Genomic DNA, 50,677 nt, shown 5'->3' with positions numbered 1-50,677 from the left:
CAATTTTAGTATTGACTTTTTATTTGCAGGCTAAAGTAACGAGAATGCGACGCACAGTTTTCAAATTCATAGCGACAGATTAAAACTCGTACGGTGGGTTTCCGGAAAAGTCTGCGATTACACCGTGTGCATTGTCCAGATAGAATACCTCGAAAATCGGGTTGTCAGCGGTCTGGTACTGGCCTTTTACGATCGGGTTCTGCATGCACACTTCTTTTACAGCCATGTTATTTTCAAACACTGCGGTTCCGTGCAGACGGATCCATGCGTAGGACGGGCTGGAAACAGAGATTTCGATTTCCGGATTCTCCTGCATATCTTTGTAAACATCTTTTGTGTTGTTGGTGCAGAACCACAGTTTTCCGTCAACCTCTCCTGCAAACATGAACGGGCGGCATTTTGCCTTTCCGTCACGACCTACCGTTGCCAGATACTGTATCGGATTCTCATTTAAAAATTCTACTGCTTTGCTCATTTTACTTTCCTCCATTTTGTTTTTTTGAATTGTTTTTTTCTTTCGATGGCTTTATAATAAATCCATAGAGTTCTTTCGTAAAGTAAGCACAATATTGTGGTGTAGTTACCCAAAAGATACTATTGTGTAAAATCAGACGTTTCCGCCATCTTTCAAATCATTATTTTCTTCAAAAAGGAGGTTTTCTCTTATGTCATCCGCAGAAAAAACACCCGTTTCTCTTGCTGATCTTGCGCGATCTGCTGCTCCACGGCACCATGCGGTTCGGCGAGCTGAAAAAGTCCATCGGTCACGTCTCTCAAAAAGTTTTAACTTCCCAGCTCCGCCAGATGGAACAGAGCGGTCTGGTCAACCGTAAAGTTTACGCCGAGGTACCGCCGCGTGTCGAATATTCCCTGACGGAACTCGGCTTCAGCCTCCACCCGATCATGGATGCGATGTGGGACTGGGGCGAGGCGTATAAGAAAAAGCTGGCGCAGGAAGAAGACGCTGCCGCAAATGTATGAACGAAAAAAGTCTGTTGAGAAACAGCCCATTCCGATTTTTCTCAACAGACTTTTCTTCTCTTCTATCTTCCTTTCAGCACAATCGTCTTCCAGCTTCCGATCGTTCCGTCATACGTTCCCTGCCATACCGGATAGCGCTCGATCGGCAGTTTGACCGCAACGGCCTCCCGGTTAAAGTTCTGGACAAACACGTACCTGGTTCCGTCCTTCTGCTTACGCATCGTGACTTCCACACCTTCCGGAACTTCTTCCACGATCCGCTCCACACCGGCCTCTTCTGCCAGTTTCCGGCAGACTTCATCGTACAGTCCCTGTTCAAAGTCCGCACAAACGGCATACGCTTTTCCCTTTCCGTACACATTCCGGGTCATCGCAGGCATGCCGTCATAGAAATCCTTTCCGTATGTCATCACTACTTCCGCCGTCGATGGCTGTACCAGCTCGCAGAGATGACTGCAGCGGTATGCCAGTTCCAGATGCAGCGGATTTTCCGGTTCCGGAATGCCCTCGTTCCATTCGCCATCGTACAGTCCGTCAATCTCCATACTCCGGAATCCCATCACATCCATCAGGTCATGCGGTGTTCCGCCTAAGTAACAGAGATCCGTCTCATCCACAATGCCGGACCAGTAAGTCAGCAGAAAAATTCCGCCGTTTTTCACAAAGTTCCGAACCTTCTCTGTCCATCCTTCCCGCAGCAGATAAACCATCGGCGCTGCCACAACACGGTATCCGTCGAGGCTGCACGTCTCATCAATCACATCCACATTGATGCCCAGTTTCCGGAATGCCTGATATGGCTTTTCCACGGTTTCTTTATAAAAAACACCTGCATTCCGCGGACCCGCCGCATCTTCCACCGCCCAGCGGTTTTCGACATCATAAATCACGGCTGCTTCCGCCGGGTTCTGCGAACCGTTCACTTCCTGCAGTTTCTCCAAAGCTGCGCCGACTTTCGTCACTTCACGGAATACCCTAGTATCCGATCCGCCATAATGGTCGATCACGGCCCCATGGAATTTTTCGGATGCACCGCGGCTCTGCCTCATCTGGAAATACAGCACACTATCCGACCCATGCGCAACTGCCTGCAGTGACGCGGCCTGCAGCATGCCCGGTTTTTTCAGCTTGCTGACGGACTGCCAGTTCGTTGCGGAAGGACAGCTCTCCATCAGATAAAACGGCTTTTTCTGAATGCTCCGCATAATGTCATGCTGCATACCTGTATCCATCGCTGTTACCGTCTCCGCCTCTTTATGCCAGGTCGGATAATTGTCCCAGGATACAAAGTCAATCACATCGGCAAACTTGTAGTAGTTCAGTCCGGTAAAGTTATACATCATATTGATGGTAGACGGCTGTTCTGCCCCAGCGTCCCGCAGCGCTTTGATTTCCCATTTTACAAAATCCGCGGTCTGATCCGTCACAAACCGTTTCCAGTCCAGATTCAGTCCATGCAGCGAAAAATCTCCTTTCGGAGACGGGCTCTCCACCTGGTCAAAACTCTGGTAAGTATGACTCCAGAACCCGGTATTCCAGACACGGTTCAGCCGTTCCAGTGTGCCGTATTTTTTCTTCACCCAGCCGCGGAATGCCTCCTGGCACAGCGGGCAGTGGCACTCTCCGCCGTATTCATTCGAAATATGCCATGCAATCACGCCAGGGTGATCTTTGAACATTTCCGCCAGCTTCGTATTGATGATTCTCGTTTTTTCCCGGTAAACCGGTGAGGTATAGCAGTGATTATGGCGCTCCCCGTACAGATTCCGTTCTCTCGCTGCATTGACACGGAGCACCTCCGGGTATTTTTCCGCCATCCAGCGCGGTCTTGCCGCCGTCGGCGTGGAAAGCATAACCACAATTTCGTTTTCGTACAGGCGGTCAATCACCTCTTTTAACCATTCCAGACGGAAAACTCCTTCCTCCGGCTCTAAAAATGCCCAGGAAAACATGCCAAGCGAAACCTCGTTGATTCTGGCTTTCTTGAAATACGCCAGATCCTGTTCCAGAATCTCCGGGTAATCCAGCCACTGTTCCGGGTTATAATCGCCCCCGTGCAGGAGCTTTCCAAAATTTACTTCTTTCCCCATCTGCTTTTGTCTCCTTTTCTTTCGCAGACAGCCCATCCTGTCCACGGACAGAATGGGCTGAACGCATCAGATTCCCTTAAACGTAAAGGTAAACTCCAGTTTTTTATCAATCGGAATCAGGTACTCCGGATGGGTCTGTGCACCCCAGCTGTCGTCTCCGCCAACACCCATCTGCTGTTTTGCCACGCGCACAACGGTGTAATGTACCTGCGGCAGTTCATACGGATGCATCGCATTTTCCAGCTCGTGCGGTGTGTACGGCAGTGCGGAAAATTCCATCTTGTCGCCGCTGAACATCATACCGCGGCCCTTGCGGTTCGTCACGGTTGCCCAGCGTACACCAACCTTGTTGCCGCACTCCTGCGGAACGAGATATTTCGCCATATTATCTTCGACTTTATTCTTATAAACACCGAGCTTTGCTCCGGCACAGCGGTCCACATACGTCTCCTCCGGTCCCATGCCGTACCAGGTAACGTTGTCATAATCGGCATCCAGTTTGAACATCACGCCGAATTCCGGCATATCGCCGAGCTCTTTCACCGGATCATACGTCAGCGTCGTCTGAATGCTTCCATCGCCGAAGACACGGTAGGTCAGACGGCACTCGCTCGCCGGTGTGGTCGGCATTACATAGCGGTAGCTGACTTCTGCGCAGTCCTCGTGTACTTCGATTTCCGGCGCATACAGTCCCGGATAATGGCTGCCGTTCGGATATTTGTGGGACAGATACATTGAAGCAATCTTCCACTGGCTGTAACGCATCGGCATCAGGCTTCCGCAGTCATTGTCGATCGGCGCACGCCAGAAGTTCGGTTTCGGAATCATTTTGATCATCTCAACGCCGCCGTAACGGTACGATACGAGTCCGCCGTTCAGATCGGAGAACATCACATCAAAATTTTCGCCGCGCACACCAAAATCATGGTTGGAACGGATCACTTCAAATTTCGCCGGTTTTTCTGCTTTCGCCGGTGCTTCCACTTCATAAACACCCTGTCCGAATGCAACTTCATGGCCGCGCTTGCCCCATATGGTATCTTCTTTCAGGCGGAAGGAAACGGTCACCGCATACTCGCCCGGAAGGGTCTGTACGGCAATCGGAAGCTCCACTGTTTTTTCGGAAAGCGGCTCCACGGAAATTTCCATCGGCACTTCTTTCAGTTTCTTTCCTTCTTTTTCGAGAATTACCACGCAGTCAAACGCATCGGTATTCACAAACAGGTTCTTATTTTTTACAACTGCTTTGTCTTTCTGTACATCCACAGCAATGTTCTGATAGCAGAATTTTACTTCCTGCATCTTCGGGGAAGCATCGCGCTCGCCGCCGTATACAATACCATTTCCGCTGAAATTGTAATCGCATGGATGATCATCAAAGTCTCCGCCGTACGCCTGGAACTCTTTTCCGTAGCGGTCTTTTTTGTAGATTGACTGGTCGATATAATCCCAGATAAAGCCGCCCTGGAACAGCGGTTCTTCCTCGGCAAGATCCATATATTTCTTCATGGCGCCGCAGGAATTTCCCATCGCATGTGCATACTCACAGCAGACATACGGTTTTCTTCTGTCTTTCGACAAGAATTCACGGATTTCATTGACGGTGGTGTACATCCGGCTTTCCATATCGCTGGTGTCGTTGTATCTGCGGTCGTCATTAACTCCTTCATAATGAACGAGACGGGTCGGGTCCATTTTCCGGTATAACTGGGACATTTCAAAAATAACTTTTCCGCCAAACGATTCATTTCCGCAGGACCAGATCAGAATCGCCGGATGGTTTTTGTCTCTCTGATACATCGAATTGACACGGTCGAGCATACAGTCCATCCACTCCGGGCGGTCGCATGGTACAACACCGGAGAAATCTCCGCTTCGTACCGCATCCGTATCTCTCGTTCCATGGGACTCCATGTTGCACTCCGCGATCATGTAAAGACCGTATTCATCGCACAGATCATAAATGCCGACCGCATCCGGGTAATGGCAGGTACGGATTGCATTGATGTTGTTCTGTTTCATCGTCGTCAGGTCTTTGATCAGCTCTTCTCTCGAAACGACACGGCCGGATACGGAGCTGAACTCGTGGCGGTTGACGCCTTTAAAGACAACCCGCTTTCCATTCAGCATCATGATGTGGTCTTTCATCTCAAAGCGGCGGAATCCGACTCTCTGCGGAATCAGTTCCTGCACCGTTCCATCCTCTGCGGTGACTTCCAGCAGAAGATCATACAGCACCGGTGTCTCTGCGGACCACAGTTCCGGGTGATCGACTTTCAGAACAAACTGTGTTTCCCCATCCAGCACACCTTCGGTGCTCTGCAGTGCCGTTCCGTCTTTTAACAGGGTAATTTTTACCTTTCCTGTTCCGATCATTTTCGTATCAATGACCAGATCTGCCTTCGTAAACGTATCATCCAGCAGCGTCTGTACTTTCAGATCCGAAACGTGAACCTCCGGAATCGTGTACAGATACACATCACGGTAAATACCGGAGAAACGGAAGAAATCCTGATCCTCGCACCAGCTTCCGCTCGTCCATTTGAAAACCTGCGCAGCCAGTTTATTTTCGCCCTCTTTCAGATACGGGGTCAGTTCAAACTCGGACGGAGTAAACGTATCCTCGCTGTAGCCAAGGAACGTTCCGTTCAGCCATACGGCAATACCGCTCTCTGCTCCCTGGAAGGAAACAAAAAGCCGTTTTCCTTTCATCTGCTCCGGCACTTCAAAATATTTCACATAGGAAGCCGTCGGATTGAACCGCTCCGGAATCTCGCCCGGCTGGATCTCTTCTCTTCCTTCCCATGGGTACTGCACATTGGCATACTGCGGTGCGTCATATCCCTCCATCTGGATATGTGCCGGCACGCGGATATCGTCCCATTTTGTGCAGTCATACTCCGGTGTCTCGAATCCCGGAATCGTGCTCTCGTAGTTCTTTGCGTAATGGAATTTCCACAGTCCGTTCAGACTGTGACGGAAGTTTTCCACATGCTGCTCCATTTCTTCCACCGATCCATAATATCTGTGATCGGAATGCGCCGCCACCCGGTTTTCTCCATAGTACGTCGGGTCCTTCACTTTTTCATACTGAAATACACCCATTTTTATTTTCCTCCTTCTGGAATTTTGTTCTTTTTGATCTTTTGAAAAAAAGGTGGATATTCATCCAAATATCCACCTTTTCTGTTCGATTCTTTTTCTTATTTTACGGCACCTGTGATACCTTCTGTGAAGCTCTTCTGGAAGCAGAAGAAAATAATTGCTGTCGGGATCGTACAGATAAATACGCCGAGCATCAGCACACCATAATCTACAGTGTAGCCGCCGAGCAGGTTCGCTACCAGCATCGGCATGGTGATGGATTCATTGTTCTGTAAGATAACCTTCGGCCACAGGTAGTTGTTCCATGCGTTCATAAAGGTGATGATTGTTGCTGCCGCATACGTCGATTTCATGGTCGGCATATACATACGAAAGAAAATTCCTGTCTCGCTTAAGCCATCGAGTCTTGCCGCTTCGATGATATCGTGCGGGAAGGAACGGGAAGCCTGGCGGAACATCATGATCATGAACGGTGTTGAAATCGAAGGAAGCATGAAAGCTGCCATCGTGTTGACCATCTTTAGCTGGGAAAACATACGGAACATTGGGATCATGATGGCTGCGAACGGAATCATCATCGCAGTCAGAAGTACGGTAAATACCGCATCTTTTGCTTTATCATGATAGATCTCAAATCCATAACCGGCGATCGAGCAGACCAGAAGACAGAGAATGGTCAGCACCGTCGCATTCCGGAAGGAGTTGCACAGTGCAAGGCGCAGGTTCTGCTGCGCAATCAGCGCTTTAAAGTTGTCAATCAGATACGTACCCGGAATCAGTTTTCCGGCAATGACATCAATACTTCTGTTTGTAGACGCGCAGAACATATAGTACAGCGGAAAAACAGAAAGGATCGACGCTACCGTTAAAATCAGATACATGAAAAATTTCTTTGCTTTTCCCATTATCGCTCGTCACCTACTTTCATCTGAAGCAGTGCCAGAATGGCTACCATGATCAGGATCAGGATGGACATTGCTGCCGCATAGCCAAAGTTCGGGCTCTGTACAAAGGACATATTGTAAATATAATGAGACATGGTCATGGTTGATTTTCCAGGACCTCCGTTTGTCAGGTTCAGGGACTCATCGAACAGCTGCAGAGTACCGTTGGTAGAAGTAATTGTGGTCAGCAGAATCATCGGTTTTAACAGTGGAACGGTGATCTTGAAGAAAGTCTGCAGCGGGCTTGCGCCGTCGATTTTGGCTGCTTCGTAGATCGAATATTCAATGTTCTGCATACCGGAGAGATAGAAGACCATGTTGTATCCGGTCCATCTCCAGATCAGGGCGATGATGATAACCGCACGGGCTGTCCACGCATTGGAGAACCACATGATCGGGTTCATGCCGAGGCCGCGGAGAACGGTGTTGATAAAACCGTCATTTGCAAACAGGGAACGGAAGATCATCGCGTAAGATACGAGAGATGTTGCGCACGGCAGGAAAATGCAGGTACGGAACAGTCCCTTAAAACGCAGATCTTTGTTGTTCAGCATGGAAGCAAACATCAGGCCGAGGATCAGCATGATCGGCACCTGAATAATCAGATAAAAGAAGGTGTTGCTTAAGGTCTGTTTAAAGGTCGGGTCTTTTAAAATACGGGCATAGTTTGCAAATCCGTTGAATTTTAGGTTGATGCCCATACCTGTCTGTAAAGACAGGATGAATGCCTGAATCATCGGATAAAAGCTCATCCATGCGATCAGGATCGTTGCCGGCATCAGGAAAGCCCAGCCGGTAAGATTCTGTTTTCTTTCCAAGTTCATTCCTTTTTTCTTCTGACTGCTCATGGAATCTTCCTTTCTTTTTTTACCTGGCGTGTGTTTGAAAAAATCTTTTTGCAGACAACATTTCATGTTCTCCTGCAGAAATCATTTTTCAAACACACACCGCATAGATACAGAACGGGCCTGCTTCTGTCTGTCCAGGAAGCAGACCCGTTTCTTATCGTCCTACTTTTTTATGTATTGCAGGATATCAGCCACCCATGTTGAACTCTACAGTTTCCTGTGCGGTCTGAAGTTCGCTGTCCATATCTGCTCCTGTCTGGATGATATTGGAAAGTGCGGTTCCGACAGCATCACGTGCATCGTAGTAGAATGCTCCAGTGATGTTGGATGGAGTCTTGGTTGCGAAATCAACGATCTTTGCGTAAACCGGGTCATCGCTGAAGAATGCAACTGGCTGTGCATATGCTTCGGAATCTCCTGCCGGTGCCCAGGTTGCCAGAGCGCCTTTTGCGATGATATCATCGTAAAGAGCTGTGCTGCCTGCGAAGGTAGATTTCATAAAGTCAATGGCAAGATCCTGTTTTTTGCAGTTGGAAGAAATTGCCCAGGAAGAACCACCGTTGTTGGAGTAGTTGGTTGCTCCGTCAACGCCGTCCAGTTTCGGCATATTGGTGATTGCCCATTTGCCGGACTGATCTTCATTTGCTGTGATGGAAGCCATGATCCAGCATCCGTTGATAACGCCTGCTGTAGTTCCGTTGTTGATGGATGCGATGTACTGATCCCAGTCAGTAACCTCTACAAGAGTGCCATCTTTTACCATCTGGCTGTAAATCTCAAGGATTGGTTTCAGTGCTTTGTTGTCTACGATGTTGACAGATCCATCTTCGTTGAAAAGGGACTCACCGCAGGACTGCAGCATTTCCATAACAAGGTCCGGAGATCCGGCCTGAGATGTCAGGATCGGCTGGCCTGTTTTCTCTTTGACAACTTTTGCTTTCTCCATAAAGTCATTCCAGGTGATATCTGTGAAATCATCTACGGTGAAGCCTGCCTGCTCCAGCATATCAGTACGCAGGCACTCGATAACGGCACCATTGTCGAACGGAATTCCGTAGTTCTTCCCATCCAGAGTAGAGTAAGCAACTTTTGCGGATGAGAATTCGCTGAAATCAATTCCGGAATCGGTCAGATCGGTGAAGATGTCCGGATAGTTGGTTGCATATTTCTGGAAGGAGTTATCCTGCATCAGGAAGATATCCGGCAGAGTGCTTAAGTCTCCTGCGGAAACTGCTGTGGTCAGACGGGTTTCAATGTCGTCGGACTGTACTTCGCTGACTTCTACTTTGAATCCTTCGTGATCCTGTGCATAAATTTCAGCTGCTTTCTTGATCGCGTAAACGTTGAAGTTCGGGTCCCAGGTCCATACGGTTAAGGTGTTGTCATCATCAGAGCTGCCCTCTACTACGTCGCTGCTCTCTGATTTTGCAGTGGTTTCACTTGCTGCTGATGCATCGTTTCCGCCGTTGCTGGAACTTGTTGTAGTTCCTCCGCTGGAACCACATGCAGCCAGTCCAAATACCATTGCTGATGCCATTACGATTGATACAATTTTTCTTTTCATATTGCACATCCTCCTTAAGATGTTATTTTACAACCGGAACCTCCGCACTTTTTACAGCGCAGAAATTTTTTGGTTGTTTTGTACATTTTTTATGTTTTTATTCCCTCAACATGTACAAAGTATAACATATTTTCCCGTCGTTTGTGCGCATTTTTAACTCTATACTATGCATTTTCAACCATTTATATGCATTTTGACGGACATCACCATCCTTCCTGTGTTTTTATATCAAAATTCAACAATTTTCGTTCATAATGTTCCGGTGCACTTCGCCACTGCTGTGGAGATACACCAAGAATCCGGCGGAAATTACGGTTAAATGTAGAAATTGTTGTGAATCCGCTTCGCATTGCAATCTCATTTACAGAAATATTTGTTTTCCGCAGTTCCTTACATGCCGCCCGGATCCGGACCCAGTTAATGTACTCAACCGGCGTCATCCGCATGGATTCCTGAAAAATACGGCGCAGATGTGTTTCGCTGATATGACATACCTCTGCCAGCTCCTCAATTCGAAGAATCTCTTTATAATTTTCTCCAATATAATCCAGCGCAGGCAGAATCAGAGCGATACTGGCATCATCTACAATAGAATTCTTTTCCTGCTCCTCGTCCCTTTCATTCCATCTGGCAATCTGCATCAGAAGCGCTCTGGTCAGTCCTTTCACTTCCTCGAGATAAAATTCCCGTTTTTCACCCATGCATTTAATGATCAGTTTGATCATCTCCGCGACCTCCGGCCTTTCCTCATTTTTCACAAAATGGGCCTTCTGGTTAATACGCGCAATCAGCTTTTGTGCCATGCGCATATTGCCCTTATACAGCTCTGTAATAAATCCTTCCACATCCACAAACACCCATGCCCAGGAACATACACTGTTTTCTTTTGAGTTTGTTGTATGCGGAAAGTTTTTCGGCACCACCGTAAACATACCGCCATGATACGGCAGTTCCTCATCTTCCAAAACAATCGTTCCCTCACCGTAATAGCAGAAACCGATCTCCATCAGGTTATGAAAATGCAGATAATCAATCTGGTACCCATAATTCTGCAACCATTTTTCTCCCTGCAGCACCAGCACCGGGCATTTTTCCGGCACTTCGTAATAGCGGTATTCCATTCTGGGCTTTTTCTTTCTGCTCATATCCGTACCTGCTTATTCTACTTTTTTCTGAATCATCGCCAGAAACACGAGCGGTTCTTCCCCTGCGCAGGAAACCGCATGGCCGCTGCCGTCCTCGCAGAACGTCGTCATGCCCGCCTGCACCGGGTAGGTTTTGTCGTTATCCTGATACATACCCGCACCGGACAGGATGTGATACGCTTCTGTCTCCCCATGATGCTCATGATACGGAAGCTCATCACCCGGTAAAATCGTTACTTTTGCAAAGAGTGTCACCTTTCCGGAAAGGCGTTCGCCCTCCAGCAATTTTTCTGTTGTGTGTCTGTCTGCCATTGTTCATGTCCTCGTTTTCGTAATCTTTTTTTGTTTTCCCTGTCTCCATCCTACACCAAATAGCGTAAGATTCGATCTTCTCTGTGTTTTTATTATATTCTCTGCTTCACCGGAAGACAATGAGATTCACCAAAAACGAGCAACTTTTTTCCGTCAGCCTACAATCTTTCCTCTGTCAATCTCCACCGTCGTATCGCACAGTGCTGCAATGTCTTCCCGGTTGTGGCTGGCAAGAAGAATGGTTTTTCCTTCGTCTTTCAGTTTCAAAAACAGCTGCCGCATCTCCTGCACGCCCTGGTTGTCGAGACCGTTCATCGGTTCATCCAGAATCAGAAGGGAAGGTTCCTCCATAATCGCCTGTGCAATACCGAGACGCTGGCGCATGCCGAGCGAATACTTGCCGACATGCTTTTTCGCTTCCGGATCCAGTCCGACTTTTCGGATGGCCGCATCGATCTCCTTTTTTCCGATCTTCCTGCGGATGCCGGCGAGAAACTGCAGATTCTGTCTGGCACTGTAGCCCGGAAGAAAGCCCGGTGTCTCGATGATGGCGCCAATACTCTCCGGCGCTTCGATCTCTTTCCCAATCTGTTTTCCATCCACAAAAACCGCGCCATCGTCCACCCGGAGAAATCCGCAGATGCATTTGAACAGTACCGTCTTCCCACTTCCGTTTCTTCCGATCATTCCGTGAATTTTTCCTTTTTCGAAGCTCAGGCTGATCCCGTCCAACGCCGCGTAGCTGCCAAACTTTTTTGTCACGTTTTCTATTCTTATCTTTTCTTCCATTCTTTCAGATTTCCTCCACAAAGTTCAGATCCTTTTTCCGGATCCCGAGATACGAAAGGATCGTGCATGCGCCGATGACAATCGCAAAGACACTGTAAACATATGCCATCGACGGCCCGTTTCCATATCCCTGCCACTTGTAGCTCGCAATATTCATCCAAAGCGGCGGCGCGCAGTAATAGCCGATTGTGATGCTGGAAAATTTGCTGAGCAGAAGCGCAGTGAGTGCGATGCCGCAGTTGATGACGATTCCAAATCCCCTGTGTACCAGAAAATTTCCGGCATAACTCACAACGCCTGTCATAACCGACAGGCACCAGATCGCAAGCATTGTGAGTCCCATTGCCTCCTGCGGCGAAAATCTCGAAAGGATCAGATAATCCAACGGTTCCTGGTCAAAGGTATATGCCGCATTCGTCTGAGCCAGCGTACTGATCACCTTCCCCCATCCGGTTTCCCACCCTACATTCGGAAACACAAGCAGTACCGGAATCATACTTAAGCATATGGTGTAAAAAAAGGAAACAACCACAATGTACAGCATGTTTCCCCAAAACCAGCTTTTCCGCCCGGCCCGCAAAATCTGCCACCCGCTGTTCGGTTCCAGAAACGGAGCATCACAGAAAAGCAGCAGAGCCCCAAGAACAATGATAATCTGGTCTCCATTATATCTGGTCATAAACGGCAGCATCCAAAAAGTCACATCAACTCCGGTCTGCTCGCAGAAGCCTCGAATACCCACCGTCATTACATGAAAAAGGATCGCAATCCACAACAGCGCAACATAAAACCGTGGTGTTGTGAATGTTTTCCGCAAACGTATCTGACATACCCGAAGGCTCATCCGTATTCTATCCATTCTGCGCCCTCCTCTTTACCACTCGCACGAAAATTACACCTTCCATTCCTGTCAGAATAAGGAAATAACCAGCTATCACAAAAAAATCCTTAAAATTCCGGATACTTCCCCCATGGAGCTGGTACCATCTCATCTGGCCCGGCAGCTGCAGCGCTTCTGCTACAAGCTGGCTTGCATAATAAAAAAGAGCCGGTGTGCTGACCAGCACAAACAGATTTTTTATTTTTCCCGATATCATAAGCGCAAAAACTGCCATAAATGCATACTTGACAGCCTCAACTCCAAATCTTGCGGCAAGGTAAAACGGCAGGACGAGTCCATTTCCATAGCTTAAACTGCCTGTTAATGTTTCAAGCTCTTCTTTTTTTATCCACGGTATTTTTAATGCCAAAACGCCATAAACAACTGCCATTCCCAGAAAAATACTGATCACAGAACCGAAAAAGGCAACCACCAGATGCGACCAGCAATATGCTGTTCTCCCTATGCGTGTCTCAATGCATCTAAGATAGCCATTTCTGCTGTCTTCCCAATAGCTCAGCGCAAACGGCAGCACAGCCAGCACAGAAAACACTTCAAAAAATGCCCCCACACCATGACTGCTGACAACCAGGTAATATACCGATGCATTCCACCGGCTCTGCATTGCTTCCTGACTGATGTTTAACACGGTAACCAGCATCGCACCTGCGATGGCAAAATAAAATTTTCCTGATAAAAACATTCTTTTAAAATCCATTTTTATCATTCGAAAAAAATTCATGAAAGATCACCTTCTTGTCCTTCCGCAACAATCTCTTATCCTCTTCGTCTTTTAAAAAGATGTGACCCGCTTAGCCCGGAGTCACATCTTCCGCAAAACAATTTATTCTTTGAGTAACTCGTAAATCTCAGACAAACTCACCCTGCAATTTCCCGTCCATCCAGTGCATTGATGTAAACATACTGTTCGATCTCATCTTCTATAAATCGAAACTGCCACGCAGGAATCATATCACACATCCAATGCCCTGTTTCATTTCTTCCCGTTGTCATCGGGTAATAAATCAGTTTCATCTGATTCAGCGTAATCGGCTCTGCAATTGCCAAATCATACTTATTTCTCAGCGTTTCCAAAATAATATCTTTTTCCGCAAGAGATACCGGTTCCTTTTCCCGAATAGCATAGTGATTAACTGCTTGAAGATATTGAATTCCGCCCTCCGTTATAACAGCCTGTATTTTAGATGACGGAATATAAAGATCATCCTGCCGGTTAATTTCATTGCATAATACAGGAACCCCATTCAGATAACCCTGAAAAAACAACAGGAAACAATCATCTGCTTTTGACCACTCATATTTCTGAATCTTCTGAGGCTTTAGCAATTCTCCATTCTCGATTGCCTGTTCCATTAATTCCTGCTGTTTTTCCATCTGTTCATACGAAAAACTGTATTTACTGGTCAATTCAACTTTTTCCCAGTCTCCAATCCATCTAACAAACTCTTTTCCTTCCTCTATCAGCTTTTCTTCGTCTTCCAATGAAATTTTCTGCTCATTGTCTCTGACCAAAATCCCTTCACCATAGGCTGATGTAATATATTCAACAGGTAAATTATAATAAACTTTTTTTCCTTCTTCCGTTTCCACTCCTAATATATTGCTGACAGACACCGTTCCATTTTGATTTTTTAATTGTTCGCCAAGTATTCCCTCATACGAATAACAAACATCCGGCTCTCCTGTGTCTCCTTTTCTTGTTTCCAATCCACTTTCCGGGATTTTCCCAAGTATTTTATTGAACACACTTTCTCCTTGAAATCCATCCACTTCTATCACACATTTTTCAAACTCGTTCCATTTTTTGTCAGGCATGTCAACAACCGCATCAATTTTTGCCTGACTGCCAAGCTGAAAACTAATATGCTCACCATCGCTTAATTCCTGATCATTTTCATGTGTCACATTTGTTTCCGTTTCATCATTGCTGATAGAACTATTCCGTTCTTCTCCATTTTCCTGTTTTTCTACCTGCTGCAAATTTTCTGACTCATTCCCCATATTCTGACATCCTGTAAAGAACAGTAATATCACCATAATTCCCAACACTTTCTTTCCCATATATCCCCTCTTTTCATAATTTCGTTCTTTCTCTTCTGTTACTCGAAGCATAGCGAAATTTTTTTCCATCGTCAACGGATCTGGGATATCATGCTCTATCTGGGATAATCAGTACAGATAGCAAAAAATAAGACTTTGTTCTTTGAAATCCGCATTCTTTTTGCTTCCTTCATACAAACAAAGTCTTTTTTATTACGTTTTATCTTATTTTATCGGAAACACTGCCTCTGCGCAAAACAAATCTTCTGTCTCATAATACTTTAACGCACCACCTACCTTTTCCATCGTCCGTTTTACACTTTTATGCCCAATCCCGTGACTGCTTGTATCTTTCTTCGTCGTATTTAAACTTGAATTTTCATTTAAAACAGATTTCTCAATTTTGTTTTGAATCTCCAACCGAAGATATCCCATTTTTTCCTCTACAAAAATTATAATTTCTTTCTTCCCTGTAACTTTCCGCTCTGCTTCAATCGCATTATCCATGAGATTTCCAAACACAGTGCAAAACTCCAAATCATCAATTCCTTCCATTTTGCTCAGAATCGTACATTTCACATCTACTTTTTCACTTCTCGCAAGAGTAATTTTTGTATTAATCATAGAATCCACATAACTGTTTCCGGTCTGAATCAGTGTCTGCACATCTTCAATTTTCTGATTAATTTTTTCCCATACCTTTACCATTTCCGACTGCGGCATGGTCTCCATTGCCTCTTGCAGAGGTAAAAGATAATTTTTCAAATCATGTTTAAATTCTCGTAATTCTTCATTACTTCTCTTAATAATTTCCATACTTTCCTTTGAATATTTCTCTTTTTCTTTCATCAGTTCATATTCTAGCTTTGTTTGATTATCCTTGCTCATTTGCTGTACTATAAAGTACATAATCAGGCACATCAGCCAGATACAGCATACGCACAGCAAAATCCATTTCTGTTCCTGCATCTGCACACTTGGCAGATCTCTTACTACCAAAATCATAGTATCTCCCGCAATAATTGAGAAAACAAGGTTGCATCCCATGACAATCCATTGCCAGCTTATCAGATTCTCTCGTTCAAACAAAAGACTATTTAGTAATTTACCAACAAAAAAATAAGAAATTTTTGATAATAGCACGAGCGCAATTCTTACTGTATCCTGATCTTGAATAAACGATGCAACACTTTCTTGAAGGATAAAACTGCCGCCGAAAAGGATCGCTGTGTTTACCATCATCAATACTGCTCTCGCAACTACCGCTGCAGTAACCTTTCTCAGAACACTTCCCTGTGTACCCACCATCAAATAGACAAAAAGCCAAATCAATGTGATCCACATTTCCCACCTGTCATATAACGCAGGATACTTTTCCAACGCAGGAAAGATTAGCCCAAATAGCACTGCAATTCCCCACAAAACTTTACCTTTTTTCCCTCTGGGTTTCTGCTGCATAAAATCCATGCAGAATTCCAACAAAAGTATGTTTTCCCAAACAGAAATTGCAAGTTCAAAGACCTTCCAAAATGCTGCACTCATTCCATCACCACTCCCATAATTTTCATTCGAACCTGATTCAGATAATTTCTGCTGACAGGAATGCTTTTCCCGTTCAATAGCAGAAGTTCTTTTTCGCGCAACCGATATACATAGTTCATGTTAACCAAATATCCTTTATGGGTCCTTACAAATTTATGCGCTTCTAGTTTTTTCTCCGCTTCTGACATTTTCATCCTTACGCGAATCGCCTCATCCCTCGTATCTTTTTCCCGATAAAAAAGCAGATAGTTCTTCTCGCTCTCCACAAACCAGATATCACGCAATGCAAGTTTTACACTCTGACGCCCTGTCTGCAGTTCTATTTGGGGAACTTTCTTTCCTGCCTTTTTCTGCAGTTCCAGCAGCTGCGGCTCCAGTTCCTCATCCAGATGTGCCTTGCGGATAAAAAAGAATGGATGATACACCAATGACTGAAACACCAGATCATCCTTATTCGATACAAACACAATGCAACATTCCCTGTTCCACTTTTTCAGATACGATGCAACCTCAAATCCATTCACTTCCGGCATATCGATATCAATAAAAAAAACAGAAATCTCATCAAGATTTTTGATTCCTTCCAGCATCTCCTTCGCAGATACGTAGCACTCCATTTCCACTGCAATCTTATGTTTCTGACATAAACCTCGAATTCTGATTTCCAGTTTATTTAAAAACACTTTATCATCATCACATAAAATTAAATTCATTATTTTCCCCCGTGCTTCTTATCGAAGATTCTACTTCTCAACAGCATACCAAATTTTTTCTTTTCTCTCAAGTAACCTGGGATAACATGCATGATCTGGGACAAACATCAGATCATTCTGCTCTGAGAGCTTTTTTGCCTGACGGGAAAATGTAACGAGATTTTCCCTCGAGAAAAAAAACAACACCTGAACCGTTTTGCCAACTCAGGTGTTGTTACAATAAATTTATATCGCCCGCAAAGGCTGTTACGCAACTATATCCTCGAACTGCGAATTGTAAAGGTTAGCATAGAACCCATTCTTCGCAAGCAGTTCTTCATGGTTGCCCTGCTCGATGATGTCTCCGTCTTTCATGACGAGAATCAGATCCGCATCACGAATCGTGGACAGCCGGTGGGCGATGACGAAGCTTGTTCTGCCCTTCATCAGGTTATCCATGGCCTTCTGGATCTCGATTTCGGTTCTGGTGTCGACGGATGAGGTTGCCTCGTCGAGGATCAGAATCTTGTTGTCAGCAAGGATTGCGCGTGCAATCGTCAGCAGCTGTTTCTGTCCCTGCGACACATTGCTGGCATCTTCATTCAGTTCCATCTGATAGCCGCCCGGCAGGGTCTGGATGAAGTGGTGGGCCCTTGCGGCTTTTGCTGCTGCGATGACTTCTTCATCTGTCGCATCGAGCCGGCCGTAGCGGATGTTTTCCATGATGGTTCCCTTGAACAGCCACGTATCCTGCAGGACCATACCGAAGGCATCGCGCAGCTCTCTGCGGTTGAAGTCTTTGATGTTGTGGTCGTTCAGCAGAATGGCTCCGCTGTTGACATCGTAGAAGCGCATCAGCAGTTTGACCATCGTCGTCTTTCCGGCTCCGGTCGGGCCGACGATCGCGGTTTTCTGGCCCGGTTTTACTTTGGCGCTGAAATCGTTGATGATGATCTGCTCCGGGTTGTAGCCGAAATGTACGTGGTCGAAGGTGACTTCTCCTGTCACAGTCTCGATTGCTGCCGGATTCTCGACAATCTGGTCTTCCTCTTCCTCGTTCAGGAATTCAAAGACACGCTCGGATGCCGCCGACATCGACTGTACCATGTTGATAACCTGCGCAATCTGCTGAATCGGCTGGGTAAAGTTTTTCACATACTGGATAAATGCCTGGATATCACCGATCGTGATCACGTTTTTGATCGCCAGAAGTCCGCCGGTCAATGCCACGCAGGCGTAGCCTAAATTTCCGACAAACATCATAATCGGCTGCATCATACCGGATAAAAACTGGGATTTCCATGCGGAATCGTAAAGAATATTGTTGGTTTTTTCAAACTCTTCGATCGTATCCTTCTCGCGGTTAAATGCCTTGATGACGAGATGGCCGCCGTAAACCTCCTCAACCTGACCGTTGATGTGGCCTAAATATTCCTGCTGGGCACGGAAGAATTTCTGTGATTTCTTTGTCACGAGTCCGATGAGTCCCATTGAAATCGGCAGGATCACAAGCGCGATCAGCGTCATCAATGGGGAGATACTCAGCATCATGATCAGAACACCGATGAGCGTTGCCAACGAGGTGATGATCGTCGTGATACTCTGGTTCAGTCCCTGGCCAAGCGTATCGACATCATTTGTGATGCGTGAGAGCACTTCACCGTACGTGCGGCTCTCAAAATATTTCATCGGCATACGGTTGATCTTCTCCGAAATCTCTTTTCGAAGCTGATAGCACACCTTCTGCGTCACGCCCGTCATGATCCATCCCTGGATGAAGCTGAACAGGGCGCTCATCAGATACAGGCCAAGTACAAACAGCAGAATCGTTCCGATTCTTGCAAAATCAATGCTTCCTGTGCCCCGGATCTTTTCCATCAGTCCCTCGGACAGTGCGGTCGTAGCTTTTCCGAGAATCTTTGGTCCGGCAACGTTGAACACCGTTGAGCATGCGGCACAGATCATAACGATAAAAATCGCAATTTTATATTTTCCGATGTACTGAGCGAGCTGTTTGATCGTTTTTTTCAGATCTTTCGGCTTCTCGCCCGGCTGCATGCCGCGGCCCATCCGTCCCATCGGTCCTCTTTTGCGCGGCTGCTGGTTCATTTCATTACTCATGGTCAGCCACCTCACTTTCCTTCAGTCCAAGCTCTTTCTCTGACAGCTGGGATTTCGCAATCTCCTGGTAAACCTCGCAGCTTCTCAGCAGTTCCTCATGCGTACCTTTTCCGACTACCTTTCCGTCATCGAGCACCAGAATCTGCTCCGCATGGAGAATCGTGCTGATCCGCTGTGCCACGATGATCACGGTGCTGTCTTTGACATTCTCCGCCAGTGCTTTTCGAAGCGCCGCATCCGTTTTCAGGTCAAGTGCAGAAAAACTGTCGTCGAAAATAAAGATTTTCGGGTCTTTTGCAATCGCACGCGCAATCGCCAGACGCTGTTTCTGTCCGCCGGATACGTTCGTTCCGCCCTGTGCAATCGCGGTTTCGTATTTGTCATCTTTTGCCTCGATAAACTCGGTTGCCTGCGCAATTGCGGCTGCCTTTTCGATCTCCGCATCCGTCGCATCGTCTTTTCCGAAGCGCAGGTTGGATGCGATCGTTCCCGAGAACAGCACACCTTTCTGCGGCACGAAACCGATCTCATCGCGCAGATCCTTCATCGTAATGTTTCGAATATCTTTTCCGTCGAGCGTAATCTTTCCGCCCGTCACATCATAGAGACGTGGGATCAGGTTGACCAGCGTCGATTTACCGCAGCCGGTGCTTCCGATGATCGCCGTCGTCTTGCCAGGCTCGGCAACGAAGTCGATGTCATGCAGCACATCCTCCTCGGCGCCCGGATAACGGAAGTTGACGTGATCGAAGCGGACAACTCCGTTGTGAACCTCCAGCTGCTCCGGATTTTTGACATCCTGAATGGAGGATTCTGTCTGAATGACTTCATCGATACGGCCGGCGGCAACAGCGGCACGCGGCAGCATGATTGACATCATTGTCAGCATCAGGAAAGACATGACGATCATCATGGCGTAGGTAATAAATGCAGTCATTGCACCGACCTGCATCGTGCCGGCATCGATTTTATGTGCACCGAACCATACGATTCCGACGGTCAGCACGTTCATAATCATCATCATACCAGGCATCATAAAGGTCATGACGCGGTTGGTGAACAGGGTTGTTTTGGTCAGTTCCTTATTCGCACCGTTGAAGCGCTCTTCCTCTTTGTCCTCTCTTCCGAACGCACGGATGACAGAGAGTCCGGTCAGGATTTCACGCGATACGAGGTTGATGTTGTCGACCAGTTTCTGCATCAGCTTGAATTTCGGCATCGCAAGGGAGACAAGCAGCATCACGTATCCGAGAATGACGATGATCGCAAGAACAATGATCCATTCCATACCGGCTCCCGTTTTCATGACTTTCAGCACACCGCCGATGCCAAGGATCGGAGCGTAGGCAACCATTCGCAGCACCATGACGGAGACCATCTGGATCTGCTGGATATCGTTCGTGCTTCGGGTAATCAGCGATGCGGTGGAGAACTGATCCATCTCCGCATTGGAGAATCCGACAACCCGTTTGAATACTTTTTCGCGCAGATCGCGGCCGATTCCGGCGCCGACGCGGGAGGCAAACAGTCCGACGAGAACAGTTACCACACCCATCAGGAGTGCCATGCCGACCATCTTGAGGCCTGCGGTCAGAAGGTACATTTTCTGAATCTGGTCTACATCGAGGCCCGCCGCTTTGTCTGCGGAAACTGCATACGCAATGCCCATCGATTTTACCAGGGAGCTTCCCATCGTATCAAGCGTTTTTTCCATGCTGTCGCGCATCGAGAGCACAGTGTCTTTATCCATCTGTCCACTCTCGAGCATAGACGCAAAAATCGGACGGACATCCACGCAGGTCACTTCCACCTTGTTTCCATCCTCATCTTCTTTTTCCTGCCGGAAGCTCTTCAGCTCCACATGCATCATCTCTCCGATCTGCTCTATCGTCATGTTTTCAAACACGGACGCATCCTGACCGGTCTGCTGTGCCACGAGCTGTTTGAAGGCAGTTTCTTCCATCGCACCCATCTGGTAATTCATAAGGAGTGCAACGGTCAGCGTTTCATCCGCTGTATCTAGTTCTTTTTCGGAAGCTTTGTTCCGTTCGTAATAGCCGTCCTTTTTCGTATAAAGGCTTTCCCACAAGTCTGCCTCATCATCCGTCATGATAAACTTTGCTGTCTGAAATTCTTCCTCTGTGATTCGTTTCGGTGTAACGTGCTCAACACCGCTGTTCTGAATGCCCACATCGATGATATCAGATGTGTACGACGGGAGCGACAGGTCGCACCACGCCTGGACAAACAACAGCATAAGAATCACAAGAATCGATTTCCAGTACGGGAGCATATTCTTGAAAATCTTACTCATTTTTTCCCCTTTCTTCTTTCCGGTGTACCAGCTTGCCGGCACACGAATTCTGTCGTTTTCGGGTTTCAATTTCTTTTTCTGCAATCTCATAGATACGATCTAGATAAGCAACCAGCTGATCTACATCCTCTTCCTTTAACTGTGACATCACAGAGCAGCCAAAATCATGCATTCTGTCCCGTACCTCTTCCCCCTTTTTCCAGCCCTGCTCTGTCAGACTGATATACGTATTTCTGCGGTCTTTTTTGTCAACGGTCCGCTCTACATATCCTTTTTCCTCCAGTCCGCGCAGTGTCCGCGACACAGCCGGCGGAAGCGTTTTGGTCTTCGCTGCCAGCTCTGAGCTTGTAATTTTTCCGTTTTCTCCCATCTGCAAAATCGCACCCATGACGGAAAACTCGGAACTGCTGAGTCCCGGAATCAGGTCTGATACGTTCAGTTTTTTAAACTGGTGCATCGCACGAAACAGTTTTTCAAATGCATCTTTCACGGTTTCCCCCTCCTTTTTGCGCAAATACTTAACAGTGTTATTTATTTACTTGTGTTAAATAATAACACCGGTAAATTTCCATGTCAAGAAATCTGTCGGTGTTTATGTTTTTTTTAGAAATCAGGCCACTCAAATAGAATTTGACAAACGCTGCCATTTTGTTTAGATTAGAAGCAAATACGAAAGGACATCTTCATTCCCATGCCAGGTTTTATTTTACATCTCACCGCAGCCCAAATGCTGTTAAAGCACCTCCCGTCCCACCCGGATTTTCCATATCCGATTTCATCGGTAAATGATTTTCTAATCGGAAATCTTCTGCCGGATGCGACGCAGCAGAAAGAATCCTCCCATTTCCGCGATCCGCTTTACCGCGAAAAAATGATGGTATTCCCGGATCTTACACGGTTTACAGCGAAATACCGTTCACTTCTGCCAGATTCGAGCGCACTGGGATATTATTTTCATCTTTATATTGACCGGAAATTTTTTAAGGATTTCATTCCTCAGATTGTGGAATTTTATAATGCGGATGGGGAAATTACAGATATGAGAGATGAGATTGCAACGGTTTATATCAAAAAATCGCGGACATCCATTCCTTTTTCCAGATATCTCACGGAGGAGTATTATTACGGGGACTATACACGAATGAATACATATCTTGTCGACCGCTATTGCATCCCGCTCGATCTCAATCCTAACGTCACGAACCCTGGAATCACAGAAATTCCGTATGAGAACGTCCAACAGGTACTTGACCTCCTCCATCACTTCCTCTCCGTCCCGCCGGAAGCCGCGCAGGATCTGAAGGTCTTTCCGCTTGAAGAGCTGCTTGCGGCACTGGAGCAATATGTAGAAGAGTTTTTGGCTGTGCCGAATAAATATATTCCATAATTTTCCATTTAAAAAGGAGCAGAACCCACACCGGATTCCGCTCCTTTTTCAGAATGTAATTTTTCCGTTTTCTCTTACACTACCTCTTGAACGATCCCTTCTCTGTCATCCGTATCCATTTGTTTTTTTCTTCGATATTCCGTCGGTGTCCTCCCATAATATTTCTTAAATGTTTTGCAAAAATAATCCATATTTTCAAATCCCGTCTCGCCGGAAATTACAGTTATCTTTTTCTCCGTCGTGGCCAGAAGCTTTGCAGCCTCCTGCAGACGATACTTCACCAGATAATGCACCGGCGTATCGTGAAGATATCTTCGGAACAGATTCAATGCCGTACTTTTGCTCACCATAGCCTGCCCGGCGATATCCTCCAATGTAAGATTTTGTCGGAAATTTTGATGAATATATTGCATCATCAGCTGGGTTCTTCCCTGTGAGGATGCCGTATTTTCTCTTTTTTTCTGCAGCACTTCCGAATCCATGTGCAAATAAAGCAAGTGCCACAATTCCTGCGTCAGAAATAAAGTAACCAGTTCCCGGTCTTTGTCTGATTCCTGTGCTTTGAGAATTTTCTGCATGAGCTCCAGTGCTTCTGCCTGCCATTTTATTTCCCTGCAAAAGACAATGCAGTCCACCTTACACGCCTGTATCGGTGCAATGTATTTTTTGTAAATCAGGCTGTCTGCCGAAGCGAGAAATGTCGGTTTCAGAACGAAATTTGGCACAATCGCATGGCCTTCAGAAAAATAGCGATGCAAAATCTTTGAGTTAATAAAAATGCCCGTTCCCTGTCCCAGTGAAAGCTGCTTTTCGCCAATCCAGAAGGTTGCTGTTCCCTCCTGTACAAAAACAAACTCAAACTCCACATGCCAGTGCCATTCTACACAATGAAAATCAAACAACGCAAGATCGTCGTAATACAATTGAAACGGATATTCACTGTTTCCATGCTGTATCGTTTCCATCATGGTTTCATCCGTTTGGATCTTGTTATAAAATGTATTAAACTCCATCTTTCCCCGCCTCCGTTTTTCAGGCACGACCCTCTCTATTTTGCGATATTATACAATAAACAGACGATATATTCCAGTGAAAGCGACACCATTTTACGTTATTATACAAAAAGAATCGTTGTCGCTCCATGGAACACGGTGAACGGCAACGAAACGAACACTACGGCCGCAGCAGTTCTGACATTTTTAAAAACGGAGTATATCACTATGAAAAAGAACTACCACAAAACCTTAATTGCCTGTTATCTTGGATTTATCACGCAGGCAATTTCTGCAAATTTTGCACCTTTACTATTTCTTACCTTTCACAGAACTTACCATATTTCTCTTGGAAAAATTGCGTTTATCTCGACAGTATTCTTTTTCACACAACTTCTTGTCGATTTGTTCTGTGCCAGATATGTCGATAAAATCGGTTATCGCAGGTGTGTCGTTGCTTCTGAGATTCTTTCTGCCTGCGGCCTGATTGGACTTGCCTTTCTGCCCAATATTCTGCCAAATGCCTATGCAGGAATTTTGCTCAGTGCCATGATCTATGCCGCCGGAAGCGGACTGATTGAGGTTCTTGTCAGCCCAATCGTAGAGGCTTGTCCGTTTGACAATAAGGACAGCGTTATGAGTCTGCTTCACTCCTTTTACTGCTGGGGGTCTGTAGGCGTCATCTTACTCTCCACTGCTTTTCTGGCAGTTTTTGGTATGGAACGCTGGCCGATCCTCGCATGTATCTGGGCTGTACTTCCACTGTACAATACGTTTAATTTCCTTTCCTGCCCGATTGAATCACTCACCGGAAGCGAAGAAGGACTTACCATTCGTCAGCTGTGCCGTCTTCCCATTTTCTGGATTTCCCTTGTTCTTATGGTCTGCGCCGGAGCAAGCGAGATTTCGATGGCGCAATGGGCTTCCGCTTATGCCGAGTCTGCATTAGGTCTCTCAAAAAGCATTGGAGACATTGCAGGACCGTGCCTGTTTGCTGTGATGATGGGCATCAGCAGAACCTTCTATGGTAAATACGGGGAAAAAATTGACTTAACAAAATTTATGATCGCATCCGGTACACTTTGCCTGATCTGTTATCTGGCTGCAGCTCTCGCACCATATCCTCTTTTAAATCTTATAGGCTGCGTTGTGTGTGGTTTCTCCGTAGGAATTATGTGGCCGGGAACCATCAGTATTTCATCCTCTAAAATTCCACTCGGCGGAACTGCACTGTTCGCACTTCTCGCCATGGCCGGAGATATGGGTGGTTCCATTGGACCATTTGTTATTGGATTTGTCACACAAAACACCGGCGACGATCTGAAGGCAGGTATGCTGGCCGGCTGCATTTTCCCTGCGGTACTGATTTTGTCTGTTTTTCTGCTTCGACAAAGGAACGCAGAGCAAAAATAAGCACCGAAGAGATACTGTAACGTGTCTCAGACACAGGAGCCGGACAGTCCGGCTCCTTTTTTTCATGTCTCTGCAATATTTCTCACAACTCCCGAAAACAGAATCGATCCGTCCTGCCCCGTGACAAGAAACAGGAATGGACGATCCAGTACGAAGTCGATTTCGTCGTCCGGTATTTCTGCTGCGGTTTCTGAAACGCCGAGTTCTGTATACGCTGCTCCGGTTACTCCGTTTTCGTCGATTTCAAGCATGGCGGCGTGGTCTGCTTTGCTCAGGTATAAATTCTCTTTGTCCCCTGTTAATGGGCTGAAATCTGCCAGATCCGCATCCAGTGCATCCGTTACACCCAGTGCGCGCACCGTTTCGATCAGGTCTGTTTTCTCCGATACTTTAAATTTAGGAACAGACAGGTTCACCATAGGGGAATACCAGTTATCACTGCTTTCATCCCGCCGTATAACCTTCATCAGATCCGGATCCGATACCAGTTCATTGACATCGGTATTTTCATCCGGAAGCAGGAAATACATGGAGCCGCTGTCCTGAAGGCTAAGGCTGACTGCACGGAAATGTTCGCCCTTGTAGACATCCATCCATTCCGTTTTCTTCATCATGTCCACAGTGGTATCTCCCGCAGCTCCGTGGAAGGTTTCCTTCTCTGTATTCACTTCCCAGAAATTCTCCCGCCACATCGCCTTATAATAGATGGTTGATACCAGTTCAAATACCGTTTCCGGGGCGATCGCCATATTTTCGGTGTATTCTTTTAAAAGCCCTCCGGTATTATCATCCGTCCAGGTCCGCAGAGCCTGATTCATCTCTTCCGATCCAGGAGTCCCACGGAAGGTCGATGCATAATACTGTTCCGCCAGCCGCTGCAGCGTTGTGTCATTGTATGTTTCCTCACCATCCAGCCACAGCGAATTTGCCAACACACTTTTCAGCGCGGGCGTGTCTGCATAATTGCTTTTCCAGAGCGAAGAAATATTTTTCCGTAAGGTGTCCATATCCTGCGCACCAAGCATATCCAGAATCTGCTGCCGCGTATTTCCATCCGAAGTTTCCGCCAGCATCGCAAACGCGATATACAGATTGATCGGCGAGCAGACGGTATTTTCATTATCGGAAACCAGCATCTGTTCCATCAGTTTCTGATAATACGCATCCATTCCCGACTGCAGTTCCGCTGATTTTGTCGTCAGTTCCCTGTAGGAATTCCACCAGTCCCAGTGCGCATCACTTTCCATAAATTCCTGTGCATCCATCGTCTGCGCCACAGATGCCGGATAAGCTGCCATAACCGTCTTTAGCCCCGACGGGTAACGGACTGCCGAACTCTCCTGTCCATTTCTCCATGTCGTAACCCCCAGCACAGCTCCGCCGATGATCGCCGCGCAGGCTGCCGCGGCCGTCCATTTTTTCCATGCAGCCCCTTGGGAACGCTGATAGTCCCGCGCCTTTTTCACCATAGCAGGATCCAGGTCACTCAGTGTTTCAAACAGTTCTTCTTTCTTCATACTTCGAACCCCCTTTCCGTCAAGTGTATGTGCAGTTTCCCACGGATCCGGTTCAGCGTAACTGAAACATAGTTTTCGCTTCTGCCCAGACGCCCCGCGATTTCGCCGATACTGTCCACATACCAGTACCGCAGGACAAACATGCATCGTTTCTCCTCCGGCAGCTTCTGCAGAAACTGATTGATCTCCGCGATCAGTTCTTTCATCTCCCACTGCCTCTCGATATCATCTTTTCCCGAAACACATTCTTCCAGCTCGTCCAATACTGCATCCATCTGACTTCCTCCGCGTTTTTTGCGATGCATTTTTCGATACAGATCAAACGAAAGATTTCTCGTTATTTTTCCAAGAAATGTGGATAACAGAGACGGCCGGTGCGGCGGCATAGCGTTCCACGCGTGAAGCCAGGTGTCGTTGACACATTCTTCTGCATCCGCCGGATTCTGCAGAATATTCTGTGCAATGGACGTACAGTATGTACCATATTTCATCGCAGACTCGCTGATCGCTGTTTCGTTCCTGTCCCAGTACATTTGGACAATATGAGTATCCTCCATATGGAAATCCCCCTTTCATCTATCATCACGCCATTTTGCAGAAAATCTTACACTTTTCAAAAGAAATTTCAGTTCAAAAAAGGGCGTGACCAAAGCCACGCCCTTCTATTCTTTTATTTTCTTTATGCCAGAATCGGTTTTAAAGCCTCTGCGAGTTTTTCTTTCTCAGCTTCTGCCTCTGCCAGATCCTTACCAAGGGTTGTGTAGTATACTTTGATTTTCGGCTCTGTTCCGGACGGGCGGACGATGACGGTTTCACCGTTTGCCAGTTTGTAGATCAGAACGTTTGCGGATGGGAGTCCGGTTTCTTCCGGTTTCTCGTAATCGGTTACTTTGACAACAGCGGAACCTGCGATCTCGGTCAGCGGCTGTTTTCTGAGGCCATCCATGATGCCGGCCATCTTGTCCATGCCGCTCAGACCCGGGAATTCGAAGCTGTCTACTTTGTTCAGATAACGGCCGTACTCAGCATAGATCTCTTCCAGTCTCTGTTTCAGAGAGCTTCCGATGCTTCTGTAGTAAGCTGCCATCTCGCAGATCAGCATGGAGCCGATGACTGCGTCTTTATCTCTTACGTACGGTCCTGCCAGGTATCCGTAGCTCTCTTCGAATCCGAAGATGAAGCGGTCTACTTCGCCGTCTGCCTCAAGGTTTGCAATCTGATTGCCGATCCATTTGAATCCGGTCAGAACGCTGCGGAGCTCAACGCCGTAGTGCTCGGCAACAGCATCTGCCAGTGGTGTGGATACGATGGATTTTACAGCAACCGGTTTCTCCGGCATGGTGCCTTTCTCGATGCGGCCTGCGCAGATGTAGTCGAGAAGCAGAACGCCGACTTCGTTTCCGGTTACCAGCTCATAGCTTCCATCCGGGCATTTCATCGCGATACCAACACGGTCTGCATCCGGGTCGGTAGCCAGCATCAGGTCTGCGCCGGTCTCTTTTGCAAGATCCAGGCCTTTTTCCAGTGCAGCAAAGATTTCCGGGTTCGGATAGCTGCAGGTGGTGAAGTATCCGTTCGGATACTCCTGCTCCGGGACGATGGTGATATCAGTGATGCCGATGTCTTTTAATACACGGGTAACCGGTACAAGACCAGATCCGTTCAGCGGGCTGTAAACGAGTTTCAGTCCAGCGGTCTTGCAGAGACCTGGACGAACCTGACGGGATTCGATGGCTTCGTACAGTGCATTCTTGCAGTCATCGCCGACGAAACGGATCAGTCCCTCTTCTACTCCCTGTGCAAACGGCATATATTTTACGCCGGTCAGGATATCGGTTTTCTGAATCTCTGCGTATACGATTGCAGCAGCATCGTCAGTCATCTGGCATCCGTCCGGGCCGTAGGCTTTGTAGCCGTTATATTTTGCCGGGTTGTGGGATGCAGTTACCATGATACCTGCATTGCAGTTATAGTAACGGGTTGCAAAGGAAAGTGCCGGTACCGGCATCAGTGCATCGTAAATTCTGACTTTGATTCCGTTTGCAGCCAGAACGCCTGCTGCTGTTTTTGCGAAAACATCGCTCTTGATACGGCTGTCATAGCTGATGGCTACGGTCTGGTTTCCGCCCTGTGTTTTTACCCAGTTTGCAAGGCCCTGTGTCGCCTGACGTACTACATAGATATTCATACGGTTTGTTCCTGCGCCAAGCACTCCACGAAGTCCTGCGGTTCCGAATTTCAGAGATACTGCAAAACGATCCTTGATCTCCTCATCGTTTCCTTCAATCCGTGCCAGCTCCGGGTTCAGGTCTGCGTCTTCCAGATCCGCTGCCAGCCATCTTTTATACTCTTCCAGATACATGTCTTTTTCTCTCCTGTTCTATTCTTTATTTGTAACTATTCAGAGCCATGCGAAATGGAAGAAAATCGTGAATCATGCTTGTATGAATGAACGATTTTCCGGAATTTCATATGGCGAGAAGCAACATCGAGATGCAGCGCAAGCGGAATCGAGATGGGGTTCTGAATAGTTACCTTTCTTTTATGTCTCACTCTTATATCCCCATGTCGCGCCACATAAATGTATGTATAGTCATAATATACCATAACCACCCCAAAACAGCAATTATTTTTGGTAATTTAAGCAAAATTTTGCCTCGATTTTTCTCTGTTTTTCGACTCTATCCGCTGTTTTCAGACAGAACAGGACAAAGAAAAAGCGAGGACCCCAATAACGATTCCCGCTTTTTGTTTGCCTTATGAGGGCAAGCCATACCGCAAAGTGGCGCTTTCAGATTGCGGAAATGGTTTTTCAAGCATGCTCCGGTCTGTGATTATAGTCGAATCCGCATTTTTCCAGAAATGCCCGTGCGATCACTGTAGCGCCGATCTGGTTCGGATGGATTCGATCCCAGGCGATGTAGGAGGAATGGCGGTACTGGAAGTAATCGTTGAAGACGGCCTGCAGGTCGATAAAACGGCAGCCGTATTTCTCAGCCAGCTCGCTGCAGATCGCGCCGTAGGTGTCCATGCGTTTTCTCATCCAGTCCTCCCCATTTGGCTCCATGTAGTATGGGGTCATGAGGAAAATTCCTTTTACATTATCTTTTACGGAAAGAATCATCTTTTCGACGTTGGAACGGTACTCCTCCGGCGATACCTGCTCGTCCGGGATGGCCGGGCTGTCGAACTGTCTCCAGACGTCGTTGATGCCGATGCAGATGGATACCCAGTCTGGTTTTAATGATACGACATCACGGTCGAAGCGCTGCAGCAGGTCGCGGCTTGTGTTTCCGCTGATACCGGAGTTTGTCACGCGGAGATATATCTCCGGGTAGAATGCTGCGAGCATGTTCTCGACAATTCGAACGTAGCTCTTTCCGACATTTTCAAATAAACCTTCCCCCACCGGCTGTGCACTTTCCATATCCGTTACGGAATCTCCTGCAAATACAATCCGGTCCATGTGATTAAAAATCATTTCTTTGCCTCCCTTGGTCATAATAATAGATCAAAAAAAACTTCCAAATCCCATTATAATCTTGTAATTTCGACGGTACAAGGCAGATTTTGTAAATTTAAAGCGATTTTAAAGCGATCCAGACAAAAAAACGACTGCGAAGCACCGTTTTTCAGCGCCCCGCAGCCGGGAAATTTCTTTTTTTGCAACGATTCAGAGCCATGCGAAGCCGAAGAAAAATCGCGAAACACGCTTGCATGAATGAGCAATTTTTCCGGAGTTTCATATAGCGAAAAGCAACATCGAGATAAGGCTCTGAATCGTCACCATTTTTTTAGTGAATAACGCTCAGTTTTCAATCCCATCCATATACGCATTGTAAATCGCCGGATCAATATTCTCCTCAATCGACTTATACACGCTCTTCGATGCCTCGCGGATGTCAGCTCTTGTCTGGTCATCGAGTGTCAGAATCTTCGTTCCGCTCTCCTCGATCGTCGCAATTTTATCGGCGATACGGGCATCGGACTGCTCTCTTGCGTACTCGGTCGCAATCTTTGCGGCCTCTGTCATGATCTCCTGCTCGTCCTCCGGCAGATCTTTGAAGAAGTCATCGTTGACGATCAGGGAAATCAGATGCGGCAGATGGTTCGTTTCCACTACGTAATCCTGCTGCTCATACAGGTTATTCGAAACGATGACCTCATACGGGTTCTCCTGCGCATCGATCGTGTGCTGCTGCAGGCCGATGTAAACCTCACTGAAGCTCATCGGCGTCGGGTTGGCACCGATGGCTTTCCAGAATGCCAGATGGTAGCTGTTCTCCATGGTACGGATCTTCTGGCCCTTGAAATCCGAAAAGCTGTAAACCGGCTTATTCGTACTCATGACACGAAATCCCTGATCCGCCATACCGAGCAGGTGATAGCCGCCCTCTGTGTAAACATTGCTGATCAGCTCGTAAAACTCCGGATTATCAATCTTCTCACGGCATTCATCGAGAGAATCAAACACACACGGCAGATCAAACACGGCAAGATCCCCCATAAAGGAAACCTGCGGCGCCGTATTCTGTACGACAAACGGAATATCGCCGTCAGCACACGTTTCCAGCAGATCGCGGTCGCCGCCAAGCGTTGAGTTTGCGTAAACCTGAATTTTCATCCTTCCATCGCTCAGCTCTGAAATCTCTTCCGCAAACTTCTCAGCGAAGATCTGCGTTACCGTGTCCTCCGGGCTCGCCGTTGCCAGCGGCCAGGAATAGCGCTGTGTCGTCTCTTCCCCGGAAGAACCGCAGCCGGCAAGCGATGCGCCAAGTGCAACGACAGCAGCAAGTACCGTCGCTGTTCGGAAAAGCTTTTTCTTTTTTATCATCTTTTTCATTGTCCCTCGCTCCTCCCTATAAAATTCCAACCGAAATTGCCGGAATAAACGTAATCAGCAGCAGTGCCACAAGGAAGAAACCGATCATCGGCATAGCCTTCTTTGCGATCTGCATGACCGGAACCTCGGTCAGGGAGCTTGCCACGAACAGGTTGACGCCGATCGGCGGTGTTACGAAACCAATCGCAAGGTTGACAACCATGATGACACCAAACTGAATCGGATTCATGCCGATCGCCTGTACAATCGGCAGCAGGATCGGGGTCAGAATCAGGATTGCCGGTGTGGTATCCATCACCATTCCGACAATCAGCAGGAATACATTGATGATCAGAAGGATCGCAACCGGGCTGTGGAAGTTGTTCAGGATAAACTCGCTGACCGTCTGCGGTACCTGCATCAGCGTCAGCACACGGGAAAATGCCGTCGATGCCGCCAGAATAAACAGGATCGGGGTGAAGGTACGAATCGCCTCAACCAGAATGGACCAGATGTCGCGGATGCGGATACTCCTGTACACAAAAAGGCTGATGATCAATGCATAGAATACGGAGATAACAGCCGCCTCAGTCGGGGAAGCGACACCGCTGTAGATACAGCCAAGGATGATCACCGGGCTGAGCAGTGCAAAAAAGCTCTCTTTTAAAACGCGAAGCAGGCCTTTGTCATGCAGCACTTTGACTTCTGCATGGATCTTCTCTTTGTCCTCCCCATACCGTTTGCAGTGATAAACGGCATAAACCATCAGCAGCAGACCGATCATCAGACCCGGTACAATTCCGGCAAGGAACAGGTCACTGACCGAAGCGCCGGAAGCCATACCGTACATGATGAACGGAATACTCGGGGGAATGATAACGCCAAGGCCGCCGGCAACTGCCACAATCGCTGTGGAGAATGTCAGATCATAACCAAGGGTAGTCAGAATCGGGATTGTCATGCTTCCGACAGCGGCAACGGTCGCCGGAGCGGAACCGGAAATCGCACCGTAAAAAAGGCAGGTGACGATAACCGCGCACGGCATACCTGCGGTGAATTTTCCGAGAAAATAGGCAAAGACATCAAACAGTTTTTTGGAGATGCCTCCCTTAGCCATGATGATACCGGAGAGGACGAACATCGGAACTGCCAGCAGTGGGAAGGAATCGAGTCCTCCGAACATGGCACGGATCAGATATTTGGCTCCTACCGTAAAAGACGGGTCAAACACCGACGGAAGCACAGATGTGATTCCAAGGGTAATCGATACCGGAACAGCGATGACCAGCAATGCAACAAAAATCAGAAATAATACTACGACTGGCATTAGCGTTCCTCCTCATTCGAATTTTTAATCGTATGGATGCGGTTGTCGATACCCGCGTTCAGGGCATTTTCTGTGGCGTTATCTGCTCCGGCATTTGCCTCGATGAAGGATTCCGGCGTATTTCGCTCCGGATGGGCCGGGTCGAAAACGTTCTCACCGCGTGCCACACGGAACTCGATCATCCACCGCTGCAGAACGCGGAATGCAACCAGCACAAAGGAGACGAGCGGTGCTGCCTGGATAAAGTACATCGGAATTTTGCAGGCCGGGGAAAGCTGGCCGCTTTTAACTGACGACATCATATAGGAAAAAGCAAACGGAATCATATAGATGAAAAAAATCAGTTCAAATGTATGATTCACAATTTTGAAGATGGCTTTTCCTCTCCGCGGGAAAATCGCAACAAACTGCTCGATCTTGATGGAAAGGCATTTTTTGCTGCAGTAGCTGACGCTTAAAAAACCGCACCAGATAAAAATATATCTGGTCAGCTCTTCCGACCACGACAGCGACATGCCAAGGACGTAGCGGCAGAAAACCTGAATTCCCATGATCAGCGTCATGGCGATCAGACCGATCACAAGAAGAAATTCTTCCAAGTTTTCATCCAGCCAGTGAAATACTCTCTTCATAAAAGGCATACCTCCGTTAAATTTATAACAGAACAATAATACAAAAGGGACATCGGCATCAACAGCAAAGCTAAAAATACCGGTGTCCCCTAAAGAAAAAACGGTTACATGGCTTTGTGAAGCAGATCCAGAACGGTGCTCAGATCATTCACACCCATCTGACCCGGTGCGGATGCTTTCTTTGCCGCGCCGAAGGTCATGGAAGAGCCAAACACCTCACCGCAAAGACGGCTGATCACGCCGGTGCCTGCCATCGACATGGTGATGATCGGTCTGTCCGCATAATTGGTGGTCATTTCCTCTGTTGCTGCAAGCAGGGTCAGAACGTCTTTCTTATTCTGCGGCATAACAGCGATCTTCGGAATGTCTGCGTTCATATCCTGCATCTTGCGCAGTCTGTAGATGATGTCTGCTTTTGCAGGAGTTTTGAAGAAATCATGGTTAGAAGCAACAACCTTTACGCCTGCAGCGTGTGCGCCGTCGATGATTTTCTTTACGATCTCATCTCCGGTGAAGATCTCAACGTCGATCAGATCAACGTATCCGGTCTGTGCTGCCTTGATGTTCAGCTCAGCGTATGCTTCCGGCTCGATAGCTTTCTCGCCGCCCTCTTTGGAGGTACGGAACGTCATCAGAATCGGAATATTGCCGAGTGCTGCACGAAGGTCTTTTAATGCATCTTCTACCTGTGCGAAGTCGAATACGCCTTCAAACCAGTCTACACGCCACTCTACAACGTCAACCGGAATCGAATGGAAGGTTTTTGCTTCTTCGATGATATCGTTTTTGGTAACTCCTACGATCGGAACGATGATCTTCGGTGCACCGGCACCGATTTCAATATCACGAACTTTTACTGTATTCATGTGTTTTTCCTTCTTTCTTCAATATTAACCCTGACTTTTCTTTTGCAGGCTTTTCTTTTTCACGCCCGGATTACTTGGCTCTTCGTACTCCGCAATCCTTAATCTCATTTTAGTTGTCCTGCTGCGCAAGTTCAACCATTTTTTTATAGCGAATGTTTACAAACAGTCCAAGTGCAACGCCAACTGCGGTCAGAACGATGTTCATGGTCATAACGCCGGACGGCTGCATTTTAGATGCTGCGGTCAGGATGGTGTAGTTGCAAAGAGAAGATGCAATCATAACCAATGCGGTTACGGTTCCTTTGATTTTCGGGAACAGCATATTGCAAACGGAAGTTGCGATCTGAAGCAGTCCGCCTGCGCCTGCCCATCCGATAATGAAAGCACCGGCAATCATCAGCGGTTTGCTCTGTCCCATCAGGACAGCAATCATAGTTACAAGGCAAATGGCCGGGTAAACAACGATGAAACGAACATCTTTGATTTTTCTGGTCAGGAACGCTGTTACGATCAGTGCCAGCATGGTTCCTGCAGAATAATAGGTCTGCATGATGGACGGATCAGCCCAGCCTACATTCTCTTTTGCAAAGTTCTGTGCACAGTTCAGCCACAGCTGGAAGGTACCGGTGCAGGTGAATCCGATCAGGATCATGGCGATGGATTCGAAGGAGAAATGTGTATGTTTCAGACTGTCGATCAGGCCCTCTTTTTTGCCGGATGCTTTCTGGTCAGCGTCTGGCAGCGGGAACAGGAATACCAGTACAAAAAGTACGATATAAGCGATTCCGCATCCGTAGAATAACGGATTGTAGGAGGTAAGGCCTGCTGCTGTAGAAGTAACAGCTACACCAAGAACAAATGGAAGCAGCATCTGAGCGATTGCGATGAAGAATTTGATTCCCATGGTAGCAACGCCAGGAGCTTTGTAAATAATCTCGGATACTGCCGGATAAATACCGGTATCCAGGAAGGAGTTTGCGATACCGCCGATGATGGCGCATACGTAAGCGATGGTGTAACCGCCGTGTGTTCCTGCATGAAATGCAAGAGCAAGGCCGATCAGGTAAATTGCATAGGAAGCACTTCCGATTGCAGTGGAAATGCGGCGTCCGAGTTTGTCGGACAGAGGACCTGCAAATGGCAGTGCGATCAGACGGCCAAGACCGAGTGCTGCGGAAATTGCGGTAATTGCCATTGCTTCCACTCCCCAAGCTGCTGCCAGAGCCTCTTTGATGACTGCCTGGCCCAGGATGGAGCATCCAACACCGTGGATAAAGTAGTTCAAGTACAGAATTAATGCACTTGGCAGGTATTTCTTGTTCATGGTTTCTCTCCTTTTTAAATAGATTATGTTGAGGTCAAATTGTTTTTGCCTCTGTTCGATTCATCCTTTTGTTTTGTCACAAACAACGGATTACCAGTTTCGTGAATGTTAAAAAAATAACATTTGTCTTTATTTTAGCAGTGAAAGCGTGTACGGTCTAATGCTTTTAAAGGAAAAAACCAATGCATTGAATGCATTGATGTGGTATACTTGAGTCATGATAATAAGAGGAAGCAAAGACTTTCTTACGGAACCATTTTTTCAGGAGGAAAAACCACATGACACTGAATCAGATTCTCTATTTCCGAAAGGTTGCCCGGCTGGAAAATTATCACCAGGCAGCGGAGGAGCTTTATATTTCCCAGCCATCCCTGAGCCGTTCCATGGCCGCCCTTGAAAGCGAGCTTGGGATCACACTGTTTGAAAAGAAAGGGCGCGGTGTTGTCCTTACCAATGCCGGCCGCCTTTTTCTGGAGCATGCAGACCGGATCGCAGGTGACTGTGATATTGCGACAGGTAAAATGAAAGAGCTCGCCTCCGGTGGCGGTAAAATCAACATCGGTTATATTTTTCCACTTGCAGGACATTATATTCCGCACAATGTCCGCACCTTTCTGGACAAAGAAGAAAACAAAAACGTTGCCTTTAGCTTCTGGCAGAACCATACCCCGGCCATTGCACAGAAGGTGAAATCCGGCGAACTCGATCTTGGGTTTGGCGGCTTTTTAAAGCGCGACGACATGGAGTTTTTTCCGTTGATCCAGCAGCCGCTTGTCATCGTATCCCCGGAACATCATCCGCTTGCCGATGAACCGGAGGTTCCGCTTGTAATGCTTACCCGTTATCCGGTGATCGGCTACGACCGCGCATCCTGGATGGGGGCCTACACTGGTCATCTCTACCGAAAATATCAGCTTCATCCGAATATTATCATGGAATGCCCGGATGAATATTCGATTGCGGCATTGGTGCGCGAAAATTTCGGTATCGCGCTTATGCCGCGAACCGATATTCTGGAACAGGCAGACGGCATCCGTATCCATACGCTGAAAGGTCTCGAGATTTATCATCAGACCTTTATGTTCTGGATGAAGAACCGCTACCGGCTTCCGGCTGTCGAACGGTTTACCGAATATATGAAACAGCACGCTGACATTATTGAAGAGGCCGGAAATGATAGCGAAAACGTATCGAAAGTTTATCTGAAAGATATTGTTAATTTTTAGTCGAAAGCGTTATGATGGATTTGTCACAAACAGAGGATTACCGCTCATGTAATGAATAAGGAGAATTTTTCATGAAGAGTGCTTACCCAAAAATTTTTGAACCAATTACCATCAAACGAACAACGATTAAAAACCGTATTGCAATGACCCCGATGGGAACCAACTACGGTGAGACAAGCGGTGAAATGAGTAACCGTCATATGAACTACTACTCTCTCCGCGCAAAAGGCGGCGTTGGTCTTATTATTCTGGAGAACGCCAACATCGAGTACCCGGTCGGTTCCAACGGAACCAGCCAGATCCGTATCGACCACGACAGCTTTATGCCGCGCTACTATCAGTTAGTCGAAAACCTTCATAAAAACGGTGCTACCGTAGCGATCCAGATCAACCACGCCGGAGCTTCCGCATCTTCCGCAAGAACCGGTATGGAAACCGTTTCTTCTTCCAACATCCCGACAAAAGCCGGCGGAGAAACCCCTCGTCCGATGACAAAAGAAGAAATCATGACAACCGTAAAAAAATACGGCGAGGCCGCAAAACGTGTGCAGGCCATCGGTTTCGATGCCATCGAGATCCACTGCGGCCATTCCTACCTGATGAGCCAGTTCATCTCCCCGTATTACAATAAGAGAACAGACGAGTTCGGCGGTTCTGTAGAAAACCGTCTGCGTTTCCCGCGTATGGTACTGGAAGAAGTACGGAAAAACGTTGGACCGTGGTTCCCGATCATCGTTCGTATCTCTGCCGAGGAGCGTGTTCCGGGTGGAAATACGCTGGAAGATACGCTCGAGTACCTGGAGTACCTGGATGAGTTCGTAGATATGTACGACGTATCCTGCGGTCTGAACCCATCTCTTCAGTATCAGATCGACTCCAACTTCCTGCCAGATGGATGGCGTTCCTACATGGCAAGAGCCGTAAAAGACAAATTCAAAAAACCGGTCATCAACGCTGGTAACTACCGTGATCCGAAGGTCGTTGAAAAAGTTCTCGAAAGCGGCGATGTAGATATCGTCGGCATGGGACGCGGCCTGATCGCTGAGCCGAACTGGGTAAAGAAGGTGGAAAACGGCGAGGAAGATATCCTTAGAAAATGCATCTCCTGTAACGTCGGATGTGCCGGAAATCGTATCGGTGTCAACCGCCCGATCCGCTGTACCGTAAACCCGGCTGTTCCGGAAGGCGATGTTTACAAAGCACTGAAAGTGAACAAAAACTGTAACGTTGTTGTTGTCGGCGCCGGTACTGCCGGTATGGAAGCAGCCTGCACCGCAGCAGAAGTCGGATGCAACGTTTTCGTACTCGAGAAAAACGACCACATCGGCGGTCTTTCCACTTTCATCTCCGATCTTCCAAGCAAGAGCCGTATGAAAGACTTCCCGAAATACCTTGAGGCAAGAGCCGCCAGACTGAAAAACCTGTATATTTTCCTCAACACCGAAGCTACGGTGGATAAGATCAAACAGTTCAAACCGGACATCATTGTAAACTCCACCGGTTCCGTTCCGCTTGTTCCGCCGATCAAAGGCCTGAAAGAGAACATCGATGCCGGAAACGTAAATACCATCTTTGGTATGATCAACAATGTAAACGCCGGAAAATATCCGGAAGAAGCCTGTCAGGGCAAGAAAGTCGTTGTAGTCGGCGGCGGTTCCGTAGGACTTGACGTTATTGAATACTTTGCACCGAGAGGCGCCGAGTGTACCATCATCGATATGCTGCCGCAGATCGGTATGCTTGCAGACCCGATCACCAAATGCTCCATGCGTGAGACACACGACAAATACGGTGTAAAAGAATATGTCAACACTGCTCTTCAGGAAGTAAAAGAGAATGCATTCACCGTAAAACTTCCAGACGGAACCATTCAGGATCTTGAATTCGATTACGGATTCAACTGCCTTGGAATGCGCTCCAACAACCCGGTTCTGCCGGAGATCCAGGAAGCATTCGCTGATACCAATACTTATGTATACACCATCGGCGATTCCGTACGTGCACGCCGTATCATGGAAGGTACCATGGAAGGCCGCGCGATCCTGAATGTACTGGAGTCCCAGGGATACCTGCATCTGGAGCCGCTTGAGTAAGTATCGACTTTAAGCAGCCCGACAAAAAACTGTATATCATCTGCTGCGCTGCCTCTTTTTCAAACCGAAACAGCGCAGCATGAAAAAAGAAAAGAGGAAAATATCATGCCAAATATTACAGGACATACCGAATTAGTTGGATTAATGGCTTACCCGATCCGTCACACCCAGTCTCCGACAACCCACAACCTTGCATACGACAAAAACGGAGATGACGTCATTCAGCTTGCTTTCGAAGTTGATAACGATTCTTTAAAAGATGCTGTGCAGAGTATCCGCGCGCTGAAAATGCTCGGTTCCAATATTTCCATGCCAAACAAAACTGTTGTCCACAAATATCTGGACGAGGTAGATGAAGCAGCTAAGTTATGCGGCGCTATCAACACCGTAGTCAACCTCCGCGACGAAAACGGTCAGGTAACCGGCAAACTGAAAGGCTACAACACCGATGGTATGGGATACTGGCAGGCACTGACCGAAGAAGGCATCGGTTTCAAGGGAATGAAGATGGTCCTGATCGGAACCGGCGGTGCTGCTACTGCAATTGCAGTGCGCGGTGCTCTGGATGGCGTTGCAGAAATTGAAATCTTCAACATCAAAGACAAATTCTACAGCCGTGGAGAGGAAATTGTTGATCTGATCAATAAGAACACCAACTGCAAGGCTACCATGAACGATCTGGCAGACAAAGACCTCCTGAAAGAAAAAATGCACGCAGCTGACCTGTTCTGCGATGCTACCGGCGTAGGAATGCATCCACTCGAAGACCTTTCCAACATTCCTGATCCTTCCTTCTTTAAAAAAGATCTCATCGTAACGGATACCGTTTACGCTCCGCGCGAAACCGTTATGATGAAACAGGCAAAAGAAGCAGGATGTGAAAAAGTATTCAACGGCATGGGCATGATGCTGTTCCAGGCACTCATCGCAATCAAGCTGTACACCGGAAAAGATACTCCGGTTGACTACATGAAAGAGAAACTTGGAATCTGATTTCCGGGCGAATCTTTTCCATCTTAAACCTTAATCAAAAACCAACACGAAAAGAGGAAATGAACTTTGCGTCATTTCCTCTTTTTTTCTTGCTTTCTTTCGGCATCTGGAGTATAATTCACTTCATATAGTAGCAGTTTAAAGTGCTACAGCACGATTTATCATCATGCTGAAATACGAGGAGAGAGAGGATTTCAAATTATGTCAAAACACATCACAGGACACACCGGATTATTATGCTTACTCGGAAGCCCGGTTGCACACAGTGTTTCTCCAGAAATGCACAACGAAGCATGCGACCAGCTCGGCCTTGATTATAGCTACCTTGCCTTTGATGTACCGGAAGACAAAATGCCGCAGGCAGTCGAAGGACTCCGCACCATGGGTGCAAGAGGCTGGAACATCACCATGCCTGGCAAAAATATCATGTGCAAATTGGCAGACAAGGTTTCTCCTGCTTCGGAGATCTCCGGCGCATGTAATACCATCGTCAACGACAACGGCGTTCTCACCGCTTACACCACCGACGGTGTCGGCTTCATGAGAGCAGTTGCAGAAAACGGCGTAGACATCATCGGCAAAAAGATGACTCTGCTCGGTGCCGGCGGCGCTGCTACTGCAATCCTGGTACAGGCAGCCCTCGACGGCGTAGCTGAGATCAATGTATTCAACGTCAGAGACAATTTCTTCGGAAGAGCCGAGGAAATCGTTGCAAAACTCAATGAGCGTACTTCCTGCAGGGTTACCCTGCACGACTTCTCCGATCCGGAAGTCCTTCGCGCATCCATCGCAGACAGCGCCATTCTTGTCAATGGAACTTCCGTCGGAATGGCTCCAAAAACCGAGAACACCATCATCACCGACACAACGATGTTCCACAAAGACCTCTTCGTTTTCGATGTGATCTACAATCCGCAGGAAACCCGCCTGCTGCGTGAGGCAAAAGAGGCTGGATGCAAGACCGGAAACGGTATGTACATGCTGTTATACCAGGGAGCTGCTTCCTTCAAACTGTGGACTGGCGAGGATATGCCGGTTGAGATCATCAAAGAGAAATACTTCTCCGGAAAATAAGAAGAACTCCTGCTTTGCCGAATTTTCCGCCTGCGGCGGGTCGCTTCGGCGACACGCGCAAAAAGCGACACGAACAAGAAACGGCAAAAGGCTTCTGCCACGGATTTTTATCCGCTGGCAGAAGCCTTTTTTATAATCTTTTTTATGATCTTTTTTTGATCAGCCCGCTTTCTGTACTTCATCAAGCTGTGCTGTATACAGTTTATAATAATGGCCTTTCTTTGCCATCAGCTCATCATGTGTTCCGCTCTCCATAATACCGCCGTTATCGATATACATAATCTTATCGCAGTTGCGGATCGTAGACAGACGATGCGCAATGATAAATGAGGTTCTGCCCTTCAGCATGGCATTGAGTCCCGTCTGCAGTGCTTTTTCGGTCTGTACGTCAATGCTTGAGGTCGCCTCATCGAGAATCAGAATGGCCGGATCGGAAAGCAGGGTACGCGCAAACGAAATGAGCTGCTTTTGTCCCTGGCTCAGCATGGAACCACGCTCCCTTACCTCCGTCTGATAGCGATCCGGCATTTTGCTGATAAACTCGTCCGCACAGACAGTTCTGCTCGCCTTCACAATCTCCTCATGCGTTGCGTCAAGCTTTCCGTAACGGATATTATCCTCAATATCTCCCGAGAAAATAAAGCTGTCCTGCATCATAATACCCATCTGCTCACGCAGGGAATGAATGGTCACCTGCGAGATATCCTGTCCATCGATCAGGACGCGACCGCCATTGACATTGTAAAACCGTGAAATCAGATTGACAATCGTACTCTTTCCGGCTCCGGTCGGTCCGACAAGCGCCACACTCTCACCCGGTTTTACCGTAAACGAAACATCGTTTAAGATCTGTTTTGACGCATCGTACGAGAAATTTACGTGATCGAAGGTCACCTCACCGCGGATTTTTGGCATTTCAACGGCATCTTTTGCATCCTTTACCGTCACCGGCTCATCCATCGTCTCAAAGATACGTTCCAGATACGCAATGTTGTTGATAAAGTTATTGAAGATGTTTCCAAGGTTCATGATCGGCTGCCAGAAATACGATGCATAGCTCGAAATCGCTACAATCGTACCAACCGACTTATTTCCCTGCCCGAAAAGGATCAGACCGGACAGAAAAATGGCAGCACGCACGCAGACGGAAATTGAATCGATACCCGGCCATACCAGGTTGGAATAGCGAACTGCTGTATTCCATGTTCTGCGGCAATCCTTGGAAAGATCTTTGAAAATCTCCGCATTCTCATCCTCTCGTGCAAAGATCTGCGTAATGCGGGCTCCGACAATATTCTCCTGCAGATAGGCATTCAGGTTTGAGTTCTTGTTCGAAACTGCCTGCCATGCACGTCTCTGTTTATTCTTGATCCAGACCATGAAAACGCACAGCACCGGCACGCCGCAGAGCACGACAAATGCCATCTGCACATCAACCAGAAACATGAAAATCACGATAAACAGAAGGTTGAAGCTCTCCAGAACGATGTTGATCAGACCATTTGACAGCATATCCGATACCGAGTTGACGTAGTTGACAACCCGAATCAGGATCTTGCCGTGCGGGCGGTCATCGTAATACTGGAACGGCAGCTCCTGCAGATGTGCAAACAAATCTTTTCGGATATCATAGATGATACTCTGACTGACATCCACCATAATGCGGCTTCGGATTGTTGTGAAGATCACGCTCACCAGATAGATGCCGACCAGCATTCCCACAAGAGAAAATAAAAGCCTCTCGTTTTTCTCCGGAATTGCAAGGTCCAGCGCCCGCTGGATAATCATCGGCGCCACATAGCCGGACGCACCGCCGATGCCACTCAAAAGGATCGCAAAAACCATCCGTTTTGCATATTTTTTGATATAGGATGAAGCTCTGAGCAGATGCTTGATGTCAAACGGCTCTTCGAGCACTTCATCCTGCTTGTATGTATTTTTTGCCATTGCTTCCCCTCCTACAGTTCATCCACACCAGTCTGCAGCTTCACCAGTTCATAATAGTAACCCTTCTTCTCCATCAGTTCCTCATGTGTTCCCATTTCTTCAATATAGCCATTTTGCAGAACAATAATCTTGTCCGCTGTTTTCGTTGTCGAAATTCGCTGTGCAATCACAATCTTGGTACATGGAAAATCAAGCTCCCGTAAGGACTGCTGAATCTGTTTCTCTGTTTCCATATCAACCGCCGATGTTGTATCGTCAAGAATCAGAACCGATGGACGGATCGCCAGTGCTCTTGCCAGAGAAATTCTCTGCTTCTGGCCTCCGGAAAGACCAACACCGCGCTCTCCGACCAGGGTATCGTAGCCCTCCGGCATCTTTGAAATGAAATCTGCCGCAGCGGAATACCTTGCAAACTTGACAACCTCGTTCATCTTGATCGAATCATCGCCGTAGGCAATGTTTCCCTCGATCGTGTCAGAATACAGCAGAACATCCTGCGTGGCAAGTCCGATCTGTTTTCGGAGATCATACAGCTTCAGCTGTTCTACAGGAATTCCGTCAATCCGGATCTGTCCTTCTGTCGGCTCATAAAACCGCGGGATCAGATTGATCAGCGATGTCTTGCCGCAGCCGGTCTCGCCCATGATCGCAACCGTCTCGTTCGGATGGGCCGTGAAGGAAATATTGTGCAGAACCGGCAAATCACCATCCTCGTATTGGAAGGAAACGTTATCAAACTCGATTTTGCCTTCAAACCGCTCCGGATGGGAAACGGCATTTTCTTCGTCCCTGATTTTCGGTTCGGAGTAATACAGCTCCATGACCTTTTTCGACGCTGCTGAGAACCGCTGAAATTCGTTCATGATATTTCCCATCTGACGCATCGGATTGGCGATTGCCCAGATGAGGCCTGAAAATGCCACATAGTCTCCCATAGTAAGCTGTCCTCTGATCATAAAAACACCGCCGACTGCGAGCAGGACAACCGGCATCAGGTTCGCAATACTCTCGACAATCGGGAAAAATTTCAGCCATACCATTCCGGTTGCCTTATTCGTCTCCGCATAGTCGGTATTGGCACGGTCGAATTTCTCGATTTCGTAATCTTCTCTTGCAAACGCTTTGACAACGCGGTTTCCGGAAATATTCTCCTGTGCGCATGTATTCATCTGTGCCAGTTTTTCACGCAGCGCCGCATGCATCGGGGCAACGCGGTTCCGGAACAGATAGATAATCCAGAATACAAACGGTGAAATCACAAGAACGCACAGTGCCAGCTTCCAGTTCGTATACAGGAAGAAAACGGCCGCTGCAGCAAACAGAGAAAATGACTCAACCACCATTCGTACAACCCATGCAACCATGTGACGCACCGCATCCAGGTCTCCTGTCTGCCGTGTCATCAGATCTCCTGTCCGATAGGTACTGTAAAACGTCATATCCTGACGCTGAAGCTTGTCGTACAGATAATTCCGCACCCGGTACAGAACACTCTGCGACACCGTCTCATAGATCATACAGCTGCCATAAACAACGATAACACGCAGGAACGTAAAGCCGACCATCGCAAACAGCAAGCGGTAAAGCAGGTCACGGTGTACCTGAAGATTTGTCGCCGCGTTCTCCCCCGTTAAAAACAGATCCACAATTTTTCCCGAAAAATAGGGAATCGTAAGCTGCAGAATATTGTACAAAACGGTTCCGAGAATACCGACAAAGTACAGCGCCCGTTTTCCCTCCATGTTTTCCCACAGCCACGCAATTTTGTTTTTCGGGAATTGTTTCGTGTTGCTTTTCATGTTTTCATATCCCCCCTTATCTTAGGAAATTGAGTTACCAAATTCAGCATTAATTTTCTTTCAAATGCTTTCGCCATTGTATCAATTTTCATTTGGATATGATATAATGCGACTGTACAAAAATAGAATGTTTCTATTTTTCCGAAACTGATATTCCCAGAAAAATACTGAATATTTTTTACCTGAAGGGGGACTTTTCCGTTGAAGAATCTTTTTGAATACAGTGACATCCTGCACTCGCCGATTGAAGCCTTTTCCTGCTGCTCCGACAGTTTTTCCATGCCGGTCAAATCCCACTGGCACTATTTTACGGAGGTTCTTTATCTGCAGGAAGGTTCTCTTCTCGTGAGCTGCAACGATTCCGTCTACCACATAAAACCGGGCTCTTTCATCCTGTTTCCTCCACAGACGGTCCACGCACTTGCCGCAGACCAGGATCGGCCATTCCGCTATTTCTGTATCAAATTCAACCTGAACCGCATCCAGCTCACCGGAAGCTACCTTCCGAACCTGAGCTTTGCTTTCCATAAAATCGCCACGATGACCTATCCTTCGCTTTTGTTTACGCAGGAAGATCTCTCAGAGCTGAATCTCCATGATTTTTTTGTAACCCTTGAGAGGGAGGCTCTTGAAAAGAAATACGGTTATGATGCCTATATCTATTCTCTCTTTTCCACACTGTTTCTCCGGCTTCTGCGTATCTGGCACTGCCAGGGAATCTGTTTCAATCCCGAATCGATTTCCGAGAGTGAGGAACAGAGTATGCAGGATATCCTCGTCTATCTCGACCGCCATTCCCAGGAAAACATCAATATCGAGGCACTGGCACATAAATACAACATGAGCTACTCCTATTTTGCCAAACTTTTTCTGAAGCATTACGGGCAGAGCTGTAAGCAGTATATCGAGTTTATCCGCCTGAACAAGGTTGAAAACCTGCTTCTTTTTACCGACTATGACCTGAACTATATTGCAGCCGAGACCGGCTTTGCGGACTGCAGTCATCTGATCCGCACCTTTAAAAAGCGGTACCAGATCACCCCGCGGCAATTCCGTCAAAAGCACCAGACCACGGTTTCCTCGTCTCTCCCGGCGAAGCTGGGATAATCTGAAAATGAAAAAACCCTGCAAAAAAGAGCGTTGCCATAAGAAAACATGAAAAAAACCAGTAAAATCAATGTTTTTTAGGGCAGCGGAAAACGGGGCAGGTCAAAACAACTGAATAATCAGACAGAAACAGGGTGTTGTCAAGCATGACAGCGCCCTTTTCTGTTCCCCGGCTAAGCCGCAGATTTTGAAAAAGTCTGCGGCTTTTCTTTTTGCCCAAACGCAGAAAGGAGGCGACGGCCTATGTACTTCACTTCCGGCAGCGACCGGGCCTTTGAACAGCCCAAGCCCCGGCCAGAGCAGCCGGACGAGGCGGCACCGGGATTGGAAAACTCGGTGTTGGAAAATCCAACATCGGATAATCCGACACCGGGAAACCCGACATTGGAAAATCCAATGCAATTAAATAAAGATATATCAAGTAAAGAAAAAACGACTACGGATGTATCAATTACCGATTCCATTCCTATCCTTTCCCGACCCTTCCCCTCGGAGGACGAAGCGGCACAGCCGCCGGAACGGAAAGGAACGGGAGCGAAATCACAGAGCGCCATAGAGATTTATCGTGAGATCATCATGGACAACATCGAGTACGAACACCTTTGCCAGCACGCCAAGGGCATTGACCGGGAAACGCTGGACGAGATCGTGGACTTGCTGGTGGAAACCGTGTGCAGCGTCCGCAAGACCATCCGTATTGCCGGGGACGATTACCCGGCAGAGCTGGTGAAATCCAAGTTTATGAAGCTGGACAGCTCTCACATCGAGTTTGCTATGACATAATCGGCAATTATCCAAAACGCCGGGCGCGGAGGTGTCAAAGCCTCTGCGTCCGGCGCTCTTTTTTCTTATGCCTGCCCCATTGGGAAGTTAGGCAGTTCTTCCAACAGTTTCAGAATAAGGTGCTGCTTCATATCTTCGTCAACGGCCAACTCGTCGATCATGGGGGTGTAGTGTTCGATCACTTTTTGTTTAGCCCATAGCTCACCGGCGACGGCGGCCCTGATGGTAGCTGTGTCCAGTAACATTTCCTGTTCGGCCATCGTGTCAACTCCTGTCGTTTTTTGTCTTATTCCAGCATACCACAGAACCGGCGGGAAAACCAGCGCCGGAAAGATTTTCCTACGCATTTCAAAGCCCGTTCCGACGGGTATTTGATAAATCATTCTGCCACCCCATCGACCACCGCCGAAAAGCCTTGATTTCCGTGGGCTTTTTGCCCCCTAAATGCGTAGACAGGAGGGGCTTTTGCTGGCTTTTGGTTTCATATTTCCAGTGTACCCAGCAATAGAAATGTGTTCTTCTAACATCTAATAATTCATATTTTATGCCTTGTATTCTCTCCTGAAAGGAAATATAATTAAATCTATTAGAGATAAAAAGTGTAGTACAATGCTGACATAAGGCAGGTGAACATAGAACAACATGAAAATTTTGATTGTTGAGGATGATTTAGAGATCAGCAAATTGCTGGCTGATTTTTTACAGGGAAATGGATATGAGGTGCTTTGTCAGTATGATGGGCTTCATGTGTTAGACTGCATACAAGAACATCAGATTGATCTTATTCTGCTTGATATAATGCTGCCTTATCGGAGTGGTGATACTATACTTGCGGATATTCGTAAATTCTCAACGGTTCCTGTCATAGTAATTTCAGCAAAGGAAACAACACAGAACAAGATTGATTTGTTGCGGCTTGGTGCGGATGATTACATTACAAAACCTTTCGATATGGAAGAAGTTCTCGCCAGAATTGAAAGCAACTTACGCCGGATTCAATTTCAAAACAGCACGCCGTCATCTTTGAAGTGCAATGATTTGGTTTTAGATTTAGACGGCAACAGAGCTATGCTACAAGGGGCGGAGTTACCTTTAACTGCGAAAGAATTTGCTATACTGGAATTGCTTATGAAATACCCGGACAAGATCTTCTCAAAGGCGAATTTGTTTCAAAGTGTTTGGAATACAGAGTATATCAGCGAGGACAACACCTTGAATGTCCATATTAGCAACTTGCGAAACAAGATGAAAGCCATTTGCCCGGATAAAGAGTTTATAGATACTGTGTGGGGCATTGGATACCGTTTGCATAAAGCCGAGGGGTAAGCTCTTGGCTTTATGCTTTTTTTATGGTTTCCAAATAGAAATTAAGAAATTCTTTATGATTTCCCCTTACACTAAAATGTAAAGGAGGATGACAACATGAGTTCTGTTATTTTGGAAGCACATGACTTAACAAAAGAATACCGGCACACAGTTGCCTTAGATCATATTGATTTGAAAATTGAAAAAGGGAAAATTTATGGCTTCATAGGCCAAAATGGAGCAGGAAAGACCACCTTTTTGAGATTGGTTACAGGATTAGCGTTTCCGACAAGCGGCACCTTATCGTTGTGGGGGAAAACCGTCGAAAAGGAATTGCAGGAACAGAGAAAGCGGATCGGTTGCATGATCGAAACACCTGCGCTTTTTCCGACAATGACCGCTTATCAAAATATGGAGATACAGCGTATCCAACGTGGTATCCCTGACAAAGCAGTTATCCAAAAAACTTTAGACATGGTAGGTCTGAAAGATACCGGGAAAAAAGCTGTCCGTAATTTTTCGCTGGGGATGCGACAGCGATTGGGTATTGCAATCGCACTATTAAATACACCAGAATTTCTTATTTTGGATGAACCGATCAATGGGCTTGATCCTGCTGGAATTGTGGAAATTCGTAATTTGCTAAAGTCCTTGAATAAGGAATACGGAATGACGATATTGGTATCCAGCCATATCTTAGAGGAACTGTATCAGACAGCATCAGAGTTTATTTTAATAGACAAAGGCAAAATTATCGAAGAAATATCAGATCGAGAACTAAATGATCGTTGCAAACGGCATATCGCAATAAAGGCAACTGATCCACAAAAAGCTCTGATCGTTTTGGAAGAAACGCTACACACAGATAGTTTTAAGCTGATGCCAGATGGCATAATTCGCCTATATGATTATCTCGATGATATGGAAAAAGTGGCTGCTGCTTTGTCAGATGCACATATTCTCGTTACAGGTCTTTCTGTGGCCGGTGATACATTAGAAGATTACTTTTTAAGCAAAATAGGAGGGACAGGAAATGTCAAATCTCCTAAAAGCTGAATTTTATAAGCTGTTCCATAGCTGGTATTTTTGGGGGATAGGATTGTTTAATCTCCTTTTAAGTAGTGTGTTGTTACTGGATAGCGTTGGGGAAACATCCAACCTTTTCTTTGCTTCGATATACAATATGCCAATCCTATATTTCCTCACAATCATCTTTTCTGCCCTGTTTGTTGGAAATGATTTTGGCAGAAGAACATTACAATCATATATCAATGCCGGACATCGACGCGGAAAGATACTATTTGCGAAGCTGGTAGTTCATCAAATCGCCTGCATGGTTATCCTGTCTTTTCCACTGTTGTTACATAGCATAATTGGTACGTTTGTCACTAAAGGAGCATTGGCAAGCATCGGCATAGTTGTAATGGTGATTGCTTCGCAATTTGCAATGTGCCTATTACCTTTTTTCTTTGCCTTCATTTTCCGTGATATAGGAAAGAGTATGGCTGTGCCGATGGTACTCTTTTTCTTAATGGTCTTTTTGATGAATGGAGATCAAGTGCAGCTTATCTCACAAATATTGCCTATGGGCCAGCTTCGGCTTATGGCATTGCAACAATCCAACATATCCGGCGGGCAATTCATGTTTTCAGATTTTTTATGGGTACTGGCATTATGCTTAGGTACTTATCTGTGGTTCCGACGCTCGGATTTGAAATAACAAGGAGGTGTGGGAATGAACAACTTACTGAAAATGGAAAAATATCAATTATCACATAATATCTTTTATTGGTGCGGTTTAATAGGGATATTTTTGATTGGTTTTTTTACCGCAGATACTTATGTCCCGGAAGCTATGGGGCCTATGGGTGGGGCTGCTACATCCCTCGCAGATATTTTTAATGGAATGGTTTACGATTCAACCTTTCTCCTGATTATTATATCCAGTATTTTAGCTCTGATTTTAGGACAGGAATTTTCCAGTCGGACGATTGATCTTGAGGTCAATGCAGGACATTCGAGAAAAACCATTTTCTTTGCTAAAGTAATCTCATACTTAATTGCATTTAATATCATGGCTCTTGTTTATCCTGTGGCTGGTTGTATAAGAGAAAGTGTCCGCTTTGGTATTACCGAAGCAGGCAACCTTTGTTATCAGGTCAGTAAGGCGATTTTATATTCTCTGCTTTTGAACAGTGCGACTTTTCTTATTGCAATCTGGATTGTTTTTTGGTTAAGAAGCTCTGCAAGAGCAATAGCTGTTACCGCTTTAGTCACTTTTGTTCTTAGCCTTTATCTTGGGTATGGAATGATGTTTGATCTTCCTGTTGCATTTTTGGCAACCTATCAGATACGGGAAGCGGTTTTTTCTGTGACCTATTTTTTGCCATGGGCCATTTTAGTTGGCGTTGTTTGGATAGTTGCTTTGATAACCTTTTCATGGATTAGCTTTCGCAAATGTGAACTCAAATAACAAGGAGGGAGGTGTCTGGAATAAAGCTGTTGTTAATTTTAGTTATCGCAGTCTTGATAGTAGTGCTTTTCAAATATGTGCAAATCAAAAGACAAATCCGTAACCTATCGAAACAAATGACCGATCTTACAACTGGAAAATCGGAAAAGATGCTGGACATCTCTCTTGTTGATAAAGATATAGAACAACTGGCCGCAGTATTAAACCAG

44 protein-coding genes and 1 pseudogene (1 of these 45 running past the window's edge) are annotated in these 50,677 nt (G+C 46.8%); 15 read left to right on the top strand and 30 right to left on the bottom strand.

Annotated features, from left to right (window positions below):
• Positions 1-79: 79 nt before the first annotated feature.
• Complete coding sequence (locus tag DW642_RS09980; RefSeq protein WP_055226302.1) at positions 80-475, bottom strand: pyridoxamine 5'-phosphate oxidase family protein; 396 nt, start codon at positions 473-475, stop codon at positions 80-82.
• A 221-nt stretch (positions 476-696) separates the two neighbouring features.
• Between DW642_RS09980 and DW642_RS09975 the strand changes: the two genes are divergently transcribed.
• Complete coding sequence (locus DW642_RS09975) at positions 697-981, top strand: winged helix-turn-helix transcriptional regulator (RefSeq protein WP_256359695.1); 285 nt, start codon at positions 697-699, stop codon at positions 979-981.
• 62 nt (positions 982-1,043) lie between these two features.
• On the opposite strand, the gene DW642_RS09970 is transcribed toward DW642_RS09975, so the two are convergent.
• The 16 genes from DW642_RS09970 to DW642_RS09895 form a co-directional block, all read right to left on the bottom strand.
• The gene (locus DW642_RS09970; protein ID WP_117510080.1) at positions 1,044-3,071 is read right to left on the bottom strand and encodes a beta-galactosidase; all 2,028 of its coding nucleotides are present in this window, start codon (positions 3,069-3,071) and stop codon (positions 1,044-1,046) included.
• Positions 3,072-3,137: 66 nt separating this feature from the next.
• Positions 3,138-6,176: a glycoside hydrolase family 2 TIM barrel-domain containing protein gene (locus DW642_RS09965; protein ID WP_055226297.1), complete on the bottom strand. Its 3,039-nt coding sequence runs from the start codon at positions 6,174-6,176 to the stop codon at positions 3,138-3,140.
• 98 nt (positions 6,177-6,274) lie between these two features.
• Positions 6,275-7,081 carry a carbohydrate ABC transporter permease gene (locus DW642_RS09960; RefSeq protein WP_022461292.1) on the bottom strand — a complete coding sequence of 269 codons (807 nt, stop codon included), beginning with the start codon at positions 7,079-7,081 and terminating at the stop codon, positions 6,275-6,277.
• On the bottom strand, positions 7,081-7,968 hold the full coding sequence (locus DW642_RS09955) for a carbohydrate ABC transporter permease (RefSeq protein ID WP_022461293.1): 888 nt from the start codon (positions 7,966-7,968) through the stop codon (positions 7,081-7,083). The genes DW642_RS09960 and DW642_RS09955 overlap by 1 nt, the downstream gene beginning before the upstream one ends.
• Before the next feature lie 187 nt (positions 7,969-8,155).
• Positions 8,156-9,532: an ABC transporter substrate-binding protein gene (locus DW642_RS09950; RefSeq protein ID WP_022461294.1), complete on the bottom strand. Its 1,377-nt coding sequence runs from the start codon at positions 9,530-9,532 to the stop codon at positions 8,156-8,158.
• 203 nt (positions 9,533-9,735) lie between these two features.
• Positions 9,736-10,677 carry an AraC family transcriptional regulator gene (locus DW642_RS09945; RefSeq protein ID WP_022461295.1) on the bottom strand — a complete coding sequence of 314 codons (942 nt, stop codon included), beginning with the start codon at positions 10,675-10,677 and terminating at the stop codon, positions 9,736-9,738.
• A gap of 12 nt (positions 10,678-10,689) precedes the next feature.
• Complete coding sequence (locus DW642_RS09940; protein ID WP_022461296.1) at positions 10,690-10,989, bottom strand: cupin domain-containing protein; 300 nt, start codon at positions 10,987-10,989, stop codon at positions 10,690-10,692.
• Positions 10,990-11,142: 153 nt separating this feature from the next.
• Positions 11,143-11,778: an ABC transporter ATP-binding protein gene (locus DW642_RS09935; RefSeq protein ID WP_022461297.1), complete on the bottom strand. Its 636-nt coding sequence runs from the start codon at positions 11,776-11,778 to the stop codon at positions 11,143-11,145.
• 4 nt (positions 11,779-11,782) lie between these two features.
• The gene (locus DW642_RS09930; RefSeq protein ID WP_055226291.1) at positions 11,783-12,637 is read right to left on the bottom strand and encodes a hypothetical protein; all 855 of its coding nucleotides are present in this window, start codon (positions 12,635-12,637) and stop codon (positions 11,783-11,785) included.
• Positions 12,630-13,400, bottom strand: a complete 771-nt coding sequence (locus DW642_RS09925; protein WP_022461299.1) for a hypothetical protein — start codon at positions 13,398-13,400, stop codon at positions 12,630-12,632. The genes DW642_RS09930 and DW642_RS09925 overlap by 8 nt, the downstream gene beginning before the upstream one ends.
• Before the next feature lie 137 nt (positions 13,401-13,537).
• Entirely contained in the window at positions 13,538-14,740 is a 1,203-nt protein-coding gene (locus tag DW642_RS09920) for a hypothetical protein (protein ID WP_117510079.1), read from the bottom strand.
• A gap of 204 nt (positions 14,741-14,944) precedes the next feature.
• On the bottom strand, positions 14,945-16,261 hold the full coding sequence (locus DW642_RS09915) for a sensor histidine kinase (protein ID WP_117510078.1): 1,317 nt from the start codon (positions 16,259-16,261) through the stop codon (positions 14,945-14,947).
• Positions 16,258-16,974 carry a LytR/AlgR family response regulator transcription factor gene (locus DW642_RS09910; protein WP_117510077.1) on the bottom strand — a complete coding sequence of 239 codons (717 nt, stop codon included), beginning with the start codon at positions 16,972-16,974 and terminating at the stop codon, positions 16,258-16,260. Before DW642_RS09910 ends, DW642_RS09915 begins: the two co-directional genes overlap by 4 nt.
• 246 nt (positions 16,975-17,220) lie before the next feature.
• A complete protein-coding gene (locus tag DW642_RS09905) occupies positions 17,221-19,074 on the bottom strand; it encodes an ABC transporter ATP-binding protein (protein WP_117510076.1) in 1,854 nt (617 codons plus the stop codon).
• Entirely contained in the window at positions 19,067-21,388 is a 2,322-nt protein-coding gene (locus DW642_RS09900) for an ABC transporter ATP-binding protein (RefSeq protein ID WP_117510075.1), read from the bottom strand. The genes DW642_RS09905 and DW642_RS09900 overlap by 8 nt, the downstream gene beginning before the upstream one ends.
• On the bottom strand, positions 21,381-21,878 hold the full coding sequence (locus tag DW642_RS09895; RefSeq protein WP_117510074.1) for a MarR family winged helix-turn-helix transcriptional regulator: 498 nt from the start codon (positions 21,876-21,878) through the stop codon (positions 21,381-21,383). Before DW642_RS09895 ends, DW642_RS09900 begins: the two co-directional genes overlap by 8 nt.
• Positions 21,879-22,079: 201 nt before the next feature.
• Between DW642_RS09895 and DW642_RS09890 the strand changes: the two genes are divergently transcribed.
• Positions 22,080-22,775: a hypothetical protein gene (locus DW642_RS09890; protein ID WP_117510073.1), complete on the top strand. Its 696-nt coding sequence runs from the start codon at positions 22,080-22,082 to the stop codon at positions 22,773-22,775.
• A 74-nt stretch (positions 22,776-22,849) separates the two neighbouring features.
• Here the strand turns inward: DW642_RS09890 and DW642_RS09885 are convergent, their stop codons facing one another.
• Positions 22,850-23,788: an AraC family transcriptional regulator gene (locus DW642_RS09885; protein ID WP_117510072.1), complete on the bottom strand. Its 939-nt coding sequence runs from the start codon at positions 23,786-23,788 to the stop codon at positions 22,850-22,852.
• Between the two features lie 207 nt (positions 23,789-23,995).
• Here DW642_RS09885 and DW642_RS09880 point away from each other — a divergent pair, with 207 nt between their 5' ends.
• Complete coding sequence (locus DW642_RS09880; RefSeq protein ID WP_117510084.1) at positions 23,996-25,180, top strand: MFS transporter; 1,185 nt, start codon at positions 23,996-23,998, stop codon at positions 25,178-25,180.
• 62 nt (positions 25,181-25,242) lie between these two features.
• Here the strand turns inward: DW642_RS09880 and DW642_RS09875 are convergent, their stop codons facing one another.
• From DW642_RS09875 to DW642_RS09865, 3 genes are all read right to left on the bottom strand, one after another.
• Positions 25,243-26,697, bottom strand: a complete 1,455-nt coding sequence (locus tag DW642_RS09875; RefSeq protein ID WP_117510071.1) for a serpin family protein — start codon at positions 26,695-26,697, stop codon at positions 25,243-25,245.
• Complete coding sequence (locus DW642_RS09870) at positions 26,694-27,254, bottom strand: RNA polymerase sigma factor (RefSeq protein ID WP_117510070.1); 561 nt, start codon at positions 27,252-27,254, stop codon at positions 26,694-26,696. The genes DW642_RS09875 and DW642_RS09870 overlap by 4 nt, the downstream gene beginning before the upstream one ends.
• Positions 27,255-27,376: 122 nt before the next feature.
• Positions 27,377-29,059 carry a phospho-sugar mutase gene (locus DW642_RS09865; protein ID WP_117510069.1) on the bottom strand — a complete coding sequence of 561 codons (1,683 nt, stop codon included), beginning with the start codon at positions 29,057-29,059 and terminating at the stop codon, positions 27,377-27,379.
• 397 nt (positions 29,060-29,456) lie between these two features.
• Between DW642_RS09865 and DW642_RS16795 the strand changes: the two genes are divergently transcribed.
• Entirely contained in the window at positions 29,457-29,531 is a 75-nt protein-coding gene (locus tag DW642_RS16795; RefSeq protein WP_368249205.1) for a DUF6783 domain-containing protein, read from the top strand.
• Here DW642_RS16795 and DW642_RS09860 read toward each other — a convergent pair.
• The 6 genes from DW642_RS09860 to DW642_RS09835 all read right to left on the bottom strand — a co-directional run bounded on the left by DW642_RS09860 (position 29,510) and on the right by DW642_RS09835 (position 35,668).
• On the bottom strand, positions 29,510-30,178 hold the full coding sequence (locus DW642_RS09860) for an SGNH/GDSL hydrolase family protein (RefSeq protein ID WP_117510068.1): 669 nt from the start codon (positions 30,176-30,178) through the stop codon (positions 29,510-29,512). The two genes, DW642_RS16795 and DW642_RS09860, sit on opposite strands and share 22 nt — an antisense overlap.
• 327 nt (positions 30,179-30,505) lie before the next feature.
• Positions 30,506-31,540, bottom strand: coding sequence for a TRAP transporter substrate-binding protein (locus DW642_RS09855; protein WP_242991166.1), 1,035 nt, complete (start codon positions 31,538-31,540; stop codon positions 30,506-30,508).
• Positions 31,541-31,556: 16 nt separating this feature from the next.
• Complete coding sequence (locus tag DW642_RS09850; RefSeq protein ID WP_117510067.1) at positions 31,557-32,846, bottom strand: TRAP transporter large permease; 1,290 nt, start codon at positions 32,844-32,846, stop codon at positions 31,557-31,559.
• Positions 32,846-33,478, bottom strand: a complete 633-nt coding sequence (locus tag DW642_RS09845) for a TRAP transporter small permease (protein ID WP_117510066.1) — start codon at positions 33,476-33,478, stop codon at positions 32,846-32,848. The genes DW642_RS09850 and DW642_RS09845 overlap by 1 nt, the downstream gene beginning before the upstream one ends.
• Before the next feature lie 104 nt (positions 33,479-33,582).
• The gene (aroD, locus tag DW642_RS09840) at positions 33,583-34,344 is read right to left on the bottom strand and encodes a type I 3-dehydroquinate dehydratase (protein ID WP_055226275.1); all 762 of its coding nucleotides are present in this window, start codon (positions 34,342-34,344) and stop codon (positions 33,583-33,585) included.
• Positions 34,345-34,453: 109 nt separating this feature from the next.
• Complete coding sequence (locus DW642_RS09835; RefSeq protein ID WP_117510065.1) at positions 34,454-35,668, bottom strand: MFS transporter; 1,215 nt, start codon at positions 35,666-35,668, stop codon at positions 34,454-34,456.
• A gap of 278 nt (positions 35,669-35,946) precedes the next feature.
• Between DW642_RS09835 and DW642_RS09830 the strand changes: the two genes are divergently transcribed.
• The 4 genes from DW642_RS09830 to aroE all read left to right on the top strand — a co-directional run bounded on the left by DW642_RS09830 (position 35,947) and on the right by aroE (position 41,054).
• Positions 35,947-36,894 (top strand): LysR family transcriptional regulator, encoded by a 948-nt coding sequence (locus DW642_RS09830; protein WP_117510064.1) that lies wholly within the window; start codon positions 35,947-35,949, stop codon positions 36,892-36,894.
• Positions 36,895-36,965: 71 nt separating this feature from the next.
• Entirely contained in the window at positions 36,966-38,987 is a 2,022-nt protein-coding gene (locus DW642_RS09825) for an oxidoreductase (protein WP_117510063.1), read from the top strand.
• A 102-nt stretch (positions 38,988-39,089) separates the two neighbouring features.
• Positions 39,090-39,980 carry a quinate/shikimate dehydrogenase gene (locus tag DW642_RS09820; protein WP_334294015.1) on the top strand — a complete coding sequence of 297 codons (891 nt, stop codon included), beginning with the start codon at positions 39,090-39,092 and terminating at the stop codon, positions 39,978-39,980.
• Between the two features lie 201 nt (positions 39,981-40,181).
• Positions 40,182-41,054: a shikimate dehydrogenase gene (aroE, locus tag DW642_RS09815; protein ID WP_117510061.1), complete on the top strand. Its 873-nt coding sequence runs from the start codon at positions 40,182-40,184 to the stop codon at positions 41,052-41,054.
• Positions 41,055-41,213: 159 nt separating this feature from the next.
• Here aroE and DW642_RS09810 read toward each other — a convergent pair whose 3' ends face one another.
• Together DW642_RS09810 and DW642_RS09805 are read right to left on the bottom strand one after the other, a co-directional pair.
• A complete protein-coding gene (locus tag DW642_RS09810) occupies positions 41,214-43,001 on the bottom strand; it encodes an ABC transporter ATP-binding protein (protein WP_055267792.1) in 1,788 nt (595 codons plus the stop codon).
• 11 nt (positions 43,002-43,012) lie between these two features.
• Complete coding sequence (locus tag DW642_RS09805) at positions 43,013-44,800, bottom strand: ABC transporter ATP-binding protein (protein ID WP_055267790.1); 1,788 nt, start codon at positions 44,798-44,800, stop codon at positions 43,013-43,015.
• A 201-nt stretch (positions 44,801-45,001) separates the two neighbouring features.
• Between DW642_RS09805 and DW642_RS09800 the strand changes: the two genes are divergently transcribed.
• Positions 45,002-45,907: an AraC family transcriptional regulator gene (locus tag DW642_RS09800; RefSeq protein WP_055267788.1), complete on the top strand. Its 906-nt coding sequence runs from the start codon at positions 45,002-45,004 to the stop codon at positions 45,905-45,907.
• A 273-nt stretch (positions 45,908-46,180) separates the two neighbouring features.
• Positions 46,181-46,684 (top strand): annotated as a pseudogene (locus DW642_RS09795) (DUF6017 domain-containing protein); the annotation flags it as partial.
• Between the two features lie 71 nt (positions 46,685-46,755).
• Here the strand turns inward: DW642_RS09795 and DW642_RS16790 are convergent.
• Positions 46,756-47,073: a helix-turn-helix domain-containing protein gene (locus tag DW642_RS16790; protein WP_242998350.1), complete on the bottom strand. Its 318-nt coding sequence runs from the start codon at positions 47,071-47,073 to the stop codon at positions 46,756-46,758.
• A gap of 259 nt (positions 47,074-47,332) precedes the next feature.
• Between DW642_RS16790 and DW642_RS09785 the strand changes: the two genes are divergently transcribed.
• The 5 genes from DW642_RS09785 to DW642_RS09765 all read left to right on the top strand — a co-directional run.
• Complete coding sequence (locus tag DW642_RS09785) at positions 47,333-48,016, top strand: response regulator transcription factor (RefSeq protein ID WP_055267786.1); 684 nt, start codon at positions 47,333-47,335, stop codon at positions 48,014-48,016.
• A 96-nt stretch (positions 48,017-48,112) separates the two neighbouring features.
• Positions 48,113-49,051 (top strand): ABC transporter ATP-binding protein, encoded by a 939-nt coding sequence (locus DW642_RS09780; RefSeq protein ID WP_055267784.1) that lies wholly within the window; start codon positions 48,113-48,115, stop codon positions 49,049-49,051.
• Positions 49,029-49,715: an ABC transporter permease gene (locus tag DW642_RS09775; RefSeq protein WP_117510060.1), complete on the top strand. Its 687-nt coding sequence runs from the start codon at positions 49,029-49,031 to the stop codon at positions 49,713-49,715. The genes DW642_RS09780 and DW642_RS09775 overlap by 23 nt, the downstream gene beginning before the upstream one ends.
• Before the next feature lie 15 nt (positions 49,716-49,730).
• Complete coding sequence (locus DW642_RS09770; protein ID WP_055267780.1) at positions 49,731-50,468, top strand: ABC transporter permease; 738 nt, start codon at positions 49,731-49,733, stop codon at positions 50,466-50,468.
• A gap of 11 nt (positions 50,469-50,479) precedes the next feature.
• Positions 50,480-50,677, top strand: partial view of a sensor histidine kinase gene (locus DW642_RS09765; RefSeq protein WP_055267777.1) — the 5' portion only. 705 nt of this gene lie beyond the right edge of the window; the window shows 198 of its 903 coding nt (coding positions 1-198); it begins with the start codon at positions 50,480-50,482; its stop codon lies off the right edge, out of view.

The organism is Blautia sp. AM23-13AC (assembly GCF_003435675.1).
GTDB lineage: Bacteria > Bacillota > Clostridia > Lachnospirales > Lachnospiraceae > Fusicatenibacter > Fusicatenibacter saccharivorans.
This window is presented reverse-complemented; position numbering and strand designations above follow the sequence as displayed.

Excerpts from the sequence above, each read along its gene's own strand:
- DW642_RS09880 (WP_117510084.1), top strand. The coding sequence starts at position 23,996 with ATGAAAAAGAACTACCACAAAACCTTAATTGCCTGTTATCTTGGATTT.
- DW642_RS09870 (WP_117510070.1), bottom strand. The coding sequence starts at position 27,254 with ATGGAGGATACTCATATTGTCCAAATGTACTGGGACAGGAACGAAACA.
- DW642_RS09980 (WP_055226302.1), bottom strand. The coding sequence starts at position 475 with ATGAGCAAAGCAGTAGAATTTTTAAATGAGAATCCGATACAGTATCTG.
- DW642_RS09940 (WP_022461296.1), bottom strand. The coding sequence starts at position 10,989 with ATGGCAGACAGACACACAACAGAAAAATTGCTGGAGGGCGAACGCCTT.
- DW642_RS09970 (WP_117510080.1), bottom strand. The coding sequence starts at position 3,071 with ATGGGGAAAGAAGTAAATTTTGGAAAGCTCCTGCACGGGGGCGATTAT.
- aroD (WP_055226275.1), bottom strand. The coding sequence starts at position 34,344 with ATGAATACAGTAAAAGTTCGTGATATTGAAATCGGTGCCGGTGCACCG.
- DW642_RS09865 (WP_117510069.1), bottom strand. The coding sequence starts at position 29,059 with ATGTATCTGGAAGAGTATAAAAGATGGCTGGCAGCGGATCTGGAAGAC.
- DW642_RS09920 (WP_117510079.1), bottom strand. The coding sequence starts at position 14,740 with ATGGGAAAGAAAGTGTTGGGAATTATGGTGATATTACTGTTCTTTACA.
- DW642_RS09785 (WP_055267786.1), top strand. The coding sequence starts at position 47,333 with ATGAAAATTTTGATTGTTGAGGATGATTTAGAGATCAGCAAATTGCTG.
- DW642_RS09965 (WP_055226297.1), bottom strand. The coding sequence starts at position 6,176 with ATGGGTGTATTTCAGTATGAAAAAGTGAAGGACCCGACGTACTATGGA.
- DW642_RS09775 (WP_117510060.1), top strand. The coding sequence starts at position 49,029 with ATGTCAAATCTCCTAAAAGCTGAATTTTATAAGCTGTTCCATAGCTGG.
- DW642_RS09825 (WP_117510063.1), top strand. The coding sequence starts at position 36,966 with ATGAAGAGTGCTTACCCAAAAATTTTTGAACCAATTACCATCAAACGA.
- DW642_RS09830 (WP_117510064.1), top strand. The coding sequence starts at position 35,947 with ATGACACTGAATCAGATTCTCTATTTCCGAAAGGTTGCCCGGCTGGAA.
- DW642_RS09875 (WP_117510071.1), bottom strand. The coding sequence starts at position 26,697 with ATGAAGAAAGAAGAACTGTTTGAAACACTGAGTGACCTGGATCCTGCT.
- DW642_RS09930 (WP_055226291.1), bottom strand. The coding sequence starts at position 12,637 with ATGGATAGAATACGGATGAGCCTTCGGGTATGTCAGATACGTTTGCGG.
- DW642_RS16790 (WP_242998350.1), bottom strand. The coding sequence starts at position 47,073 with ATGATTTATCAAATACCCGTCGGAACGGGCTTTGAAATGCGTAGGAAA.
- aroE (WP_117510061.1), top strand. The coding sequence starts at position 40,182 with ATGTCAAAACACATCACAGGACACACCGGATTATTATGCTTACTCGGA.
- DW642_RS09780 (WP_055267784.1), top strand. The coding sequence starts at position 48,113 with ATGAGTTCTGTTATTTTGGAAGCACATGACTTAACAAAAGAATACCGG.
- DW642_RS09950 (WP_022461294.1), bottom strand. The coding sequence starts at position 9,532 with ATGAAAAGAAAAATTGTATCAATCGTAATGGCATCAGCAATGGTATTT.
- DW642_RS09835 (WP_117510065.1), bottom strand. The coding sequence starts at position 35,668 with ATGAACAAGAAATACCTGCCAAGTGCATTAATTCTGTACTTGAACTAC.
- DW642_RS09855 (WP_242991166.1), bottom strand. The coding sequence starts at position 31,540 with ATGAAAAAGATGATAAAAAAGAAAAAGCTTTTCCGAACAGCGACGGTA.
- DW642_RS09890 (WP_117510073.1), top strand. The coding sequence starts at position 22,080 with ATGCCAGGTTTTATTTTACATCTCACCGCAGCCCAAATGCTGTTAAAG.
- DW642_RS09905 (WP_117510076.1), bottom strand. The coding sequence starts at position 19,074 with ATGAGTAATGAAATGAACCAGCAGCCGCGCAAAAGAGGACCGATGGGA.
- DW642_RS09955 (WP_022461293.1), bottom strand. The coding sequence starts at position 7,968 with ATGAGCAGTCAGAAGAAAAAAGGAATGAACTTGGAAAGAAAACAGAAT.
- DW642_RS09850 (WP_117510067.1), bottom strand. The coding sequence starts at position 32,846 with ATGCCAGTCGTAGTATTATTTCTGATTTTTGTTGCATTGCTGGTCATC.
- DW642_RS09770 (WP_055267780.1), top strand. The coding sequence starts at position 49,731 with ATGAACAACTTACTGAAAATGGAAAAATATCAATTATCACATAATATC.
- DW642_RS09945 (WP_022461295.1), bottom strand. The coding sequence starts at position 10,677 with ATGAGCAGAAAGAAAAAGCCCAGAATGGAATACCGCTATTACGAAGTG.
- DW642_RS09925 (WP_022461299.1), bottom strand. The coding sequence starts at position 13,400 with ATGAATTTTTTTCGAATGATAAAAATGGATTTTAAAAGAATGTTTTTA.
- DW642_RS09960 (WP_022461292.1), bottom strand. The coding sequence starts at position 7,081 with ATGGGAAAAGCAAAGAAATTTTTCATGTATCTGATTTTAACGGTAGCG.
- DW642_RS09900 (WP_117510075.1), bottom strand. The coding sequence starts at position 21,388 with ATGAGTAAGATTTTCAAGAATATGCTCCCGTACTGGAAATCGATTCTT.
- DW642_RS09935 (WP_022461297.1), bottom strand. The coding sequence starts at position 11,778 with ATGGAAGAAAAGATAAGAATAGAAAACGTGACAAAAAAGTTTGGCAGC.
- DW642_RS09805 (WP_055267790.1), bottom strand. The coding sequence starts at position 44,800 with ATGAAAAGCAACACGAAACAATTCCCGAAAAACAAAATTGCGTGGCTG.
- DW642_RS09860 (WP_117510068.1), bottom strand. The coding sequence starts at position 30,178 with ATGATTTTTAATCACATGGACCGGATTGTATTTGCAGGAGATTCCGTA.
- DW642_RS09810 (WP_055267792.1), bottom strand. The coding sequence starts at position 43,001 with ATGGCAAAAAATACATACAAGCAGGATGAAGTGCTCGAAGAGCCGTTT.
- DW642_RS09910 (WP_117510077.1), bottom strand. The coding sequence starts at position 16,974 with ATGAATTTAATTTTATGTGATGATGATAAAGTGTTTTTAAATAAACTG.
- DW642_RS09885 (WP_117510072.1), bottom strand. The coding sequence starts at position 23,788 with ATGGAGTTTAATACATTTTATAACAAGATCCAAACGGATGAAACCATG.
- DW642_RS09845 (WP_117510066.1), bottom strand. The coding sequence starts at position 33,478 with ATGAAGAGAGTATTTCACTGGCTGGATGAAAACTTGGAAGAATTTCTT.
- DW642_RS09915 (WP_117510078.1), bottom strand. The coding sequence starts at position 16,261 with ATGAGTGCAGCATTTTGGAAGGTCTTTGAACTTGCAATTTCTGTTTGG.